This window comes from Thermoproteota archaeon, from assembly GCA_003352285.1.
In the GTDB taxonomy this organism is placed as follows: Archaea; Thermoproteota; Nitrososphaeria; order Nitrososphaerales; family Nitrosopumilaceae; genus PXYB01.
The window spans coordinates 514411-571154 of the sequence record QQVN01000003.1 but is presented as its reverse complement, the minus strand read 5'-3'; the positions used below and the strand labels follow the sequence as shown (position 1 = coordinate 571154).

The window sequence follows — 56744 nt, the reverse complement described above, 5'->3', positions numbered from 1 at the left end:
CAATTTTTATTTTATGTTTTTTGGCTATATTTTCACAAATCTTGACAAACTTTACAATATTTTCTCCAGCTATCTCTTCATAATTTTTGCAATTTATTACAAACAATCTTTATCCTGAAACCTCAATCGAATTCTTGTATTTAATATTTCACAATGCTTTTTTTCTATCGTATCTTCTCTTTAATCCAAATATGATTATCATTAGAATTATAGCTGCAATATTTGTGCCAACAATATAGGGATCTAAAATCTCAATTCCATAAATTAACCACAATAGTGCTCCTATTGCAATTAGTATCATTAGATATGGCGATACATCTTTGAGGCTTTTAGTTCTGTAACCTCGAATTATCTGCTCTACCCATCCAGATAAAATCAGTACTCCTGCGGCAATCACAATAATTGTTAGTGAAAAATCATCTAGGAACACATTTTGTCACTAATTCCAGAAAAATTGATCAAGGCCAGTCTGCTTTGGCTTGCCTAGGATTGTATCAAAGTCTAGTCCCATTGATGAAGTAATTTGGTCCAGAGTGCTCTCCAAAAACTCCATGTATTTTTTTGAATCCACTTCATCTTGTCTTGCCAATTCTACCGGTTTTACTCCTGGCTTGTTGAGTATTTTAACATAGGATATGATGTCTCCTTTCTTTATCTCCCTGATTGATTCTAGTAATTTTGCTGCACGAATGTGCTGAGGCACTGTCTTTACATATTCTGATGGTGCTTTGCTAATCATTACATTAAATGCCAGTTCGTTTAGTGGAATCTCTTTTGCTTCTACCTTTTTTCCATATTCCGCAATTTTGTTACTGATTTGTGATTTTGCTTTGTTAAACTCTTCGATACTTTTTACTTTGGATAGTATCTCTAGTAGCTCATAGAATAAAGTCCTGATAAATGGCGGCGTGTGGGATTTTTTTCCAGTTAATCCCTTGACGTCTACTTTTCCTGATTTTGTTACTCCAAGATAATTTTTCTTTCTACTGCTTAGAACGACATATCTGTATTCCTTGTCGACTTCGAGCTCTACCCCGTGTTCTTTTTTTGCTCTTTCAATAACTTTTTGAATTTGCTCTCGAGTTGGATTTTTTATAAACAATGAATCGGTATCACCATAGAGAACTTTGATTCCTGTCTCTTCACATCGCTTGATTGTTTGTAAAATGATGTATCTTCCAATTGCAGTAGTTGCCTCTGCTGCTGGCAGAAAATACAATGGAAATATCTCTGCACCCATTACACCATAGCTTGCATTTAAGATAACTTTGAGTGCTTGACTGACAACTGTGTACTGTTGTCTTTGATCTTCTGTTAGGTTTTCCTGTTTTGATAAACTCTTGTAGTAATTTACTCTAAGGTCTCTCAGGGAGCCAATGACTAGGGCAGTCATCCCGTTCTTTTTTGTACAAGCCCAGTGATTTGTATCTGGTATTGTATTTTTTTTGCACTCCTCGTGTGGGCATCTTACCGTTTCATAAGATATGTTACGAACTTTGATGATGCTTGGATACAGACTAGCAAAGTCCATCACAGTTACATCAAAGTGAATTCCTTCAATTGGTTCAACAACTAGGCCTCCCCGATATTTTTTATCCTTGATTACTGCATCATTTACCACTCCAGAAGACCTTCTCTCTAATTCTTCTCGTTTTGGAATTAATGCGCCTCTTTGCCTGTGCTCATAGTATAGGAGACTGCGAATCCATTGTGATACGCCCATTCTTGCAATATCATCAATTGGCATTCTACCTATTCGTGAAATTACGACTAGTAACTTCATTAGAATATCATTGTTAAAACTGGTCAGCTTGTAGGTGAGTCTTGCATCATTAAAGCAATAGTTTGCCAGCTGATACATGGTGAGCTTGTCTAAATCCACCCCATAATCGATCTTTTCTTCACCAAGTAACGCCTTTGAGACGCTATTTAGTGAAAAATCAGTATACTTGTTGCTAAATGCATAAATCTGAAATGAACGATTTGAGAGAGTCCTGTATAGGTCAATGTGCACTCCGTGCTTTAGAGTTGCAGAATCTCGCATCATGTATAGTGGATTATCAGAATTTTTGATTCCCAGTCTTTCTGCCCTGTTGTAAAGATATGGCATATCAAAGTCATCTCCGTTATACGTTACAACAAAAGGAAACTCTTGAATCAGTTTGAATGCTGCCTCTATCATCTCTTTTTCATCATCAAAAAATATTATTTTGACATCTTCATCTAGATCATTTTTTCCTTCTTCGGTGTTTGGATCTCTTAAAACAAAAATTTGTTTGAACTCATCTGTTCCATTGAATCCAATTGCTGTGACTTTTTTTTCTGCAATCTTTGGATCAGGAATGCGTCCAATCTCAACTTCTACTTCGATATCAAAGCTTAGTCTCTTCATTATTGGTATTGGTTGGTTTAGCAAGTTTGCCCATTCGGTAATGTACTCTTCAAATTGTTTTGTATCTACCATGCTGTCATTTTGTAACTTGTCCCAGAGCAGGCTCTTTAGTGCAAGCTTGACATCATCTGGAATCTCAACATCATGTGGTTGAATCTTGCCCTCAACTATCTCGTAAAACTTTCCAATGATTAATCTTCTATCATACAGGTAATTCTCATAGTACTTGATGTCTGACTCCCAAGTCTCAATCAGATTTCTAATGCTTTTGTCACTTTGAGTTCCTCCAATTGCCAAAGGGTCTGCTGTTATGATTTTTGATAATGTGACCTCTTCATCCCGTAGTAGATCTAATCTCTTTACTGGTTCAATTTTTAGTACATCATCTCTTTCTTGTAAAAAATCAAGCTCTTCTGGATTTAGTTTTGAGAAGCAGTATGGCTTGTGTCCTATCTCGTCAGACCATAGGATAATTTTTTGTGATGTAGGCTCGTAAAATTTTAGCACTGCTGATTTTTTTTGATTATCATATGATGCTGAAATCAACAATGAAGGCGGAAGGTTTCTAATCTCATTTTGGACTTCGGTGGTTTGACTTTGCAATCACTCACCTCATTTTGGGACCACTTTGACATCATAGCCTTCAAACAACTTTTGTGCCCAATATTGGATCTTTTCTTTGTTAATCTCAACTATCTCAACACCTGCCTCCTTGAGAAGGTCATAATCTGTTTCAGGATACGAATCAAGGCAAACAAATTTTTTAATTCCAATAGTGATTGCCATCTTTGTGCATTCTAAGCACGGAACAAATGTAGTGTATAGTATAGCGCCCTCAATTCCTGCTTCTATTCCTAAAATGGCACAATGCATTATTGCATTTGCTTCTGCATGATTGCACAGACATCTATCCAATGAAGCACCAGATTCTAATTTTCCCTGCATTCTTAGCTCACAACGCTTGCATCCTCCCTCAAAGCAATTTTTGATTCCTGGTGGCGTTCCGTTGTATCCTGTAGCTAGCTGGCGATTGTTTCTAACAATTACAGCACCGACATGTCTGGTCATGCAATTTGATCTTAATTTTGCAAGTTCTGCCTGGAGCATAAAATATTCATCCCAGTTTGGCCTTTCGAACTTTTCACTCACAGTAAAATTCTATTTTGCTACCATATATGGATATTTGACTAACACATATCAAAGAACTACACGAAACCTAAAAACGATAAGTAAATTCAGTAATTTTGATGAGTATGGCTACCTTAGAGTACATTGACAAAAAATACATTACAAAAAACTCTATTGAAAAAAGAGATTATCAGGTAAATCTAGCTGCTCAGGCAATAAATGAAAATTGCATTATTGTTTTGCCAACTGGTTTGGGAAAAACCGCAGTTGCACTGCAAATTATAGCTGAATTTTTAGCAAAAGGAACTGGCGGCGTTTTATTTTTGGCGCCAACCAGAGTTCTAGTGAACCAACATTATGAATTTCTAAAACAAAATCTCACAATTGATGATGTCTCTATAGTTACTGGTGAGGATCCAATTTCTAAGCGTCAAAAAAACTGGAATAATAGCGTGGTTTGCGCTACACCGGAGATTGCAAAAAACGATTTGGATAGGGATATTGTCTCTCCCTCACAATTTAGCCTCGTTATCTTTGATGAGGCACATCGCACAATAGGTGATTATGCATATTCTGGCATTGCAGAGAGAATCATTCACACTAGTGCTAGAATTGTAGGAATGACTGCCACTTTACCTAGTGAAAAAGAAAAAGCAACTCAGATAATGAAGACACTAAGAATTCAAAGTGTCGCGCAACGAAGTGAGGACAGTCCTGATGTTGCCCCTTATGTACAGCAGACTAACACCGAATGGATTAATGTTGATTTGCCGCCTCAAATGAAAGCAATCCAAACTCTCTTGAATCTGGCCCTTGATCAAAGATATCAAGAACTAAAGAAAAATGGAATAAACATCTCTGATCAAAAATCACTCTCTGCATTACTTCGAATTCGTCAATTTGTGTTGAATCAAAACAGAAGATCAGCAAAGCCACTCTTTACTGCAATCCGAATCACATATGCTCTAAATATTTTTGAAGCACATGGAGTGACTTCGTTTTTACGATTCTGTGAAAGAACACAAAAAAAGAAAGGAGTTGGTGTCAAGGAACTCTTTGAGGTTGATCCAAACTTTACACGCGCCATACATCTAGCAAAAGCAGCACAAAAAGATGGAATAGAGCACAGCAAAATGATAAAACTAAAAGAGATAATTCAAAACTCCCCAGGCAAAGTACTAGTCTTTACAAGTTACAGGGACTCTGTTGATGTGATTCACAAAAAATTAACTGAGATGGGAATTGAGTGTGGTTTTCTTATAGGAAAGGCAGGTGAAACTGGTCTAAAACAAAAAAAGCAGATTGAGACAGTGCAAAAATTCCGAGACGGTCTCTACAAAGTTTTGATTGCTACTCGTGTGGGAGAAGAAGGATTGGATATATCTGAAGTAAATCTTGTTGTATTTTATGATAATGTTCCTAGCTCAATTCGTTATGTTCAGAGAAGAGGAAGAACTGGCAGACGTGATACAGGAAAGCTAATTGTACTGATTGCAAAGGACACCATTGATGAGACCTACTACTGGATTGGCAAGAGAAAGATCAATGCTGCAAAGAACATGGGTGATAAGATGACCAAAGCACTAGAAAAGGAAAAAAGCGGACTCAAAAATAATTTAGATGATTTTCTCTAACCCATTCGCTTTATGATGTGATATCCAAATTCACTTTTTACTGGTTCTGATACCTGACCAATCTCGAGTTTGAATGCAGCCTCTTCAAATGGTTTTACCATCATTCCTTTGGTAAAGTATCCTAGATTTCCATCTCTTTTGGCACTGCCTGTATCTGTTGATAACTCCTTTGCAAGTTTTCCAAACTTTTCGCCTTTTTTTATTCTCTCAAGGATTGCCAGTGCTTCGCTTTGTTTACTAACCAAAATATGGGAGCATTTTATCTTGTTCATGTAATTGCATCCTTTCTAAATTCTATTTACAGTTTATGGAATTATAATCCTGCATCTTCACATGCTTTGGTTCTTTCTTTTGCCCATTCGTAGTTTTCTACAGACCAGAACAATCCACTAGAAGAGTGCTCTGCAATTTGTTCACAGTTCATTGCCTTCATTTCTATCATCTCTTTTTCAGCAATTGGAGTCAAAACTGATTCTTTGTAGACAACAATGTAAATTGATAATACTATACACAGTGCCAAAAACACTCCCCCGATAATAAAGCCTGTATGCATGTATCTTCTTCTTAAAACTGAAATAATTATACTTTTGAATCTTACTAATTATCTCAGGCCCCATGAAGTCTTTGTGAGGGGGACGATCTTTAGTATGGGGGCCTCGTTTTCTTTCCACGGATCATTTCGTACCCATGCAAATTTTTTAAAAAACAACTGATACATTTCTAAAAATTCTTTTCCACTCTCTAAAATTTTGACATTGCCCTGACAGCATACTGCCTTGTGTTTTCCTGGAGAATAAGTATCCGTCACTATTCCTGCTTTTGGATTTTTTGAAATATTTCTATACGTTACAGTCTCATAGTCTGTTGCCATAAAGAAAGCGTTATCATAAAAAATGTATGAAACAGGCTTTACATGAGGCATGTCATCCTTTACAGTAGCTAGCCTTGCTTCCTCCATTGATTCTAGATATTTTTTTTCACTAGGTGTGAATTTTATCATGTAAATATCTGACCACGAATGTCTGGAATTTTTTTGTAAATAATGTCTCTTATCTTCATTTGATCCTCGGGAGTTGGCATTCCTTTCTGTGATGCCAATAGTGCACCTGCCATGCCAAAGGCCATGCCCATAATCATTCCATACACAAACTCGTTTGGATTTTGTGATTTTAGTACATCCTGATTCTGTTTGATTTCCTCAATATGTTGTGGTATTGTAGATATTGCTCCGTTGATAGTTTGCTCAATCAGCATCTCTAATTGTTCGTCTTGACTCATGCATCTAAGAAATTCACACTTTTAATAAACTTGGAGCTAGATTTTTAATTAAGAATATTCCGATTTGAGAATATGTTTTCCTACTTTACAGTTACCACGGCAAATCAAATTTTGCCTGAAGTCATTAAAAAATACAAATTTGTTCTTTCATGCAAAGCCGAAGTAATGAAAGTAGAGCAGCAACTCCAGATGAGTGTCTCAACTACAAACTCCTTTGAGGAATATGTCACTCTAAAACAAAATCTAAATGAAAAGATTACAAAATTTTATCAAAGTATTGATGACCTGGAAAAAACAGGCGTTGTCATCAAAAGCATTGAGGAAGGGCTTTTGGATTTTCCCGCAAAAAGATTTGATGAAGAGATTTGGTTATGCTGGAAAGATGGTGAAACTGAGATAAAGTTTTGGCATGAAAAAGATGTTGGCTTTATGGGTAGAAAGCCACTTGAAGTAAGCGATGAATCTCTAGTATGACAATATCCACTTGGCTACGTGTCATTAGAATAAAATTTCTTTTTGCATCAGTTATTTCTGTATTTGTTGGATTATCTGTCCAGTGGTGGTTATATCAGGACATCAATGTTTTTCATGCCGGATTAACATTTGCAGGGGTGTTGGCACTTCATGCAAGTGTTGATCTGTTAAATGACTATTGGGATTTTAAGCGAGGCATTGATTCATCAACAAAACGAACAAAGATGAGTGGTGGAACTGGCGTACTCCCAGAGGGATTGTTAAAACCATCTCATGTGTATGGTGCAGGAATAATCTTTCTTGTATCTGGCTCTTTGATTGGCGCATATTTTGTGTTAACTAGCGGAATTACAATAGCAGTCTTACTAGGTTTTGCGATACTTTCCATCTATTTTTACTCTGGAAAAATTGTTGATTCGGGATTGGGGGAAATTTTTGTAGCAATAAAGGGGGCAATGATTGTTTTGGGAACATACTTTATTCAATCAAATGAGATATCCCTTTCAATTGTACTTGCAGGCATAGTAGTCGGGGCGTTGTCGTCTCTTGTTTTGTTTATCACATCATTTCCAGATCATGATGCAGACAAGTCTAAAGGCAGAAAAACACTGGTGATTCTATTAGGCAAAAAAAAGGCAGTGAACATATTTTGGATATTTCCAATCGTGGCTTATGCTGCAATTACACTTGGTGTTTTTTTGAATTTCTTTCCAATGATTTCACTGATTTCTTTGGGAACAATTCCGATTGCAATAAAATCTGGAATATCCCTCAAAGAAAATTTTGATAAAATTGATGAGCTTGTTCCTGCAATGAGTAAGGCCTTGGTATTTAGCAGAGTTACTGGGGCGTTATTTGCAGTGAGTTTTTTCTTGGGTTTGATGTATTAGCTTACAAATAAATTCATCAAATTGTTTCGAGTATTATGATCTCAGGTTTTGCTACTGCTAATGGGACTGATAACTTTTCAAAGAATCATCCACAAGTAAATCCCCAAAATTTCAAAAAATTCAATGATTTGACACTATCTAATGTCGGAATTGGAACCTACTTGGGTGAAGCAAATGATGCAACAGACAATCTAGTGAAAAATGCTGTAAAGTCATCTATCTTAGCTGGCGTAAATGTAATTGATACTGCAATTAACTATAGGGCCCAAAAGGCTGAGCGCTCAGTTGGTAGAGCAATCGCTGAATTATTAGAGTCTGGGCAAATTTCTCGTGATGAAATCTTTGTTAGTACAAAAAATGGGTATGTCACAAATGATGCTGATGTTAAACAAGACTTTTGGGAATATGTCAAGACAGAATTTACGCAAAAAGGTATAGTCTCATCAGGGGAAATATCATCAGGATATCATTGCATGACTGTTCCATATCTTGAGGATCAGCTAAATCGCAGCCTAAAGAATTTGAATCTTGAATGTATTGATTTGTTGTATCTTCATAATGCAGTTGAAGGCCAACAGGATTTATCAAAAGAGCAATTTCAAAAAAATCTCAAATCTGTTTTTGAGTTGTATGAGAAAAAACGCAAAGAAGGTTTGATTAAATTTTATGGTCTGGCAACTTGGGAGTGCTTTAGAGTCACTCATGATAACCCACAGTATCTATCACTTGAAGATACAGTTGCAATGGCAAAACAAGTTGGAGGAGAAAACCACGGATTTAGATTCATTCAATTGCCGTATAACATGTATTATGACCAAGCATTCATGCAAAAAAATCAGCAAGTAAATTCTGTAAACATGTCAATTCTGGATGCTTCAATCAAGTGTGGGATAGGAGTCTTTACAAGTGTTCCATTTATGCAGGGACGACTCTTAGCAGATGGCGTCATGCCAAGCTTTGATGATTTATCTGCACCATTGCGCGCATTGCAGTTTATTCGCTCAACTCCTGGTGTAATCGCTCCACTGGTTGGTCAAAAATCAGATGCTCATGTAAAAGAAAACTTGGAAATCTTGAAAATTCCACCAATACAAGAGACTGACTTTGGTAGTCTTGTCAAAAAGTTAACCTCTTGATTATTCCTTTATCTTTCCACCCAAATCTACTACGACATCTGATATGTTTGGAACAGTTCTTTCCATAAAGAGAATACTTCCTTCTGGAACTAATCCTTCAACTAGAAGATATTCTCCAGTAGATGGTTTGTCTTGCTCTGCATATACAATGGCAAGTATTGCTAGCTCGCCAACATCTATCCTTCCATCGTTATCAAAATTTACTAGCCAGTAAATGAATGCCGAAGTTCTTTCCGGTTTCTCTGCATCAACATATGGATTAACATCAATTAGGCCGTTTGCTTTTGCATCTGCCACTGCAGTCTGCATTGAATTGTAGCTGCCCTCATTTAGAGAGCCTGCATTGATATCATCATAGGTTATAGTATGACTGTCAATTTTGATGAGTTTGTAATTTATCTTAAAGTAATCTTGCTTGACATCAACTGAGCCGCCACTAGCAGCTGTCAATGGAGTTCCAGTGACTAGAATTTTATCATTTGTTACATCTGCTCTTGCCGAAATCTTTCCTACAATTTGTAGACCGTGTCTTGATTCATCAAGTGCTTCTTCCAAAACTTCCTTAGTTGCATCACTGGAAGAAAACCCTGATGCCATGATTGTTGCTGCCAAAGTTACTGCAATTGCCATAAAGCTAACTAGTGCAATATTATACCAAAATCCTACAGCTCTATGAGAAGTCATAGTATGAGAAAATTTCTCATCTGATTACTATTTTCACTAGTGTGTCTATTATGATCAGATTAATTTTTGAAATTGTAAACTGATTATGCCATGATATAAATACCAATTATCAAAGTTTTAGATTGTGCCAGTAGATCCTGTCTGCGGAATTGAATTGGATGAGGAGCTTGCCCTAATTCATGAGCATGATGGAAAGAAATACTATTTTTGCTGCAATGGCTGCAGAAAAATTTTCATAAAGAAACCAAAAAAGTGGAAAAAGAAAAACTAGACTGGAAAGGCACCGCACATTCTGCAGAATTTTGAATCGTGTATGGTAAATTTACAATAGGGGCACTTGGTACTCTGATCTGAATTCCTATCCATTTTGTAGTATTTTCTATAAATTTTATAGTAATGCAGTGATTCTTTGCTCCTAATTATCACATCATCTGTTTCTTGAATCGATTTTTTCTCCTCTTCAAACTTGTCATCTGTGATAATTGATTCAAAAAGATTAGTCAGCCCCGACGTTCCAGAGCCATCTTGCATGGCTGCCTTGTCTCTCCAAATTATCTGTCTTGGGATTTTATCCTCAAATGCCTTTCTTAAAATAAATTTTCCATATTTTTTGTCTTCATTTTTACCAATTTTTGATGATACAGGAAGTGACTTGGCAAATTCGATAATTTTTTTATCAAGAAACGGAGTCTCAATAGTTATTCCTAATGCCTTTCCGATATCGATACTTGGAAAATGCATAATATTCAAAATCCTCTCCAAATCTTTTGCAATGTCTTCTTCTGATTTGTTTTTTAGAAAATTATACCCTGCAAAAAGCTCATCTGCTCCATCTCCTGTGATTATCTGGTTTTGGTTTAACTTTTTGAGCTCCTGCAAAACAAGATAGATTACAACTGAATTTCTAATCTCAATGTCATTGAACATTTTTAAAATTTTAATCGTCTCTTCAATTGCTTCTAGCAGTTCATTTGTCTCTGCAGTTTTGATTTTAAGATCTACACCAAAAGTCTTTGCTGCTAGTTGACAATATGTAAGATCTGATGCGATAAAGTCCTTGGCAATAATTGTAATTCCTTTGACTTTTCTCTTCTCTAGTAGTGATGCAAGTATGGTGCTGTCTATTCCTCCTGAGAGTGCTAGAAAATTTGATTTACAGTTATTCACTGACTCTTTGAGTAGATTTTGAAGAGTTGAGATCTCTTTCATTGCACTATTATTTTATCACGAATTATAATAGGTTGGCCTAATCCTTACTGCCTTGAATTTTTCTCATTTGTTGTAACTTCTATTGATAACTTTAAATTCACAAAGTTGCCATTTGCAAATATGCTGTTACCTGCAGAGATTGAATCCAAAACATTAATCCCCGCACTTCGAGCAATTTTGGCAAAAAAACTTGCAGAGGATCACAACATTAGGGAAGATGAAATTTCAAAGATGTTGGGTGTTACACAAGCAGCAATCAGCAATTACATTCGTGGAACCCGTGGAGATCCAAAACTAATTGAAAAATTACTTTCTGAAGAGCAAGTCTCAAAGATGATTGGGGAGCTTAGTGAGAACCTTGCATCCGATATGGCATACACTCCATCTAGTCTTTCACAATTCATAGGATTATGTAATTACATCAAATCTAGTTTGTTGATTTGTGATATTCATCATAAATTAGAAACCAACATCGATGAAAAAGTCTGTAAAGAATGCGAAAACATGTTACTAAAGGGCCCTGGCTCTGTTTACTAGGATTTCTTTACAACAATAATTTCTATAGTTGATAGCATTCTACCAATTCCTGCTGGATTGGCACTATCTACAATAATTTTTTCTACCTTTGAATTTCCTTTCAATAGTTTCTCTGTTATGATATTTGCAATGGCAACTGCATTAGGTATTGAATTTCCCTTTGCTCTCAAAATGACTTTGCCGTGTTTGCCAAGTCTTTCTAGTACATCAATAGCATTTCTCATTACTGGGTCATCATGTACATTATACACATACTGATTAACTCCTTGCTGATCGCTACTGGTTTCCATACTGTTTAGTTTATCCATTAACATTTAGACAATCTGTGAGATTTGTTAATTCTTTTAAATTTTCGGGATGATTCATCCATTATTGAAAGTAATCAATGGGAATATTTTGAAAATCTCCATTGGGTAATACACGTCGTATAATAATTGGAATGACTTTTTTATCTAATTCTTCCATTGCTATATCTAAAGAGGTTCTTGCAGTCTCTGGAATTGCAATAAATGGTGGAGCTCCTAATGATAATTGTAAAGCTCTTGCTCCCATGATTCGTGCTTTCTCAAATCTTGTTAGTGTTGGTGGGCCAATTGAAATTTTATTTTTCTCAACTGGTATTTCTTGAGCTTCATGAGCTTGATCACGTTCAATAATTTCTCTGCTCTCAATCTCTTTGATTCTTTTTTCTAATGCTGATTGTTCAACTTCTGTTAATTCATTTGATTCGATTAATTTTCTATAAGTGTCTAAGGCCTTTGTCAGTCCTGTATCGATTTCGCCTTCTGAAATCTCTACAGACTCTTCTGTCTCCTCGACTTGAGGCTCTTCCATCTCGATTTCTTCTACTACAACCTCTTGATCATTATCTGACAAGTAATGCAGTTTCCTAAAAGCGGTTATATATTCCAAGCATTCAAAACTACGAAATGTCTTCAGGATCTGTCTCAAAAACCATACTGATCCTAGAAATCAAGGGAAAATCTAAACTGACATTTGAATTAAAACGACATCTGTCCCCTAGAACCGTTGGCTCTATTCTGAGGAGTCTTCCGTTATCTGGAAACGCACATCAACTTGGAACTAGCATTTTGTATCTGGAGACTCCGATTGATTCTGGAATCGAGCGAGCTAGAAAAGAATTCAAAAAAGGAGATGTTGCATTCTTCCCAACTGCAGGAAGTATTTGCTTTTTTACAAAGGATGCCGAGCCAGGAAAAACAATGACGCCTGTTGGAAAAATTCTATCTAACATTGAAATTTTAAATGATGTAAAACCTGGTGATATGTTTTCTATTTATGCTGAAACTGGCTGATAAACGACGTGACCGCTATGTCCGCCAACTTTTTTCACAGTTCCGTTCTTTAGTGATTGTCTAAGATATGCATTGGCTGCAGATACTTTGACACCTGTTTGTCTTGCAAGTTCTTGAACGGTGATTACTTTGGCACCCTTGAGAAATTTACTTGCTTGTTGGTCAGTCAGTGTAACAACAATCTCTGCTTTTGGTGATCCTCCTTCTACTTTGTCTCCTTTCTTTCCTTTCTTTCCTGGTTTCTTTGAATCAGAAGATTGAGCTTTATCTTTTTGTGCAGGAGATTTGTTCTTAGTTCCACCCATGGAAATTTTTTGTAATATTCCTCTTATAAACGAACTAGAGAAATTTTCATTGCAAGTATAAATATCATCTATGTCAAATAGAAATCATGGGAGTAGTCTCTAAAGGCGCAAAATGTAATGTTGAAGGATGCTCTAATGATGGCGCACGATCTCTTAACACCGGCAAAGTTGAGAATGCCGGATTACGAGTTAATTCAACTGGAAAAAAATCAGTTCTATGCAAAGACCACTACAAAGAATGGAAGAAAGAAACAAAGGATGACAGGGAACTGGAAAGAGCGCGCTATGATAAGTTCTAATCTACTTTAATTTTGGTTTCTTTAAATCACTAGTTAACGCATCATAGTATCTGTCTGGTTTTATGAAATAATCTTCTTTTAGTTTTTGATAGTAAGTGTTTAGTTTCTTATACAGTCTCTTTGGTTTTCTTGGTTTTTGGTTGCTAAGAACGTAAAGTGCTAAAATTGGAAATGCAATTGTAGAATCTGCATATACTGTAACAACATCATTGTGTGCATCTTGAACTTTTCCCCAACTCTTTCCTTCCTGAAGAGTTGCACCTGATAGTCCTCCTGTATCTGGTCTTGCATCAGTAATTTGAATGATATAGTCTTGACCTCCATCATCTCTTCTTAAAATTTGATCAAGTAATGGCCCTGTTTGTTGTGCAGTGTTCTTTGGCACTCCTCCTCCAAGCTCTACAATTCCTGATTTTTTTGAATTGTATAATATTGCGCCTTGCTCAATAATCTCCCTTACAAAGTCCAAGTTGTATGGTTTGTCACGTAATCTGTGAACTGCAAGATTCATGGCCAATGAAGAGTCCTTTAGTGTAGAGATGTAAACTGGTACATCATAATCATATGCTGCAGTGACAAAACTTTTTTCCGGAAATTTTGCCTTTTCTTTGCTAATTTTACCCATGAGATTACAAAATTCTGCTGTTGTAAACGGCTTGTCTGTTAGTTTATCTTTGAACATCTTTTGAACAACTTGGTCCTCAGCTTCTAGTGTTTCATAGAATTTGATGTACACATCACGAATTCTGACGATTTCTTTTTCGTATAGTACCATATCGTCAACTTCAAAATGACCTTGCTTTACTGGAAAACCCCAGGCAAAATGATCTTCATGATATACATTTGCACCAGTAGTGATAATCCAATCAACAAATCCTCTCTCAATTAGGGTTTTGAATATTCCTCCAAAGCCTACAGGTGTCATTGCGCCTGCAACTGTAAGACAAATTGTTGCATTTTCTTTAATCATTTTTGCATATAGTTTTGCAGCCTCACCAAGCTGTCTGCCATTGTATCCTGTGCTGGCAAAGACATCTACTAGATCCTCTATTGTCATTTTAGGATCGAGTTTGACATGAGGTATGTCTTTTCCTTTGAAATGGTGGTGATTCATTTCAAATATTGGAAATTCTTTTTGGTAATATTGGTTTCCATTTCTTTTGCTGTTTTTAATTCTGAATTTATTTTAAAATTTCGAATTCAATGACAACACTCTTAAAAGTACGCACAAGATCTTTTGCATGCCTCATATACTGGTGTCATTATTCAAGGATAGGAAATTTTGAATTTAGATGGCTGACAAAATTAACAAATATTTGATAATTGGTGGCGGAGTTGGAGCAGCTGTAATAATTGGCATAGTCTTTGGACTTTATTCCTTTGATGCCACCCAGCCAGCTGAAACTCCAGTAGAGGATTTACCACAAATCATTTCAAACTATGAATCTGATGATTTACTCAAAACAAATTCAGAGTATCGAATAAACGAGCAATGTGAAATCTTGTATGCAATGACTGCAAGTGTTTATCCTAATGATGAACCACTGCAACCACTAAGTCTTTTAGAATTAGTTGACAAATATCCTGAAAACTTTGCTAAATGGAGCAATGAGTTCCAAAATGAAAATACTACACAAGCATTCTTAGAAGCTGGACTTTCACCAGAATTCTTAAGCTCCTTTACTGATGTAGTAATGATAGAATATTCAATTAATCCGGAATTAAAGCCAACAGCACTCTTGGCATTTTTGCCTGACCCTTCAACTGGAGAGCGATTAATGGAGCTTTATGAGGACTATGAATGTGAAGCATACTATAATGAAAGACAAAACATTCTAGAACCATAAACACAATAACTAACCATACTACGATTAATCCAATGAAAATAGTTGATTCAACTATAACTAACCGTGTATCAAGTGGCCCAAAAAACTCTACGATAATTTTCTCAAATGGCTCACTAGTCCAGGATGAAATAACAATCAAATCAATTTCCCTATTGCAGTATATTGAAAAAAATGATGAAAAGCTAGGCCCATACTCTTTGCTGACATCTTTGGTGGAGACAGATATTGGCTCAGTTGAGCTATTGTATGATGAAGGGTACAGAGGAGATAATGCTTTGAGTGATGCTGAAAATTTTTTAAAACAAAATTTGGGATTATCTGGTTTGATTCTAAGATCTATCATAGCATTGAGGGATGAGACCAAAACAAATATCGAAAGTTAAGCAGTTTTTACAAGAAAATCTTACATTCAAAGCCAAAGGTTTAATTCAATAATTCTAACTTTTCACTTTGTTGAGGATTTTACAATTACACTGTGACAGCATCGAGTATGCCCCTACAAAAAAAGAAATCAAATCTGCAGAGGAGATAGACCCAAAACCAGAAAAGATTGATGAGGTGGTTGTAGCATTTGTTGCAGTTGAGGAAGGAGATGACTCATCTGTTGGTCAAAAGGCAATTTCGGAAATCAAAGAATCAATGAATAAGGTTGGATGCAAACGCTTGCTCTTGTATCCATATGCGCACTTGAGCTCAACTCTTGCTGCACCAAGCACTGCATTATCCATCCTCAAAGAAATGGAGTCCTCTGCATCTGATATTGAAGTGTCTCGTGCACCATTTGGTTGGACAAAATCTTACAAAGTTCAAGTCAAGGGACATCCGTTGGCTGAAAACTCCAAAATTATCACAAAAGGTTCTTCTGAGGAAAAAACTTCTGATGCACTAAAGTCTGAATCAAAGATCAAATCTTACTGGTATATCTTAACTCCAGATGGAACCATGACTGAAATGTCTGATTTTAATTTCTCAAAGTATCCTAATTTAGAAGTACTATCAAAATATGAAGCAGCAAAAAAGAGAAGTGTTGATGAGCCACCTCCACATGTTTTGCTGATGAAAAAACTTGCAATTGCAGACTATGAGCCTGCATCTGATTCTGGAAACATGAGATTTTTCCCAAATGGACGATTGATAAAATCATTAATTGAAAGATACGTAACTGATAGGGTTCGTGATTATGGTGGCTATGAGGTTGAAACACCAATCATGTATGATTCACATCATCCAAGCATGGAGAGTTACTTTAATCGATTTCCTGCAAGGCAGTACAATATCAATTCAGAAGGAAAGAAACTCTTTTTACGATTTGCAGCATGCTTTGGGCAATTTTTAATGGCAAATGATTTCCAGTTATCCTACAAAAACTTACCATATCGACTATACGAATTGACTCGGTATAGTTTTCGACGTGAGCAGTCTGGTGAGCTAGTTGGTCTTAGAAGATTGCGCGCATTTACAATGCCTGATTGCCATGCATTTTGCAAAGACATACCACAGGCAATTGAGGAGCTAAAGGTACGATTTGATCTTTCAAAGAGTGTCATCAAGGAGTTGGGAATCGATGAAAGCGATTACGAGATGGCAATTAGATTTACTGAGGACTTTTACAATGAAAACAAATCTCTAATCCAGCAAATGGTTCAAAAACACGGCAAGCCAGTTTTAGTAGAAATGTGGAAAGAAAAATTCTTTTATTTTGTTTTAAAATGGGAATTTAACTACATTGATAATTTAGGAAAGGCATCTGCGTTATCAACTGACCAAATTGATGTAGAGAATGGAGATCGTTATGGAATCAAATTCATTGATGAGCATAATGTTTCCCAGCATCCAATAATTTTACACAACTCCCCTAGCGGGGCAATTGAGCGTGTAATCTATGCAATATTAGAAAAAGCTGCAATGGACTCTAAGAAAGGCAAAAAGCCAGAGCTGCCACTATGGCTTGCCCCAACACAGGTGCGAATCATTCCACTCAAAGAAGAATTTCTAGATTTTAGTCAAAAACTCTGCCAAAAAATATCCGATAAAGAGATTCGTGTTGACATTGATGATAGAAATGAAAGCATTGGCAAAAGAATTCGCGAGGCTGAAAAAGAATGGATTCGATACATCATAGTGATTGGAGAAAAGGAGGTTGCATCATCTAATTTGAGTATCCGAGATAGGATGACTGGCCAAACCACTGATGTATCCTTTGATGACTTTGTAAATAAAATCAAAGAGGCCACCAAAGGAAAACCATTTTCAAAGCTAAACGTTCCATTATACTTGTCAAAACGACCACAAATCATGGTCTAAGCTAGTGCGTTCATATCAAACAAACTAAGGCAGAAAATCCATTTTTACTCTGTAAAATCATGAGTATGAATATTCTAGTTGCAGAAGACAGCGATTCCTTTGCATTATTGTATAAAAAATCACTAGAGGCAAGAGGCCACAAAGTGACTGTTACAAAAAACGGATTGGAATGTTTTTACAAATATTCTGATGATTTCAAACACAATGAAGGAAAAACTGGAAAATCTCCATACGATTTGGTTATACTAGATCATCAGATGCCAAGGATGAAAGGGCTAGAAGTTGCAAAACAAATTTTGGATCTTAATCCATCCCAAAGAATTCTTGTTGTTACTGAATATGTCAAGGCAATAATGAAAGGCGTTCGTGAACTAGGATCCAAGATAGAATTACTTGGAAAACCCTTTCCATCACTTGCCATGGTTCGCCAAGTGGAAGGACTAGCCACGTACAGATGGCGACAAAAGATGTCAACTGGTCTAAAAGACTGGGATGGCGAAACAGGACTGTCTGATTTTTACTAATGAATCGATTTATTATACAGTAATTTTTCTAATCAAGCTAAGATTTGAGATGAGCTACCTTGAATTATACATGAATAGAAATCCACTGATTACTAGTGCTGGAGGAGATGATCCTAAAGCAATTCTGTATGGAATTCCATTTGATTCAACTCATTCTTACAAGCCTGGCACCAGATTTGGACCAGATGCGATAAGAGATTCATTTAACAACATTGAAATTTTTCATCCAGAGTTACAAGTCGATTTAGAGGAAGTAGAGGTAGAAGACCTTGGCAACACAAAACATACTGTCGTTGCAACTGAGATGCTTGATATGGTTGGAAAGATTACAACCGAGTTACTAGAAAGAAAAAAACAACTCTTCATACTTGGGGGTGAGCATTTAATCACTTTAGGAACATACATGAGCTTTCCAAAAGAAACAGGCTATGTGGTCTTTGATGCACATTATGATTTACGTGATGAATATGCAGACATAAAGTTGAGTCATGCAGCATATCTTAGAAGAATCGTTGAGAAGAGAGGGGCAGACAACATCATCCACGTTGGGGCGCGCTCCTTTGTCAAAGAAGAATTACAATTTCTAAAAGAGAATAACATCAAAACAATCGCTGATAGAGACATTCGAGATGGCAAGGGTCCAAAATTACTCAAAGATGCAATATCAACATTTGATTCCATTTACACTAGCTTTGATTTGGATGTAGTCGATCCTGGATTTGCACCAGGTGTTGGTAACCCCGAAGCTGCAGGAATCACATCTAGGGAATTGTTTGATTTGATATACTCATTTGAAAACAAAAAAGTTTCTGGAGTTGATATCGTTGAGCTAAATCCAAACTATGATAATGGCTCTACTGCATCACTTGCTGCAAAGATTGTATCTACAATGCTTGCATTGAACATAGCACAAGCTAAATAGACTAATAAAAATAAAAAATTTCTTAAAAAATTATTGTTTTCAGAAACACAAAGGCATCTTAAACTAATTTTTTAATTATTCGACTTTCTTTACGTTGATAGCGTTTGGTCCTTTTGGTCCTTCTCCAACTTCAAACTCGACTTTATCTCCATCTTTTAGGAAACCTTCAACTCTTGATTTGTGTACAAACAAATCGTCGCCGGATTCTCTTTCGATAAAGCCAAAGCCCTTAGTACGGTTGAACCATTTTACAGTGCCTTGTTCCATATACTGCTATTTCCTTCTGAGGGACGTATATTAACATAACAATTGACTTTGATTGTGTAACAGCTATTATGCCTGTTGAGTCCTTGAATTTTTTATATTACTCATTTATGGGAGAATCAAATGCTAAATAATTTCAGAGAATCCCTCAAGCCTCATCTAGAAAGGATCGGAAAGGTTTTTGCTTCTACTGGTTTGTCACCAAACTTTTGGACCAGCGTCGGTTTGGGATTTGCGTTTCTTTCTGCATTTGTATATGGTTGGAATTTTGAGTATGCGTTTATTCTTGGAGGTGTATTGATACTAGTATCAGGATTCTTTGATGTTGTTGATGGCCAAGTTGCGCGAGTATCAAAGCAGACATCAAAGAAAGGGGGCTTTCTTGATTCAGTCTTTGATAAGATTGCCGAAGTAGCAATCTTTCTAGGAATTTTGATTGGAGGATACGCCGAACCCTATCTTGTTTTGTTAGCTATAACACTTTCACTACTTGTTAGCTATGCCCGCTCTAGAGCAGAATCATTGGGTGTCAAATTACAGGGAATTGGAATCGGTGAACGTGCAGAAAGATTACTAGTCATTGCAATTATTGGTATGATTGGATTCATGGAGTATGCTGTAATCATTGTGATAATTATTGCAGGAATAACTTTGATTCAAAGAATAATCTTTACTGCTAAAAACATCTCAGACTAGCGCAGTCTGCCACGTTGGCGTCTTGAAGCCTCTGATCTAATCTTTAGTATTCCAAAGTGAATTGCACATGAAATACAGTACCACTTTAGAACTTTGGGTGATGCAATGTATGCTCCTTGTGCACGCAACTCCTTTGCCAAAGCATGTTCTACCAAGTTTAATCTTGATGTAACCTTCTTTGCCTTGTCTTTTGGAACAGTAGAGCCGCAGTTTGTACATTGAACAACTCCAGAAGAGCCTTTTCCTCCCTTCTTTCGTCCTCTACTGGCTCGTTTTAGTGGCATAATCTTCTCAGGTCTCTCCTCCATATAATCTTGCTTTTAAAATTTGGGGTCGTACTATGTATGTCCAATCTGAACACCGAATTTGACATTACGGGTATCTGTGATTTTACTATCATGGCAAGGCGATATCTTGGCCGTCAGACAGAGGACTCTATAGATGATAAAGAGACTATGGATTCAATTGAAGAGGATCCATTTGGTGAAAATAAACGCAAGTTTAAGCTCCAAGACAATGAATCAATGTCTTCTGGAACTGATGATCTAAAGGAAGAGTCAGCTGAGACACAAGAGGAGCTCAAAGAGACAACAGAGTTTATGAAAGTAAGTAATGAGGATTTTAAAAAGAGAATCGAGCGAATTAATCACATTAAAAAATTACACGAAAACTTTGATCGTGAACTAAAGATTCTACAAGAAGATGAAGTAATTTCTGAGCTAGACTCTGATCCAAACTCTTCTAATCCAAACTCTGAGGTTCATAAAATTGGACGCGATGTTTCTGAATTAATCTCTAGTAACAACAAACAACGACTAAAGGTTATGGAGTTGCAGATAGAATCTGAAAAGAAACAGTCTGCAAAACTCAACAGTAGAATTCAAGAAAAGATGCAAAGCATCAATAATTTAGAAACTGTACTGCGCACAGAATTAAGCAGTGAAATCAGCAATATTATCGATGACTCTACTGCAAGAAAATTAAAGATAATGCAAATGCAACTTGATTCTGAGCGGAAACTATCTGAGGAATTAAATGCAAAAATTCAGGAAAACATGGCTACCATAATAAAATATGAAAGAGAATTAAGTGAACAGCGTGACAAATTAGAAATCGAAGTTCAAATTAAAACTAAAAAATTACTCCAAGCAGAAAGATTGTCTGCAATTGGAGAGCTGGCAGCACGTGTTGCCCATGATTTGAGAAACCCACTATCTGTCATCAAAGGATCTGTTGAATTAATCAAAGTAAAGAACAGCTCAAACGCAAGTGAATTCATTGTACGACAGATGAATCTAATTGAGCGAGCAATCTCTCGAATGTCACATCAAATTGAAGATGTTCTTGATTTTGTAAAACCAATTCCACTAAAGACAAGTAAAAACTCTATCAAAAAGACAATCCATTATGCTTTGGAGAAGACTAAGCTATCTAGTAACGTTAAACTAAACTTGCCTGAAAATGATATGGAGCTGACATTTGATGCAGACAAGATGGATGTTGTCTTTGATAATCTACTAACAAACGCAAAACAGGCAATTGATGATTCTGGTGAAATCACAATAAAGTTTTCAGAAGATGAGAAATATGCATACATTGGCATTACTGATTCGGGACCTGGAATTCCTGAAGACATTCTGCCAAAAGTTTTCGAGCCATTAGTTACAACAAAACAGACTGGAACAGGATTAGGGCTTGCAAGCTGTCTTAGTATAGTAAAACTACACGGCGGAAAGATTACTGTAAAAAATAATCCTACAACTTTTACAATAAAGCTACCAAAATAGCTGAAAAATTTTATCACTTTTTACAAGTTTTAATTCTAGCATGATCTATTATGTTTAGTGCGAGGACTCTGTCATACCTGCCTGACATCTAATCAGGAGTTGATAATACACAAGGGCAAAATTATGTGTAAATCCTGCTATGATGGAATTAATGCAAAAAACTAAATCCAGACATTATGGCATTTTCATTAAATGAAACTGGCGCTCTTTTCTCACTGTACAATAGACAGCATTGTTCTTGATGGCAATACCAACGAGCAAATTGGTGGTGCTGCTTGTTACGGTGGATTAACTGCGCGAAAATTCAAGTTTGATGTGGAATTGTTTACAAAATTTGGCAAGGACTTTCCTTATCGTTACCTATCTGAGAATCAAATAAAGTTTGAAAACGCATTATCTGAAAAACCAACTACCAGATTTCGACTAGAGATTACAGGCGCTGAGCGTCAAATGTTTCTTGAAAACAAATGTGATGACATAGAGTATACATCATCAGATGCTGATGGTTTTCTTGCCAGCCCCCTATGTGGTGAAATATCTAGTGATTTGTTTGAAAAGATAAAAAATGATGCAAATTTTTTATTTCTAGATCCTCAGGGATTTTTACGAAGAACTGATGCACAGAAAAAAGTCTTTCTTGAAAAGACATCTCTAAATCTTCAGGGAGTTGATGCAATAAAGCTAAATCCTGAGGAGTTAGCTGCAATAGAGCCTGGCGATTTTGAAATTACACTAAAGGCAATTCAAAAACAAGGTCCAAAATATGTTCTCTATACTAACAAAACTGAGATATCTCTATTGTATGAAGACAAACTATACTCGTTGTCTTTACCAAACAAAGAAGTGTATGATACAACAGGAATTGGCGATATCTTTTCAGCTACATTTGCATGCACTCTACTAAAGGAGAAGGATTTTCTTTGGGCATTTTGTTTTGCTGGAGGTTCTGCTCAGGCAGCTCTTGATACAAAAGAGATTGGACTGCTCAAAGTTCCTGAGCGTGGGGCTACTGAAACAAATGCTTCTTATTTTTATAACACAATAAAATTCAGACAGATTTAACTTCTAGTCGATTGATGAGTCATTAAACTAATGTCTAAATCTCTTAATAATAAATCAAAAAATGATATTACGAGAAAGACTGAGACCTTAAAAAAGATCCAAATCAAACAAAGGTTTTGAATTAATTGATACTAGATTGGCTAACTAAAGACGGAAAATTACTTCTAACTACAAGAATGGTAAGAACATTCTCGTATGGATTTTTGAGTATTATACTTGCTATTTATCTGAAACAAATTGGGTTTGATGATATTCTAATCGGAGTAATTCTCTCAGTTACTCTACTAAACAGTGTGTTTTTCACGTTATTTGCAAGCTTTTACGCAGACAGATTTGGACGAAGAAGAATTCTGATAATTTATGCTGTTTTAATGTCTGTGTCTGGAACTATCTTTTTGCTTACTGATAATTATGTGGCTTTGATTGTTGCTGCATTAATTGGAACGATTAACGTCACTGGTTCTGAAACGGGTGCGTTTCTTTCATTAGAGCAAGCTATTCTGCCACAAACGGTAAAAAAGATCAAAAAAAGGAACACACTTTTTGGATTTTATAACATGGGTGGAACATTTGCAATGTCTGCTGGAATATTACTATCAGGAATTCCGCAAATATTACAAAATACTGGATGGTCAAATATTGAATCATTCAAACCGCTTTTTGCTGTATATGTTATAGCTGGATTAATAGTTGCAATTTTGTATCTACTTTTGAGCAAAAATATCGAGGTTGGAAATAAACCCACAACAAAGACACAGCTCAATCCATTGAATCAATTATCTCCAAAATCAAGAGGAATAATTGGGAGATTGTCAGTATTGTTTTCCCTTGATTCCTTTGCAGGAGGATTTGTCATACAAAGTATAATCTCATTTTGGTTCTTTACTAGATTTGGGGTGGATTTGACTACTTTATCATTGATCTTTGCAATAGCTGGCACATTGACTGCATTTTCATATGTTTTGGCTACAAGAATCGCAGACAAAATAGGATTGATTAACACTATGGTTTTTTCACACATTCCTTCAAATGTTTTACTTGTTTTACTTGCGTTTGCACCAACATTTCCTATAGCGCTAGGATTGCATCTTGCTAGAATGACATTATCGCAGATGGATGTACCAACCAGACAATCATACATTGTTTCAGTGGTGAATGAAAATGAAAGAACTGCAGCAGCTGGAATTACAAACACCTCTCGAAATATTGCTCAGGCAGTAAGCCCATCCATTACGGGATTAATTATTCATTCATTGTGGTTGTCCGCGCCTTTTGTGATTGGCGGAGTACTGAAAATTGCTTATGATGTCGGGGTGTATCTAAATTTTAGGAAGATAAAGCCACCTGACGAAGCAATATCTGACTGAGAATTTCTGGATTTATCCTTTTATTGAGCCGATTTATGATTCAATTGTGCACGTTGGAATCTATGGTAAAGGATTAACTGTTTCTTCATCAAAACTAATCAAGAAAATTTTTGAAGACAAGGGAATCTCAACATCACTTGTTTCTAAAACAAAATCAAAACCATTTGATTTTATTATCGTTTTAGGAGGGGACAAGGGAGTTCGAAATTACTTTCACAGAACATTTGATTCAACAACACCAATTCTTGGAATTAGTGAGGCTGAAATCAGTGGGTTCTTGGCGCAAATTGATCTGAAGGAGATTTCCTCTTATGTTGAGCGCTTAAAGAATCAAAAGTATACCATAGAAGAAGTACAGCGCCTTGGAGTCAAAATCGATGGAAAGAATGTCTATCCTGTGTTAAATGATGTCTCTGTCTTTGCATCAAAGAGTGCAATGCTAATGGAGCATACGCTGCGTGTCAACGGTGAAGAAGTTTGGCATGATAGCAGTGATGGAATTATAGTGTCTACTCCAATTGGTTCATCAGCATATTCAATGTCTGCAGGAGGTCCTGTAATATTTCAGGATTCATCTGTATTTGGAATCATTTCAGTAAACTCTCTAAATGTTACAAGAAGGCCTTTGATAGTTTCAAATGACAGCTCTATTGAGATTGATGATATCTCATCTAGATTGCACTGTGAGGTGGTCTTGGATGGAATTGATAGGTATAATGTCAAAAAACTAGTAGAGTGCACAAAGTTTTTGCCACCTGCAAGAATTATTCGAATGAAAAAGGACTCTACTGCAATCTCTGCATTGGCAAAGAAGGTTCATCTTGCAGAAGAACTACTCAGTATGCCTCCTAGCTCAAAGTTATTGCTAAAGATTCTAGAATATGAGGGACCCTTGACTCAAAAAGAACTTGCAAACAAAACATTACTCCCTGATAGAACAGTCAGATTGGCAATTAGTCATTTATTGGATAAGGGATACGTAAAACGTAAGGTGTCAATTCGTGATGCAAGACAAAAAATTTACGAAATCTCAAAGATAGAATAAATCAAAAATAGATTTTGCTTCATATTCGGAATTTGTTATCATCATAATTAAGAGGAATCAGAGAGAACCCGTTGGAATAATCATTAGCAAATTATTTTGTTTCTTCCTGTAATTAATTCTATAATATTTTGCACTAGAAATTTTTACCGACTTCTGTCCCAGTGACAATCGCAGTTGCATCCTTTTTGGCATCTGATGCGCTTGCAATCAGAACAAACCTTACTACGCCAATATGGGGCAGTGTTCATGTTTCTAGTAGCGTTTCTAATTATAAAAATTCTATAGGGTTTTACCTGTTTTGAGAACCTATCTCGATTATTTTTGGGCAGCAGCACTTACAAAGGCTTCAAAGACATTTTCAGGAAATCCTGGCCTGCTGTTAAACTCTGGGTGATACTGTACTCCTATGAAGAACTTATGAGATGGAATTTCAAGAATTTCCATTCTTTTTCCACTATCACTCTCGCCTGTAAAGAATAATCCCTTTTCATTGAATTGCTTGATGTAATCCTTGTTTACCTCGTATCTGTGTCTGTGTCTTTTTGATATTACTTTGGATTTGTAAATTTTATTTGCAATGGAATCTTCCTTTACAAAGATTTCATTTGCACCCAATCTCAGTGAACCGCCCATATCTTCAACATCTTTTTGCTCAGGCAATAGATCAATGATTGGATTTTTTGCATTCTCTTTAATTTCAGTAGAGTTTGCATCTTCTAACTTCAAAACACTTCTAGCAAAAGCAACTGCTGCTAGCTGGAATCCAAAGCAGATTCCTAAATATGGGATGTTATTTTCACGTGCATATTCTGCTGTTTTGATAATTCCCTCAGAACCTCTTGTTCCAAATCCTCCAGGAACTAATATGCCATCATAGTTTGATAGTATCTTGTAATCGTCTATGGATTCTGAATCAATCCAATCAATCTTAACTGATTTTCCAATCTTTGCACTTGCATGATGTAACGCATGATTGACACTAACATAGCTATCAGCTAGTGTGACATACTTTCCAACCATTGCAATCTTTACTGATTGGTCCTCATGATTCAGCATTGATTCTACTATTCCATTCCACTTGTCCCAGTTAGCTGATGCATTGACCAGTCCAACTTTTCCAAACTTTGTAAATATTGAATCAACTATTCCCTGATCATATAGTATCTGTGGTACTTGGAAGATTGACTTTACATCATGACATGATAACACATCATCTTGTGTGACGTTTGTAAACAGTGCAATCTTCTTTTTGGTCTTTTCCTGTAGTGGTTCCGTACATCTTACTGCCAAAAAGTCTGGCTGAATACCAATTCTTCTTAATTCTTGTGCGCTATGTTGCGTTGGTTTTGTCTTTTGCTCCCCTACAACATCAAGTGATGGTGCTAGTGTTACATGAACAAAGATTACATTCTTTGGTCCCTGCTCAACCCTAATCTGCCTTAATGCTTCTAAGAATGGCAGGCTCTCAATGTCTCCAACCGTTCCACCACATTCAACAATTAAAACATCTAATTCCTCTGATTCTGCTACTTGGAAAATTCTATTTTTTATCTCGTCTGTTACATGGGGAATAATCTGAACACATGCACCAAGATACTCTCCTTTTCTTTCTGCCTCTATTACCTTAGAGTATACCTGCGCTGTAGTAATGTTGTGGCTTTTTAGAATATTTTGATTCAAGAATCGCTCATAATTTCCAATATCCATATCACATTCCCCGCCATCTTCTGTGACGAAAACCTCCCCATGTGCAACAGGATTCATTGTTCCTGCATCATAGTTTAGGTATGGGTCGATCTTGATACAAGATACCTTTTGATTTGATAACTGTAATAATTTTGCAATGGATGACGTCACGACTCCTTTGCCAAGGCCAGACATTACACCCCCTGTTACAAAAATGAACTTTGTCTGCACATATGTGAATGACATATCGGGTTTTTAATCGTTTATCTTGATTTTGTCTGTACTTTCAAACTTTTAGTAAATTTGAAAATTTTATCTTGTAGTTTTGATGAGGGCGTGCTCTCCATTATTCTGAGAAATGCACTGCCAACAATTACTCCATTTGCTCCAGCTGCGACGTATCTTTTAACATCTGATGGGGTGGATACTCCAAATCCAATTCCTATTGGAATTTTATTTTTTGTTATCTTTTTTACCGTTTTTACAGCTGTTATGGAATAATTTTGAATGCTTGTCTTGATTCCAGTAGTTCCATACACTGCTACAAGATACAAAAAGCCAGAGCTTGCCTTTAGTATTTTTTCAATTCTATTTTTACTAGTATTTGGTGAAACCAAAAAGATTGTATCGACTTTGGCTTTTTTTGCAGCCGCCAAATACTCTGAGGATTCTTCAACTGACATGTCTGGTAGAATCAAGCCATCAATTCCTGCCTTTTTTACTTCATTGATGAACTTTTGATATCCTTTGTGATACAGAATGTTTGCATATGTCATAAGGACTAGTGGAATGTCTGTCTCTTTTCTAATCGTCTTTACGATATCAAGAAACTTTTTCATCTTTGTTCCCTTTGATAGTGAAACAGTACTTGCATTCTGTATAACAGGACCATCAGCTAATGGGTCAGAGAATGGAAATCCTAGTTCGATAATGTCTGCACCGCCCTTGATCAGTCCTCGAATAGTTGAGATGGTGTCTTTGTCTGGCAGAAAACCCACCATGACATAAGCAATTAGTGCTTTTTCGTTCTTAGAGTCTAGCTCTTTGAACTTTAATTCAATTCTTGACATTTTTCTTCATGTACTCTTCTACTACTTCGACGTCTTTGTCTCCTCTACCTGATAATGTAACTACAATTGATTCAGATTTTGGACTGTTCCTTGCAACTTTGATTGCCTCTGCAATTGCATGTGATGATTCAAGTGCTGGAATTATTCCTTCAGTTCTAGTTAGGAGCAAGAATGCATCAATTGTTTCTGAATCCTTTGCACTGTGATACTTTACTCTGTTTTGATCCTTTAGATACGCATGCTCTGGTCCAACACCCGGATAATCTAATCCTGCAGAGATGCTGTGTGTCTCTTTGATCTGCCCTTCTGCATCCTGTAAAAGATACGTCATCATGCCATGAAGGATTCCTTTGCTTCCTGCAGACAGAGTAGCTGAGTGATAGTCTGATTTTAGGCCCTTTCCTGCTGCTTCAACGCCAATTATCTTTGCATTGGAATCCACTAGTGGGTAAAATGTTCCAATTGCGTTTGAACCCCCACCAACACATGCAATTACCGTATCAGGTGTTTTATTCTCTAGTTTTTTCATCTGTTGTTTAATCTCTTGACCTATTACTGATTGAAAGTCTCGTACCATTACAGGATATGGATGTGGTCCTACTGCAGAACCCAATAGATAGTATGTGTCATTGACATTTGTAATCCAATCTCGTATTGCTTCATTGATTGCATCCTTTAGTGTTTGAGAGCCTGACTTTACTGGATGAACTTTAGAGCCAAGCAAATTCATTCTAAAAACATTTAGCTTTTGTCGTATGGTGTCCTTGTATCCCATGTAAACTTCGGATTTCATTTTTAGACAAGCACATGCCATTGCAGTTGCAACACCATGTTGGCCTGCACCAGTTTCTGCAATGATTCTCTTTTTGTTCATCCTCTTTGCAAGGAGTGCCTGTCCCAGTGTGTTGTTTATTTTATGAGCGCCACCGTGCAGCAAGTCTTCTCTTTTTAGATAAATTTTAGCACCGCCGATCTTTTCTGTTAAATTCTTTGCATAGTATAGCGGTGTGGGTCTTCCGGCATACTCTTTTAGGTAATAATCAAGTTCTGCCTTGAATTTTTTATCATCCTTAATCTTTAGATAATTTTCCTCTAACTCTTCAATTGCTGGCACCAGTGTTTCAGGGATGTACTTTCCACCAAACTCCCCAAATCTGCCATTTTTTGGATACTTCAATATGCACTCACCAATTTTCTCACATTCTCTCTGATATTATCGCTTTTCATTATGCTAGAACCAATTAGGAATCCATTTGCACCACACTTTCTTAGATACTTGATATCATCTGGTGTCTCTATACCGCTCTCTGAAATTATCGGTCTGTCTTGCTTGTAGTCTTTGAGCAGATTCTCTGTTGTTTTAAGATCAATATCAAGCGTGTCTAGATTTCTATTGTTTATTCCAACCAAATCTGCATCTGTCTTTAGTGCACTTTCTAGCTCTGATTTTGTATGGACTTCAAGTAGAATCTTTAGCCCATTTTTGTGACCGTAATCGATAAACTCATCAATCTCCTTTAGGTGGCCCTGCTCAAATAATGACTGGATTAGCAGCATGTAATCCGCACCAATCTTTCTTGCAGTATCTATCTGGACCTTGTCAATCATGATGTCCTTCATGAGCATTGGCACCTTTACCTCGCGCCTAACCTGCATGAAAAAGTCTGGACTACCATTAAACAGGTATGGCTGCGTCAATACAGATAATGCACTAGAGCCTCCCTCAATCATTGCATTTGCAATTCTAACAGGATCTGATGTTGTTCTGATTTTACCTAGAGATGGTGATGCAAATTTTATCTCTGTGATTAGAGTGGGATGTTGATTAACTCTAATAGTTTGAAGCAAGTCTTGGGTTGACTGTTCAAGATTTGCATCAACTTCATACACTCCATCATCAATTGCAGCTTGTGAATTGTTTACAAGCTTTGTTAGTATACTATCTATGATTCAAGCACCTCTTTGATCTTTGTTTGGTCTCCAGTGTTTTTTATAAATTCTGTAAACAATTTGAATGCCTTACCGCCATTTATTGATGATAATGCAATCTCTACTCCTTCATCAAAGCTGTTTGTGATTCCATTTACAATTAATCCGCCTGCTGCATTTAGCGCTGTAGTTTCTATCATAGCCTGATTTGCAGTACCGTTTAGTACATCAACAAATGATTTGATTGCATCTTCTTTTGTGTTTATTTGAATATCTGTAATTGATGACATGTGTAATCCAACCATTTCTGGGTTTACAATATTTGTTAGGATTTTACCATTTTTTAAAAAAGAAACCTTGTTGTTTGCACTGGTTGAAAATTCATCCATTCCATTTTCTGATTTTACTGTCATGATATATTCTGCACCATTTTTTTGCAAAATCCTTGGTAATCTTTCTAGTAGATCATCAGAGGATACTCCAATTAACTGATTTTTTACTCCTGCAGGATTTGTTAGTGGTCCTAAAATGTTAAAGGCAGTTCTCTTTTGTAGTTTTTTTCTAGCACTTGCAACATGCTTCATTGCTGGATGAAACTTTTGTGCAAACATAAAGCAGATGTTAAAATTTTTCAAAACCTTTTTGATAGAATTTGGTTCCTGCATCAAGTCATATCCAAAGTACTCAAAGATGTCTGCACTGCCAAAGATTCCTGAATTTGACCTGTTTCCGTGCTTTGCAACTATTCCGCCTGATGCTGCAATAACAAAGGATGCAGTAGTAGAAATGTTAAAGGTCTGCAGTTTGTCTCCTCCAGTACCACACACATCAATTATTCTGCCCTCATTTTCAGGCGTAATTTTCAGGGAAAACTCCTTCATCTTCTCTAACATCCCAAGCAACTCCTCATCTGATTCTCCCTTTTCGGTTAATCCCAAAAGAAAGTCATAGTTTTCTTGCTCTGATGTCTTGCCAGAGAGAATCTCTGTCATGATATTAGCAATTTCATCATGTGACAAGCTAGTCTTTTCTTCTAATTTTTTTATCGAGTCTGAAATCATTTTTGTGCCTTCACCTGTTTGATAAAATTATTGAGAATTATCTTTCCATCCTCAGTCATTATTGATTCAGGATGAAACTGTACTCCCTGTATCAAATAGTCCTTGTGCTTTATTGCCATGATTTCACCATCATCTGTTGCAGTTGCAATCACTTCAAGTGAATCTGGAATGATTGTCTTGTCTCCAACCAATGAATGATACCTTGTAGCCCTAAATGGATTCTTTACTCCTTCAAACAATGAATCTTTTTTGTATTGCACCTTGCTTGTCTTTCCATGTCTGACACATCCTGCATTAGTTACTTGTCCGCCAAATGCTGAAATGATTCCTTGATGACCAAGACAGACTCCTAGAATTGGTTTTGTTGGACCAAGCTCTTTGATAACACTGGAGCAAATTCCAAAGTATTTCTCATCATCAGGAGTACCTGGTCCTGGAGAAATTATTATTGCATCATAGTTGTTTTGTTTTATCTGATCAATTGTAATCTTGTCATTGCGAATAACATCACAATCAACGCCTAGCTCCCCAAGATACTGGGCCAAATTGTACACAAAGGAGTCATAGTTATCGATAATCAGAAATTTCATTTTGTTGCCTCCTTTAGTGCCGTAAGCATTGCATTTGCCTTGTGTTCTGTCTCCTTGAATTCGTTTTCAGGAATAGAATCAGATACAATTCCAGCCCCTGACTGTACAAATCCATTCTTTCCATCAAAGAAGATGCTTCTAATTGCTATTGCAAAATCACAGCATCCATTGCATGAAAAGTATCCGACTGCTCCTGCATATGGGCCTCTTGACTGTGGTTCTAATTCCTCGATGATTTCCATTGCCCTAACCTTTGGTGCCCCTGAAACCGTTCCAGCAGGAAATACTGCCTTGAATGCATCAAACATGTCAAATTTTTGATTCAGTGTTCCTACCACGTGTGATACAATATGCTGAACGTGACTAAATCTTTTGATCTTCATTAGTTCCTTGACTATTACAGAGCCAAATTTACACACTCTGCCGATATCATTTCTTCCTAAATCTACTAGCATTGTGTGTTCTGCTAACTCCTTTTCATCATTGAGTAGTTCTACTTCGAGACTCTTGTTTTTTTCTTCATCATCTGTAATCTTTCTTGTTCCTGCAATTGGAAAGGTCTCTACAATATCATCTGTAACACGAATTAACATCTCAGGGCTTGCACCAATTATTATTTTTTCATTCATCTTCATATGATACATGTATGGTGATGGGTTTATCTTTCGCAACACATCATACACCTTTAGAAAGTTTCCCTTTGCAGTAAAATCAAATCTTCGTGATAGTACAACTTGGAATATATCTCCATCATGGACGTATCTTTTTGCCTTGTCCACCATTGACTCAAATGTGTCCTTTGAGATGTTTGGTGTAAACTCTGATATCTCAAAGGAATCCTGCACTTGTGATTTAATTAATTCTGGATATCTGTTGGTATCATAATAAAAGTAGTATGGCTTGTTTTTCTTGTTATCAAAAAATATTCCATCATGGTATATTCCAAATTCCATTAGGACCTCATCTGATTTGTTTTTGATTGGAATGTTTTCTACCAGTCTGATTGCATCATAGTTTACAAATCCTACTGCCCCACCAAAGTATCTGTATGATTTGTCATCAGTTTTCTTGATTAATTTTTTAATCTCTTTGAAAGGATCATCTGTTTGAATAGTCTTTGTTAACTTGTTATCCTGATAGACTTCAATCTTGTTTTTGTACCCCTTGATTACAAACTCTGGCTCAAATCCGATAATTGATGTCTCTGCTAGCTCCTCAGGACCTGTAAGTGATTCAAAGAGAAACGTATGTGAATAATTTTTTGAAATCTTTTTGTAAAGTTCGAATTGGTTTTCAGATAACTCTAGGGGTATTACTGTTGGTTTTGCTTTTCCAAAGGTGTTCACCCATGAATAAAATCAGATTTGAAGCCTATTTAAAATTTTGAAACACAATAGTGTGTTCAGGTATAACACACACAAAGTTAAGGCAAAATTTTTCGTATATTCATTAAAGTCGAGGAGTTTCCCAATGCCCAAATGCCCCTCCATTCTTTGGGACCCTCGGCCCTCTTTTTACGGTATGGTACGGTACCTTTATATCTGATCGCTTCGTAGTATAACCATGAGCCAAATCCTAGAGAGACCAAGAAACAATCGCATTCTGATTCAGGATTTACTGCCATTTCAAAAACCCCTGGTAAAATCATCTGCAACTAGTCTTAGTTGTTACATCTGTGGCAAAGGACTAGAAGATGGATTGTCCCTTACTGCAAAGCATACCCCAATGGGTTCATTATTCTTCTGTGGTTCTCACTATCATCTAAAATAATTCTAGCTAGCTGGAGATGTGATTGCTCCTTGTGCTGCAGAGCCTACAAGTGATGCATATTTTGCTAAAGCACCATGTGTATAGTTTGGATTGGGTCGCTTCCATGCCTTTCTTCTTGATTCTAATTCTTCCTGTGATACATGAAGATCAATGATGTTAGTTTCAGTGTCTATTGTTATTTCATCATCGTCTTTTACCAATGCTATTGGTCCGCCAACAAATGCCTCTGGTGCAACATGGCCAACCATGAATCCTCTTGTTCCACCTGAAAATCTTCCATCAGTAACCATTGCAACTTTTTTTCCTAGTCCTTGACCTACTAGTGCTGCAGTAGTAGCTAGCATCTCTCGCATTCCGGGACCTCCCTTTGGTCCTTCATATCGAATCACAACAACATGACCTTCATCAATCTCACCCTTTGATACTGCATCAAATGCATACTCTTCTCTATCAAAGACTCGGGCCTTTCCAGTAAACTTTGTCATCTCGACACCAGCTGTCTTTATCACTGCTCCTTCTGGTGCAAGTGAGCCTTTTAGAATTACAGCTGTTCCAACTGAATGCAATGGTGCATCAACTGATTTTACAATCTTTTGTTCTGTCTCTGGGAATTTCATTGCAGATAGATTTTCTGCCATTGTCTTTGCAGTAGCTGTCATGCAGTTACCATGAATCAATCCTTTATCGTGTAATTTCTTTAACACAAATGGAATTCCACCAATTTTATCTAGTGAATTCATTACGTAATTTCCACCTGGTTTCATGTCTGCCAAGTGCGGTGTCTTTTTTCTTATTCTCTCAAAGTCATCATATGTTAATTTGATTCCTGCCTCATTTGCTAATGCCAAGAGATGTAAAATGGCATTAGTAGAGCCACCTACTGCATTTAGCATAGTAATTGAATTCTCAAATGCCTCAAATGTTAGAATTTCCTTTGGTCGAATGTTATTTTCTAATAGTTTTGCGCATGCAAGACCTGTATCATACACCATCTTTTTGCGTCTATCATCTTCTGCAGGAGGACTAGCACTTCCTGGCAAAGCCAATCCAATTGCTTCTGAGATTGATGCCATGGTATTTGCAGTAAACATTCCACCGCAAGAGCCTGCAGTTGGGCATGCAGTGTTTTCAATATTCTTTAGTGCTTCAAGGGATAACTGTCCTGTGTCATAAGCTCCTACTGCTTCGTATACATCAACTATTGTAAGCTCCTTTCCATCTAGCATTCCTGGCATTATTGTTCCACCATACACAAACACAGATGGAATGTTTAGTCTAGCCATTGCCATCATTGTTCCTGGTAAACTTTTATCACAACCTGCAATTCCAACTAGCGCATCATACTGATGTGCTCTAACCATTAGCTCAATTGAATCTGCAATCACTTCTCTTGATATCAAAGATGATTTCATTCCCTCATGTCCCATTGCAATGCCATCGCTAACTGCAATGGTTGAGAACATTCTTGGTGTTGCACCGCCAGCTGCAACTCCATCCTTTGCGCTAAATGCTAGCTGTGGAAGATGAATGTTACATGGTGTAGCTTCATTTCCTGTATGGCAAACTCCAACAAATGGTTTGCCAAGATCTTCATCTGATAACCCCATTGCCTTGTACATTGCTCTGTGAGGTGCTCGTGAAGTTCCTTCTACTACATTTCTACTAGAAATTTCCATTATTACTTATCACGACTATTCTGTTTTGGCATAATTTAGAGTTTCTTTAGAGATTCACACAACGAATTATGTGATTTTCTTCATGCATCTTTTACAAGTTAATCCTTTTTGGGGACGGTCTGTCTTCATATCGATATTTACTTGATAGCCCATCTTGCAATTTGGACATACGACAAATGTTGTGATGCTACTCTTTTTCTTGAACATTGTGGCCACTGTATAACCTTGTTCTGATTCCATCAGAAATATTCCCTGATTTACTTAGCAACCCAATTTTATGTAATAATTTGACTCTCCTATATGCAGATGCTATAGGAATTTGGCATTCTTCGCTAATGTTTTTTACCGTTTTAGGATGTGTTAGACTTGATAAAATTCTCATAGTTATTTTTTCATTTTGAATATCTGATGATGTGATTTTCTTCAATCTAGTCACGTTTTCCTGATGATAAACTGCATGAGTGCCTCTTTTGAATACTCTATACCATGTTCCTCAGCAGTATGCCTTGCAAATTCATCTATCAATTCTGATGAATTGTCTCCTTGACAGGAAAAATTACAGTCAAATCCATAGTCATTACACACGAATTTAATTGCCATCAAAAAACAATGATTTCTGAGTTATAATGAATTACTTAACATTGTTAATGGAGCCTACCCTTAATTATAACTCCTAGGTTTTTTCTGTATGTCAGTATCCAAAAAATATCGGGATAAAGTCTACATCATTAAGGATATTATATTCACTTTAACAGAACACGGCGAGATAAATCAGACTTCGCTTTTTAGTTATTGTGGGCTAAATCTCACAAAGCATAAACACATACTTGATGAATTAGAGGATAAACAATTACTGGAAAAATATCAAAAACCACAAGGAAAACGAAATATTACATATTTCAAAGTAACACACAAAGGATTGGAATTTTGTAGAAACATCTTGGATCCTTTTGAGGAATTATTCCCTAGAGTTTCAAATGATAGTAACTCTGAGAAAAAACTTGGATTACTTTTCTTCTTCTAAATTATATTGTGATGCAATTTCGTCATTGATCTCTTCTCTCTTTTTCAAATAATTGGTGTATCTATTATTCCAGTTTTTTAATTGTCGATATTCACGTAGACCAAAATACATCCATATTCCAGAGATAACAAATATTCCTGCAAATAATACTGTTAAAGCGGTTCCAAAATCATCATGTTCTTCAAGTATGACAAAGAACTTTGGATGAAATAGAAGGTAAATTGACAATCCCGCTGCAAATGGCGCCAAGAATAGTCCTGATAATGATACTCCGAGTAGAACTTTTCTAATATTTTGAATATTGTCAATAAAAGAATCCATCGAGTTGATTATTCCGACTCGTACAGAATCTTCATCGTTTTTCATCGTATGTGTCTCCATTTGGAATTACTGTACATTAATGATTCCCCTCATTGCAGGATTGTATGAATCATAATATTCAAAATTTCCCTTTTTGTTTGCTAGGAAAGTAATGGATGTTGTTTGGAAATAGCCCATATCTCCAGTATGAACATTAAACTCGTCAATATTTAGATTGATTTTGTTGCCTACATTTCTTTCATTCTTTATTTCATTTATCAGATGAATAGTTACTAAATTCCCTTCTCCAACATGATACGTTGGATTAAGATGTCCTCCGCTGGTTGTTTTACTTCCTTTGGTTGATTGAGTTGCAAACGCAAAGCTTCCATCTGGATTCTTAATCGTTTTAATGAATATGTTTGATGGTGCACCAAAAACTGGATACCCAACGTTTACTGGAACCATTGTTAGCAGGAAATAGTATCCTACTAGGCCTATTACCACACCTATGATTGCTACCCACTTGATCATACTGGTCTTTTCTCTGATTGTGGTTTTTCCTTTCTGCTTATTCACGAACATGATTATCCTGTGAATATATAGCCAATGCTTAACATAGTTAATCGAGTTTTATTAAAAATCAAAACATTTTGTTATTGTGCGAGAAAAAAAGAAAATCATAGATGATGATGAAGACTATGAGGCAATTTTAAAAGAGCACCCAAGATACCGCCTTGAGAAATGTAGACCTGGGAGGCGAAACTTTTCTTAAAAAACCATGTCCTTACATTGTAAAGGCATATGCACTAGCCTTCGTGCTACAACAACAAAGCTATGTGATAAATACAAACAAGGACAAAAGCGATGCTCTTGCTGTAATGCTTATTTTGTCACTGATGATCTCAGATGTCCATGTTGTAATTCTATTCTACGAATGAAATCTCGACATTACAAGCCAAGTCATAGATATTAGATGAGAACAAGTGCAATATGCAAATGAAACTAAACCCTATCACGAATTGTTCTCATCTGAATTTACTATGTTGTATAATATTTAGAATTGAATGAACTTTGTTAAGCATTCCATAAATAATCTAAATCAGATTTTGTATCGATGCCAACAGCATAATGTTTACTGGTATGTCGAATCATCCACACCTAGTCCGGAATTCAATGCCATGTGGCATACCAGTAAACAAACTTGCTTTGTATGGTTTATCTTGAAAATTATGCTAGTATTTGTTGGGAATCTAGTTCTCGTAATTGCTCTTCAATCTCTTCAGGGGTTTCACTGCCATATGATATCAGAATTCTATCTTCATCATTAAAGACATAATCATAGATGCCAGATACTTGTTCGTGATTTACATAGTATTTCAGGGTGTAATCCTCATTTGTACAAAACTGTCTTCCATCAGGGAATATGAAGCACTCATCTGATACTTCGATACTTAGTGTATCAAAGAGATATCCTAGGGTTACTCCCTCTGCATGTCTGTGAATTGTTGTACCATCTTGGGCCTCAAAGTGAATCCAGCTACTCTTTATCTGATATGCTGGAAGACTGAAATCAAATTTATCGCCAAAAATTTTCACTAGTATAGAAGAGTGCACATGTTCTCCTCCAAGCATTCCTGCGCCTGGTGGTGCACCTGGTGCATTTGAAAAGTTTGTTGCAAAGTTGTATGCTGAAAATGCAACGATTGCAACAACTACAGCTAAAACACCACCTGCCATGAGGTATGTCTTTCTCTTTTGCTTGCTTCGCTGAGCTGCAAAACTTTCACGTTTCTCTTCGCGCTCTTTTCTGGCTTTTTTACCCATGATTAACTCCTGATGAAAAAATTACCCTACTTAACTCAATCGATGAAACAATAAATAAAATACAAAAATCCCATAGATTCATGGGATGCATCTTTTGTGATATCATCAAAGGTGATCGTTTAGGTCATTTAATTTACGAAGATGATGAACATGTTGCATTTTTAGACAAATATCCAATTGATGTTGGACATAGCCTTGTTGTACCAAAGAGACATCATGAGAGAATTACAGATATGGAGCCAGAAAATGTCGGAAAACTTTTCTCTCTTGTTCCAAAGATTGCACGCTCTATTTTACACTCAACTAAAGCTGATGCGTTTAGTCTTGCTCAAAACAATGGCAAAGCAGCAAAACAGATAGTTCCACATGTGCATATTCACATCATTCCAAGATTCAATGATAAGGGAACAATATGGACAAAGCGTGAGATATCAAAGGACTCGGACTTGGCTGAACTTGCTGAAAAGATACGAAACGGGATTTGAGCAAATTAGTTCGTCCAAGCCAAACAAACTCGTTTTAAAATGATGAAAAAATCATTTGGTATTCATGACAATGAATATTTTGATTGCAGAAGACAATGAATTTACTGCAAAACAGTACAAGACTGTTTTAGAGAAACGTGGTCACAAGGTCACACTGACAAAAGACGGTGTGGAATGTGTGGATGAATTCATGAATGAGGCAAAATATTCTGAACTATTTAGAAAAGACAACTCACCTCCATTTGATATTGTTCTGATGGATCATGACATGCCTAGAAAAAATGGTGCCACTGCTGCTCAGGAGATTCTAAAGTACAAACCAAACCAAAGATTAGTATTTCTTTCAGCATATGGCCATGGTATTCTAGGTAAGGTCAATGAGCTAAGAGATGATACTGTTCAAATTATTCAAAAGCCATTCTCACTTGAATTCCTAGTAAAGAAAATTGAAGGCAAACTAATTGGACAACGAATTGTTGGTGAACAACAAGGAACTCCATTATCCATAACACAGGATGCTGCAGCAATTAGATAATACTATTTTGCGTGTCCTGGATTATATCGTAAAATGGCCCCAACTTTGCCAAGACTAGCTAACATTGCACCATGCTCTGCACTACCTGAAATGACTTCAATCTTTGCACCGGTCTTTGCAGCAATTAATGATAGATAGTCTACTATATCTTGCTCATTTGCTGTCAAGTCTGCTGCCTTACATCCAGGACATGGTGCACTTAGTAGCTCTGTTCTCTTTGGAATGACCTGTGGTCTTTCTACAATTTGTTCTTGAAGATGCTTGCATCTATTACACACAACATCTAGCTTGATTAGATTTGTATCATCTGTAATGAGCAAAGTATCTACTACGTTATTTTTTAGTAAATCAATTACCTCACTTAGGCCATAGGTACCTAGTCCAGAGTGAGAGTTTATCTTTTGAAATAGTTTCTCAACAATTTGTTTTTCTTCAACCATTCTAAAATCTGATAATACATCAGATGCTTTTGCAAATGCTTCTCTGATTCCTTCTGAACCAGAATATGACGTATCAAGTGTTGCAATGATATTTTCTTGTAATCTATACTCAAGATAGCCTCCATTGACAAAGTCTTCTTTTGTTGGACCTGGTCCTGAAACAATTAATCCCTTTACTGGGTAAATATCAACAAAGTATTCCCGTGTGGTTTCAGCTACACGATTAAAGTAATAGGTCAACTCCATCTCTCGTAATTTTTGAAATCTTTTTGCAGACTGTCCTCCCTGTCTGTGCTTTCCTGCAACGCCAGAACCAGTTTCTGATAACACCTCTATCTTATCACCATGCAACAGCCCCCATCCTGCATCCTTGGAGTCAATTGCAAGAAAGCCAATGAGATTGTCATCTTTTAGCATGTCCTTTAGGATATCAACATGAAAATGATCATCACATCGATACAGAAACGTCTTGAGCTCTTTTGGTGGGTCAATTTCATACACCTTTACAACTTCACTACCAATTGGACCGCCACCTTCTGGTGGAAGTGCACCACAAAACATTACCAAGCCCCTATCAGGAGTTTTATTGTACAATCTGAGTCTTTGAATTACTTTTCCAAGTGAATCAACTACGTGACCTCTTGTGAGATCTGACTTTATGTTGACTGCAGTTCCCTGCTCCTCTTTTAGTACGCTGATAATTTCATGTAATTGCTTTCCAGCAGGAATGTATACGCTGATTAACTCAGTGCCGTGACCTGATTTGTTTGATAGCTCCTCAAGGGTTTTTCTAATCTTGTATAGCTTTACAGAGTCCTGTTTATCGACCTGAATCTTTCCCATGTTGAAATTTTTTCAGATGCGAATATTAAGTTTGGTTGATATCATAAAATCATCATTGGCATGCAGAGGAATATGCGAACGATATAGATCGGAGAAGAGCCGATATCAGGGCGGAGCTAAACGCTGTACTTACTGCAATGTGTACATGTTTTGTGAAGAAATTCACTGTCCATGCTGTGGAACTCAGCTAAGAACAAAGCGCAAAACTAAGATTTCAAATCATCAATGACTCGTTTGAATACATCAAGAGGCTGATTTCCTCTTATTTTGATTATCTTTTCGTCATTGAATATGAAAAATGATGGAGTTGCATCAACACCAATCTGTCTTGCAAAGTCTTGATGATCTAAAACTCTTTTGTTATACTTACCAGAATCAAGACACTGGTTAAACTCTTCTAGATTAAGGCCTACAGTTTCTGCAAATGCATTAAGGGAATTACGAGTAATCCATCCTGTCTTTTCTCCAGCCCAGTTTGTGTATAATTCATCGTGATACTCCCAGTACTTTCCTTGGTCTTCGGCACAATATGATGCTTCAGCAGCTAGAACAGAGTCTGGACCGTTTAGTGGAAAGTCTTTGAAGACTAGTCGTATGTTTCCTGAATCGATGTAATCTTTTTCTAGTATCTTTAGTGTAGACTGGTGAAACCTAAAACAAAACGTGCATTGATAATCTCCAAATTCTAGTATTGTAATATCGGAATTTTTCTCACCCATTATTGGGGAGCCATCTTTGATTAGTTTTTGAGCAGAAAGTAAAATGCCATCCTCTTTTTGATCTGTTTCAAAGGTTACTGCCAAAACAATTCCTGTAATGACTCCAATTACAATTGGAATTGCAAGATACTTTATCATAACCTATCGCGTAATGTTCTGGGTAAATAGCTTTGTTTCAATGATGTTCATGAAGTGCTATAGTGCTTAGTGCAGAGTTTTTAGCAGAGACTTCGGCAACAAATGCATCACTTGCAGTTGCAATTATTATGACATCATTTTCTTGCGGTTTGAGTTTTTTTACCAATTCTTGTTTTAGCTCAGATTCTTCAGTAAAGAATTCTTTTGCTTCATTTGGAAAGACAAATTTTTCATTTGAATAAATTAGGGTGATGACACCCGATGCGCCATAAAGGATAGCATAGTCTCTTTGCTCCATTCCTGTTTTTATTGCACCTGCATAGTTTCTAAGCAGAATCACATGATTGTGGTTTGATTTTAGAATCTTGTTTTTTGTTATGGTACATTCTGCTGGAATCTCTGCTAGTATCTTTGAGACAAATGTGTCTCCCTTTGGTGTAAGATATGTGCCTGACTTTGTAGAATCTACCAGTCCAGCTTCTTTTAGGTGAAGAATTAGTGTCTTGACAGCGCCTTCTCCCAAATGGAGAAACTTACAAAAACTTGATCTGCTTACGTATTGATCTTTTTTTAAAAGTTGTAAGGCCTTAAAGACATGTGGGATACTAAATGTTAGAACTTTACTTGAACCCTTTCTTGAAACGACATTCTGTAGTGTTTTGATCTGTTGGTGCAGATCTTTCAATTGGTTTTTCCATTATTTATATTGGATAAATTATCCAAGAATTTAAATACAAAACAAAATTGTTTTGTTGTATGTCTCAATCAAGAGAGATAACAGTAACTAAATCTAGTGTTCCAATTGGAGCAGTTATTGCACTCGCTGCAATCTTTGCTTTTGGTCTATTCCTTGTAGGTTATGATCAGGGACATTTGTTTAGCATGATTCAAGGCGCAGAAGCTTTTGATCAACTTTACATCCACGAGCTGACTCATGACATGAGGCACGCTGCAGGATTTCCCTGCCATTAGTGATTCGTCATGAAAACGGCACTTTTTATTATTCTAGTATTGGTATCAGGTGCCTTTGCGGGATTAATTCATGGTGGAGTGAATTTAGTAATCGTAGAACCCTACCTTGATGATGCAATTAACATAGAAAACCAGAACCTCTTTGCTTCTGGTGAGGAAAAAGATTCGCCTGAATTCTGGGTAGAGTACAATTCTTATCGATACTGGCAAAAAGGCGGGCAAGTATTAGCAGGTGCGATTCTTGGAACATCAGTTGGTGCATTATTTGGTATAGTATTTGCATATTCTAGGAAGGTTCTTCCAGGAAATAACAATATCAAAAAAGGCTTGATTCTTGCAGGAATCATGTGGTTGACAATCTATTTGCTGCCATTCCTAAAGTATCCTGCAAATCCTCCAACCGTTGGTGATCCTGAAACTGTAGTGTTACGCTCTGTTTTGTTTTTGGCATTTATTGCAATCTCTGGATTTGCAGCAGTTGGATTTTATCAATTATCAAAAAGATTCCAAGGAAAAAAGAAACTTGTTTCAGTTGTAGGATATGGCGTATTAATTGGCGCATTGTTTGTTGTAATGCCTGCCAATCCCGATGAGATAGGTGCTCCAATGGATTTGGTAAATGGATTTAGAATGATGTCTGTTCTTGCAGTGTCCTCATTTTGGATATCAATTCCAATAATTTTGGGTGTACTGTGGAATAAATTCCAGCCTGACAAAGAGATGTACGTCTCTTCTAACTGATTATCAGTTATCATTCTAAAAATTTAGAATAACTAGGCTTTCGTTTAAATAACTCAAGAATTACCGAATTACACTTGGCAAAAAGACTGACATTACCGCAATTAAAAAAATATGATGTCACACAAAAAGTTCTAGAATCATTAGCAGACGCAGAGTCAAGAGCAATTTTATTTTCCATGATCAAAAAAGGAAAGACTGCTGCTGATTTGTCGTACGAGCTAAAAATTCCATTAAGCTCAGTCTACAAAAAATTAAACGATTTAGAAGAGCTAACACTTGTTGAAGTTGTAGAATGGATGATTTCAGATAAAGGAAGAAAATACAAAGTATATCGTTCAAGAATTAGTAAAGCCGATATCAGTATTAAAAAACCTGAACCAAACTTGGTGTTAATACCAAACCCGTGAGAAACATGACCAAACCAAACATAATTCAATTAAGCGAATTTGACATTACGCAAAAAATTATTGAATCTCTAAGCAATGTTTGCACGAGAGCAGTTTTGTTTTCAGTAAAGAATCAAGCAAAAGATGCTACGCAGATAGCCGATGAGCTAAAGATTTCTCTTTCTACAGTTTACAAAACAGTGTCTCACTTAGAAGACCTTGCGTTAATTGATGTTGAAAAGTTTGTAATCTCCAATGAAGGAAAAAAAATTAAACAGTACAGAAGCAGAATAGGCAAAGTTGAAATCACAATAAATGAAACAGAGCCGACGCTGAGTCTTTATCCAAATACATCTAGCTGACAAAACTAAAACTTTCATTTTAATTTCTTGTTCTAAAAAATTGGAATTGAATAAAGATAATAATACTGGATTAATTGATGCATCTTGTTGAAAATAAAATCCATTCTTGCAATGTTTTCAATCCTGGTATTAGTGGGGGGAATTATTCCAAGCTCTTTTGCAGCTACCCATTCAACACTAGGGGATGCATGGTCTTCAATCAAAACTTCATTAGAGAATGCAGAAAAGGCAGCAAACATTGATGATTCAATAAAGCATCTAAATGACGCAAAAAAGACATATGTTGACCATTTCCAGTCAGCAGCACAAGAACTAGATGCAGAGAGCCATGACTTGATCTCTACTGCATTTACAGACATTGAGAATTTACTCAAAGAGGGAAATATCGACCAAGCAAAACTTGAGCGACAAGTAGTTGATAAGACAATTTACAAAATTGCATTTGTAAAGATTGAACAAGCACTTGAGAATAATGATTCCGACGGTCTCTTCAAATGGTATGATGTAATGGAGAAAAAATTCAAGATTTCTGAAAAATCAGACTTTCAATCTAATTTGGCATTTGAAAAAATAAAGGCAAACTCTGCTGAATTACAAAATCACTCTGAAACCATCACTGGTGAGTTACTTGGCATCTTCAAATTAAAGACAATTGAGGAAATCGAGGAAGCAATTGGTGCATTAGAGAATGATAACGTAGCGGATGCCAAAAAATTTGCTTATGAAGGATTATACTATTATCGAACTTTACATCCATCAATCGAGGCTACCCTAGGTCCAGAATCTGCAAATGAACTATTGCATGAGATGGAAGAAGTAATTGAGGTAGTTGAATCTGATATGAGTATCGATGAAATGAAAGATGAATTAAATCATATCTTAGATGAAGTTGAATTAATTATTAGAGAGTATGAAGGTGGAGACACATCTGAAGTTGGATTGGCATTATCTGGAATTTATGATAGACTAAATCTTGTTGAAGAAGAATATGCAGCAGCTGTTACTGATGGAAAAATAGTAGACCAAGAAGAATATGATGAGACCGTTGTATTTTTGGCAAAAGCAACAGAATTGTATGAAGAAAACAAGGATGCATTTACAGAATTATCTGAAACAGACTCTGTAAATCTTGCAAATCATCTTAAAACCCTAAATGAAATTATCACAAAGTTTGAATCTCCTTCTAAAGTTAGCATTACAGTTGGTAAGGCACTAAACAATATCTCTACACTACAAGAGCTATCCGGTGGTGCAGTAGAGACCGATGTGTTTGGATATATTGATAACATTCAGAGCCTACTAACTCAAGCAAAAGCTGAATACAGAAATGGTAATTCACAAAAGGCATATGATTTAGTCAGTTCTGCATACTTGGATAACTATGAGTTTGTAGAGGATCCACTAGGTGAAGTTGATCACGAATTGATGGAAAAAATCGAAGTCAACATGAGAGAAGAGTTACGCTCATTAATTCAATCAAATGCTTCACCTGATGTTATTGATGCAAAAGTTGACTTGCTCTTGGCTGATTTGGAGGTAGCAAGATCTGTAGTGCCAGAGTTTGGCACTATTGCAATGTTGATACTAGTAATCTCTATAGTTTCAGTAGTTGCATTGATGAAGAGAAACACTCTAGCAATCAAGATTTAGTGGTTCTCATTCTATAATCATAGAATAACTATCTCATTTAAATTTAGGTTACAGAGAATTTGCCGTATGGCTTTTGGCAGATTTGTTTTGTTGTTTCTTGCCGTATCGCTAGCCTTTACAGGAGTCAACCAAACAAGTTATGCACAATCTGCTGATTCCAAAGCATATTCCGTGATTGAAATTACCAAAGTAATTCTCACATACACTGATGAGCAGATTTCACAAGGAAACACTGCAGATGCAGAGGAATACTCCAAGATTGCATCCGCCCAATTTGCAAATAACCTGCTTCCATTAAGGGAAAATAATCCTGATACTACTGATGAGATTCACCTACTTCTCCTTGATTTACCATCTACGATTACATCAAACCCACAGGAGGCATCTACAATCATTGGCCAAATTTTGAATTTACTTGACACATATTCTATTTCTGATTATGCGGCAGAATTTATGATATCAGATATGATGATTATAGCTGATGAAGAATATCAAAAATTTATCGACAAGAACAAAGAATCATCATACAAATTAGCAAAGACGCTTTTTTCAGAATCTGAGCAGAGATTTTTACAAGAAACTAGTTTTGATACTAGACTGCATGAGGAGCTAGTATCCTTTTACAAAGAATTACTAGAGATGGTTGAAAACAAAGCTAATTTTGTTACAGTGGGGGCAATGACTTCTGCAATACAGAGGGATTTGGTTGGAACAGAAAACGTCTTCTTTGATGAAAAGTCTCTTTATGATAAAATTTACACTTTGTATGATCAACTACTAGTGAAATTAGATGAAGGAGATTATGCCGCAGCAGAAGAGCTAGCAATTGAAGCATATCTTGAAAACTTTGAGTATCTAGAACCAAACATTGAGCGAGTGGACTCTGAGTTACTGTATACTTTGGAGTGGGATATGAGAGAAGAACTACGTGATATGATCAAAAACAAGCAAGATGCTAACCGAATCAAAATTTTCTTGACTGAATCAATCATCCCTGATCTAAACACTGCAGAAGGAAAAGTCATGGAACATTTGCAGAATAATCCAAATCCAAATGCTGCATTTGCAGAATCTCGTGTACTCAAGGCAATGGGTGATGCATCTGATGATGCAAAGTCTAGCGTGAAAAACGAGATTGATTTCATTAGAGACAGTCTTCAGGAAATGATGATTCACTATCAAAATGAAGATTATCAATCAGCATATGCCACTGCAAGAACTGCATACCTTGATAGCTACGAGTATGTTGAGATTCCATTGCGTCCAATTGATCCTGATTTTACATTGGAGGTGGAATATCTCTTTGCAGAGCTTAGAAACCAAATAAAAGAGCAAGCTCCATATGAAGAAGTACAAAAGACTGCAATTGAAATCAAAAGAAACCTTGATGAGTCAGAGAGACTAGTCACAGGAACAGGTACACTTGCACCAATGATTGCATTCTCTGCATCATTTGCACTAATATTCAGAGAAGGTTTAGAGTCTGTGTTAATTCTTGGTGCAATTATTACTTATTTGGAGGCATCACGAAATATCAAATTTAAAAAATACATCTATTATGGAATCATAGCTGCAATTGGTGCAACAGGTGCAACATGGGTTGTTGCAAATTATATCATCTCAATCTCGGGTGCAAGTAGAGAACTAATTGAGGCAATAGCTGCGTTGTCTGCAACGGCTGTTCTGTTTTATGTCAGCTTCTGGATTCTAAATAAGATTGAACACAAAAAATGGATGGAGTTTGTAAAAGCAAAGGTCTGGCAGGCAACAACTACAGGAAGTGTGATGGTCTTTGTTATGCTGTCATTCTTTACTGTATATCGTGAGGGATTTGAGTCTGTATTGTTCTATCAGGCAATGTTTGGATTTGCAAAATACATGGAAGCATATGTTTTACTGGGATTTGTCTTGGGAATGGCATCATTACTAGGATTGTACTTTTTCATGAGAAAGATTGGAAAGCGACTTCCACTGCGAGTACTGTTTGGTTTAACCATGGGCATTGGCGCATACCTCTCAATTGCATTCTTGGGCAATGCCATTCGAGAATTGCAGATACTAGACATAGTGCCCTACACCGGAATGATTGGCATTATTCCAAGGCTTGATATCACTTTGGCACACATGACTGGAATTTACCCCACACTTGAGACTCTAATTGGCCAAATAGTCCTACTTGGTATCTATGTGGCCGCAGTATCATACATACTAGTTATTAATCCAAGAAAAGAAAAGAAGATCGCTCAAATGCGAAAATCTTGGAAGAAGGAAAATGTCAAACAAACGAGTTAGAATCGGAATAGATGTTGGTGGAACCTTTACAAAAGCAGTAGCAATTGATGTACAGACTGGTGCAATTTTAGCAAAATCTACTGTTCCTACAACTCATCAGGCAAAAAAAGGCGTATCTGAGGGAATAGTCATTGCTTTACAAAATATTCTAAAAGAATCTCAGATTGATATTGCAGACATTGAGCTAATCTCTCATAGTACAACACAAGCAATCAATGCACTACTAGAAGCAGATGTGGCAAAGGTTGGAATTGTTGCAATGGGTGTTGGGCCAGAAAAACGTGATGTTGTTAAGAGAACAAAACTGCAAGATACAAAAATTAATTCAAAAAATGATCTTAAAGTTGAACATGAGTTTTTGGATACATCAAAGATAGTTGGTCCTGAGGATGTACAGCATACCTTGGAGAAACTACGAGAAAAAGGAGCAAAGGCAATAGTTGCAACAGAGGCATTTGGTGTAGATGACCCATCAAATGAATTATTCATTATGGAGAATGCAAGCAAACTTGAGATGCCGTCTACTTCATCACATGAAGTGTCTGGAATTTATGGATTAGAAATTAGAACTTTGACTGCAGCAGTAAATGCAAGTGTGTTACCAAAAACTTTTCAGGTTGCAAACTACGTTGAAGAGGCAATACGAAATACTGGTGTAACATCACCATTAATGATCATGAAAGGAGATGGTGGAATAACAAGTATGGATACATTCAAGACAAAACCCATTCTAACAATTTTGTCTGGACCGGCAGCCAGTGTTGCAGGGGCATTACTGCATCTAAAAGTAACAAATGGAATTTTTGTAGAAGTAGGTGGCACAAGTACCAACATCTGTATTATTAAAAATGGCAAGCCTGAGATAAAGTATGTTACAATTAATGAGCATCCAACATGCATTCGTTCCATGGATGTGAGAATTTTAGGTGTTGCAGGCGGAAGTATGATTAATCTGAAAAATAATTCGGTAAACCAAGTGGGACCACGAAGTGCACATATTGCGGGCCTGAAATATTCCTGTTTTGCAGATCCTGAAGAGCTAAAAACAGGAAAAATTGATACCATAAAACCAAAAGAAAATGATGAGGAGTATGTCGTAATCAAATGTAAAGAAAATACATATGCGATTACCAATACGTGTGCTGCAAATGCACTAGGAATGATTGAAAAAGATGATTACTCCTATGGAAATCAGGAATCAGCAAAAATTGCGCTGGAACTGCTTGGTAAAAAATTAGGCGTTTCGTATTCTACCGTAGCAATGTCTGTCATTCAGACCTCATCATTTCAGATTACAAAGACCATCAGCAAGATTCTCAAAGAGTTCAAGCTTAACCCAAATAACACAAAGATAATCGGAGGTGGCGGTGGTGCATCAGTTTTGGTTCCCTTTGTGGCAAAACAGCTTGGAATCCAATACTACAAAGCAGAGCATGCAGAAGTAATCTCATCAATTGGTGTAGCCTCATCAATGATTCAAGAAGAACTGGAAAAATCGATGGTACATCCCACTCCTGAATTGATATCAGAGGCCGAGAAGCAGATTCATGATGTCATGGTGAAAAAGGGAGCAGTACCTGAATCGATAGTTATAGACACCGAGTTTATCCCTGAAAAGGCAGTATTGCGACTCACTGCCATAGGAAATGTGGAGCTTGATAGTGAGTTTACAAACAAAACGGTATTTACACTTGAACAGGCCACGACAAGGGCAGCTGAAATCATCGATATTTCTGAAGAACTAGTTGACCTTAGCTTTGAGTCTGATCATTATTTTGTGTTCACAGGACACATTGCGGTCAAGAAATTATTTAGCAAAAAGGATAGACATCACATTATAGTTTTAGATAGATATGGTAAACAAAAACTCTCAATTAAAAACGGTCGACTCTTTCAGGGCGGAAAAATTTCAATCCTTGAAGAATTAGATGAATTCTTAGAATCAAAATCAAGTGAGATTGCACCACGAGTATTTTTGCTAAATAATTTGAAACTAACTGACTATTCTAGCCTTACATCTACTAGCCACATTCTAAATGGTGTCAGAGATACACTAGAAGATTCTGAAAAAGCTGCAGTTATAGTTGATTTAGATTAAAGCTAAGTAACTGGCTTTCCTGCTTTCCACAAAAAGTTACAAAGACTGAGAATGTTGCTTACCATCTCATATGAATTTGTACATAATGCAAAGTCAGTTTCAGTGCTTGAGCTCATTGAACCCTTTGCAGTAGCATCTGACATTATCATTTGATTTCCTTTTGATACGATGATTCTTCCTTTTGATGGTAACTTGCCAATTTTGGTCTCAGTTGCAGCAAAGCGTTTTACAAATGGTAACATCTTGTCATCCTCAATATCTACTAGCAATCTTACTGAGCCGCCTTTCTTTTCACAAACTTTGATCTTTTCAGGAATATTTGTATGATACATTTTTGAGATATCCTTGATTGTAGTTACTACATACACAACATCAGATGACTCTTCAATTAATTTTTCAATATTTGCATAAATGTTTGTTAAACCTTGAGCAATTCTAAATGTTGGAACATTTGTTCCGTATCCTGCAGTAACAACTCCTTGTACTCGTTGAATTACTTTTTCTCCAACTTTTTTAATCTTGTTTAGCTCATCTTGTTTTTTTCTTAGAACAATTTTTAGTGCTTCTTCAGGATCAATTGGAATACATAATTTAGGATTTGAAAATGTGGTTGATACCAATCCTTCACTTACTAGCTTGTCAATTGTTCTGTATGTCTTTGCTCTGTCGATATCAAGCTCTTTTGCTAATGCACTAGCAGTAATTGGACCTGTTCGTAACAGATTCAGATAGATATGACCTTCTAGTTCTTCTAGGTCTAGCACTGATGCTAACTCCTTTCCTAATTCATCAATATGGCTAAGATGCGGAGTCTTTTCATCGCCTTCTCCAATACCTAGACTAGAGTATGCTTTCTGAGCCAATGTAATTTTTCTTGGAAATTCCCAGTAATACTCAATTTGGTGTCTAAATTGAACGGACAATTGAACAGGATTTAGGCATAAATCTACGCCTAGATGCCTATTGTTCCAATGGAATCAGTATTGATTAGCGCAAATGCCAGGACCGCTATTACTACCATAATTACTACATGTTTGATTCCTGAAACATAGGTTCCTGAACCAATCTTTCCTGCTGCCAGGCCACCAAATATTGCCTCAACTAGGGCCATATTGAATAGCAGTGAATTTAACTGATCAATCTCAATGTCTGCTAATGCAGTGAAAAACCCTGCACCGTTACTTCCAGTCATCTTCATTGTGTTTTTTAGCATCTCTTGCACTGTCTCAATTTCAGCAAAGAACTGAGATGATAGAATTACTGCTATTCCGATAAACACTGCATAAGAGATGTAAATTGTATAGGTGTATGGCTGAAGATTTGATTTTCTTTCTTTTTCTAAATTTTGTAATTCAGTGACATGCTTTTGAATCATCTCAAGGTTTGTTGTGATATCACCACCAATCTTTAGTGCCATTTGTAATAGTACTACTACTCTGCGTGAAATTTTGGTACCCATCCTGTTTGCAAAGTTTTCAAATGCATCATCAATTGGAATTCCCCAGCTAATATTTGCTCGAAGGTTTTTTAGCTCAGGTGTTAATGCACCCATGTTTCGATCTCCTGCTTGTTCAATTGCTTTGATTAAATTAGAACCACTCTGTACTGCACTAACTAGTGATAACAAAAACAATGGTAAATTTCTATCAATACTATCTTTTCTTTGGGATTCCCTAACTTGAAGTAGAGTGATTGGAACAATTCCAGTTAAAATCCCAAATACAATTCCAATATCTTTGATTCCTGTAGTAATTGATAATTCTGAAAGATAAAAGCTAAGAAATAGTATGACTCCACTTGCAACAGCTGATGCAATTCCAATCTTGAATTTCTCTGAATGAAAGAATGAAAGCTTTGGAACTTCAACATCATTTAGATTCTTTTGAAACTCTTGCATGCATCTTACCTCTTTGGCACCATTGAATCCATCATAAACAAAAGTAATACACCAAAGAATGGAACCAATACATACGTTAGAAGATTCATTAACTGAATAAGATCAAAGCCAGCTAAATCTGGACTCATAATTGCCATGATGGATAACATGATTACTGCCATCAGTGGGAAAACAATTAGCAAAATGGTATACATCTCGGCCATTACCCCTAGTGATTCAGTTGATTTTCGAAGTGCCATCTTTTTTTCTTCTAGCTGAACCTTTGCAGTTGCAATGAAATACTCTTTGAGGTTTCCACCTGTTTGTACTGTGATGATGGCACCTTCTAGTAGTTCTGCATAGGGGCCTTTGGGTGCTCTTTTGATTAAATCAGCTATGGCACTAACTAAATCCATGCCTAAAATCTCAATATTTCTTGTGATGAATCGACAGTCCTTTACTATTTCCTCATCTGAATCCTCATTTGCAATTGCCTTGAAGATTCCCTCCAGTGCAAGACCACTAGTAGCTAGTGTTGCCATGTATCCAATAAAATGAGGTAATTCCTCTGTTAGCTTGCTTGCTCTGTTTTTAACATTAATTGAGGGAAGCATCTGCAAAACAAAAAACGTTGCAGTACCAATGCCACATCCAGCTAATATGGGAAGTAAGAATGCAAATGCAACTGGTTGGATGTTAACAAAAAATGCAGCTGCAATACTAACTGCAACACCTACTATTCCTGCAATAAGACTGAAAAAAACCATACTACACACATAGACATCAAATGGAATTGGCATCATTGCCTGTTTTAGATTCTTTTCAAGGGATGCTAATCTTGGGTATAATGGTTGGACGTGATTTTTGAGTAATCGATAGCTAAGAACTTGTAATGATGATGTTGCCTCATCATGTTTCTTTGATTTGTTCTGACTGGAAAGAAATGTCATCATACCACCATTCTCTTTCTTTCATAGAATCGCTCAGGATCTGAATAGAATTCCAGTACATTCTTTGTTACTTCTTTGTGTTTTCGGATATCATTTTTTACCATCCACTCTAGGGCAATCTTTCTCTTCTTTAGCTCAAAGTCAATCTCTTCATCACTTTCACCTGTTCTATCCTTGATCTTTTCTAGGACAACACTATTTCCTGCATACTGGTGAATGTCTTGGTTAGGATTCCACTTGAATATCTCATGTGTTTTGATTTCGTTTGTTTCCTCATCTAGTCCTGCAATTTCAGAAATCTGAATAATTCTTCTAACTGATTTGTCCTTGACGCGAATTTTTAGCTGTAATGTGATAAGGTCTAATGTGTTTGCAATTAATGGTTTAGGAATATCCATTGGAGATGATGCCAATCTTGTCAGTGTTGCCTCAACTGAATCTGCATGTATTGATGAGAAGCCACCGTGACCTGTAGCCATTGCCTGAAATAGCGTGTATGCCTCTCGTCCTCTTGTTTCCCCTACGATGATAATATCTGGTCTTTGTCTGAGTGCTGCTCTGAGCAAATCATACTGGTTAATCTCACCGATTTGTCCATCTGTAAAGTTCTGTCTTGATACAGCAGGAATCCAGTTTTCATGAGGCAAGTTTAGCTCCTGGGTATCCTCTATACTGACTATTTTCTGTCCAGGACGGATAAATGATGCTAGTGCGTTTAGTGCTGTCGTCTTTCCACTGGCAGTTCCACCAGCTACTAGCATTGTAGAATTTTTTTCTGCAATATACCAAAGATATGCTGCAATATCTGAATTCATTGTACCAAATTTTATCAAGTCTATAATGGTAATTGGGTCTGCTCTGAATCTTCTGATAGTAAATGTACTACCGCGTTTTGTAATTTCATGTCCAAGTGTAAGATTAATTCTAGAACCATCTGGTAATGATGCATCAATAATTGGATTTGCCATGGATACATGTTTTCCACATACGTAGGATACCTTTCTTGCAAAGTTGTTTAGCTCAGCATCCGTAGTAAACACAACATTTGTTGGAATGGACTCGTACTCTCTGTGCCATACGTATAATGGAATGCCTGTTCCATCACAACTGACTTCTTCAACCATGTGGTCTCGCATTAATGGCTCAATCTTTCCAAGATAGATAAAATCCCTAATTGCATAGTATGAAATCTTTGATAGATTTTTGGTCGGAATTTCTAGTTTGTATTTTTTAATTAATTGTATAATCTTCTTTTTGAGTCGTTTTTCTGCATCCTTTTTTGTCTTTATTTCATGCAGTGATACTGTTAATTCACTCATCAATAATTTTCTAATAATATCAAAATTTTTCTTATCACGAATGCTTAATCTTGGCTGAATCACCATGTATCGTACACCGCTCTTTGATGTGGGATCTTTTACAACACCACCGTGTATTTCTACACCATCAAAATCCAGCTTTGATACAGAGAAAAACTTTGGAATGCTTGGGTCTACATCTTCTTCTACTGTTTTTGGCAGGGATGCAAGATTCAGCTTTGTAGAATCTGCATTAGATACATAATCAAACTCTGTTTTTCCATTTAGAATAGATCTTAACTTTACCTTGGGGAGGATATCCTTGATAATTTTAAACTCCAATGATTCTAGTGCAAAAATAATTTTCTTAAACAATTGTTCGGACAAATGAACAACATTCGTCTTACATCCGATAAAATTCGATAATACCTATGCCCAATTCGGATTTACTAGTTAGAGGTAGGGATAGAGGGGAAAATTATGATGTTTAATAAAAATCGGCTAAAAAATGAAGAAAATACCCAAAAAGAGGCCAATTCTGAGCTAAAACCAGATAAAATACCCCTAAAGCAGGCCATGATTAACTCATTTTTGCATAGGCAAAAGGCAACAGAGCCTCTTGATTCAAAGACTGAAGAAAAAACATCCGAAGTTTCAACTGCAGAGCCACCAATCGATAAAATCTCTCAGCTAATCAAGACCATTCAAAGACACAAAAACCGAGTCATTGCACCAAAGATTGATTTTTTCAATGGCTTGGTGACATATCCAATTTTATCAGAGATTAATGAATCAGAAGATAATGTAGAATTTTTAGAAAATTTATCATCACAGAATGCACAGATTCTAGAAAAGATTGTTTATGAGAAAATTATAGTATGTCCGAAACATTCTGATTCATTTAATATCAATGTAAGACTATACTGTAAAAAATGCTCTTCAATGGATATTGAGAAATTACATCTACTAGAGCATACGAGATGCGGTTACATTTCAGAGCGTGGAAAATTTGAGCATGATGAAAAAAATGAGATAGTATCCTGTCCTTCATGTAAGAAACCAATCAAGGACCACTCAAAAGAGATTAGAATTCCTGCAATGTGGTATGAGTGTAATAACTGTAATGAGAAATTTGATGATGTAATGGTAAAGCTATACTGTAGAAAGCATGATCATGATTTTGATACTAGTAATGCTGCAACTATATCGGTAAATGGATACAAATTACGTGATGATAACTATGATGCAAATTCAGATACCATTCAATTACAACAGAAACTATTACATGTACTATCAAAGTTTGGGTTTAATGCAGATGAGAATTATTCCATAAAGGGTACAAGTGGAAGATATCATCATGTAGATATCTATGGTAAAAATGATTCTGGCAAATCTATTATGATTTTTATTAAAAAAGCTGAAAAAGAGATTGACAACTCTGAAATCAATTCAAAAATTATCGAAGTGCTTGATACGTCACCATCAATTGCCATACTAATTGGCTTTGCAACAATATCAGACAAGGCAAAATCAATTGCATTAAGCTATAATGTGTCCGTGATTGCATCTGAGAATCCTGAACAAATCATTTCTGATACTGAAAATGTTATCAAGGCAAGATTATCGGTTTTGAGTGAGAATGAGGAAAAGTAGGGGGATAAGTCAGGTTGTGGGGAGCTTGTTTATGTTGGCAGTGGTAGTTCCAATAGGTGGAGTAATTCTCAGTCAGGGCCTTGGGGAAACAAATGAGCTGAATCAAAGATTAATCACAACTGGTCCAGAGACTTCAGGTTCCCTACGTGAGGATTTGATATTTGAGCACATTAGGTTTGAGCCAAAAAGCGATACTGTTACGATATCTATACGCAATATAGGCACGATTCAGACCTCAGTAGACAAGATTACCGTAGTAAAAATGGATACTCAGGAGGTAATATTTTCTCAAAATAATCTGGCCTCTTTAATGATGATTAAGGATTCAGGAGATATTTCATTCAAGGCAGATTTGCCAAATGCCACACCAGAGGAATGGCAGGATTCTTACTATTCAAACAGCGAGTATAAAATCTCAATAATTACTGGACGTGGAAATTTCTTTGATACAATAGCGAGGCCGTTTAACACTTGATGAAGACATCATCACACAGAGGAGTATCAGAAGTAATCACTACTTTGTTAATTTTAGCAATGACGCTAGTTGGCGCACTGTTTCTTTCTATAATAATGAGTGATTCTGATCTGACTAATGTTGGAAAGACAGTTTCTGATATTCCACCAAATTCAATAAAGCTTACAGGATATGATACAAGGGATTCTGTAAATCTTTCTAATATCCTTCAATTGGATAATAATTTCAATCAAGAATTGTGTACTGATTCATGTGCATTATATGAGAATAACATCCCACTAAGTGTTAGCAATGAAGGTACTCACTTTATTGTTTTGAAAATAAAAAACACATACACAAAGCCTGTCTTTATCCATAATGTTCAGATAAATAATGTGTTACACAGCTGGGATCCTAACACATCAGGAAAATTACTAGAGACATCTGTTGATGATTTTACTGGCAAGTATCCATTGGGTGGACAGTTTAGTATTATTCCGGCATCAGATACTGTACAGTTACTACAACAATCATCAAATGAATTATTACCAGACCAAGAAGTTAGATTGGTGATTAAACTAAGTGGTGATATTGCACCAGACATTTTGGTATGGCGTCCATTGCAAATTCATATCAACTTTGGTGCAAACCAGCCAGCTGAATTTATCATACTGAGTGGTGACACGCGGTGATACAATGGTACAAGACTCCTAGACGTGGAATCTCAACTGTAGTTGGCGCATTGTTCTTTCTTGTATTGATGACTAGCTCATTATCCGTAGTTTTTTTGGCATTAGATACACAAAATGAATTGATAAA

General features: G+C 36.4%; 69 protein-coding genes and 1 pseudogene (2 of these 70 only partly in view). 34 read left to right on the top strand and 36 right to left on the bottom strand.

Annotated features, from left to right (window positions below; all coding sequences use genetic code 11):
* The 4 genes in view from tpiA to DWQ18_05025 are tightly spaced (at most 42 nt apart) and all read right to left on the bottom strand, a layout consistent with a single transcriptional unit that may run on beyond the window.
* Positions 1-106 carry the 5' portion of a triose-phosphate isomerase gene (tpiA, locus tag DWQ18_05040; protein RDJ34254.1) on the bottom strand. 551 nt of this gene lie to the left of the window's left edge, so only the first 106 of its 657 coding nucleotides appear in the window; it begins with the start codon at positions 104-106; its stop codon lies off the left edge, out of view.
* Positions 107-148: 42 nt separating this feature from the next.
* Entirely contained in the window at positions 149-430 is a 282-nt protein-coding gene (locus DWQ18_05035) for a hypothetical protein (GenBank protein ID RDJ34253.1), read from the bottom strand.
* A gap of 9 nt (positions 431-439) precedes the next feature.
* The gene (locus DWQ18_05030) at positions 440-2995 is read right to left on the bottom strand and encodes a DNA-directed DNA polymerase I (GenBank protein RDJ34252.1); all 2556 of its coding nucleotides are present in this window, start codon (positions 2993-2995) and stop codon (positions 440-442) included.
* A 9-nt stretch (positions 2996-3004) separates the two neighbouring features.
* A complete protein-coding gene (locus DWQ18_05025; protein RDJ34251.1) occupies positions 3005-3541 on the bottom strand; it encodes a deoxycytidylate deaminase in 537 nt (178 codons plus the stop codon).
* Positions 3542-3639: 98 nt separating this feature from the next.
* On the opposite strand from DWQ18_05025, the gene DWQ18_05020 reads away from it, so the two are divergent.
* A complete protein-coding gene (locus DWQ18_05020) occupies positions 3640-5154 on the top strand; it encodes an ERCC4 helicase (GenBank protein RDJ34250.1) in 1515 nt (504 codons plus the stop codon).
* On the opposite strand, the gene DWQ18_05015 is transcribed toward DWQ18_05020, so the two are convergent.
* Genes DWQ18_05015 through DWQ18_05000 form a run of 4 tightly spaced genes read right to left on the bottom strand, consistent with a single transcriptional unit; the run spans position 5151 to position 6432 of the window.
* Positions 5151-5426: a peptidylprolyl isomerase gene (locus DWQ18_05015; GenBank protein RDJ34249.1), complete on the bottom strand. Its 276-nt coding sequence runs from the start codon at positions 5424-5426 to the stop codon at positions 5151-5153. The genes DWQ18_05020 and DWQ18_05015 overlap by 4 nt on opposite strands.
* A 41-nt stretch (positions 5427-5467) precedes the next feature.
* Positions 5468-5707: a hypothetical protein gene (locus tag DWQ18_05010; protein ID RDJ34248.1), complete on the bottom strand. Its 240-nt coding sequence runs from the start codon at positions 5705-5707 to the stop codon at positions 5468-5470.
* A 48-nt stretch (positions 5708-5755) separates the two neighbouring features.
* Positions 5756-6154: a pyridoxamine 5'-phosphate oxidase family protein gene (locus tag DWQ18_05005; protein RDJ34247.1), complete on the bottom strand. Its 399-nt coding sequence runs from the start codon at positions 6152-6154 to the stop codon at positions 5756-5758.
* Positions 6151-6432: a hypothetical protein gene (locus tag DWQ18_05000; GenBank protein ID RDJ34246.1), complete on the bottom strand. Its 282-nt coding sequence runs from the start codon at positions 6430-6432 to the stop codon at positions 6151-6153. Before DWQ18_05000 ends, DWQ18_05005 begins: the two co-directional genes overlap by 4 nt.
* A 72-nt stretch (positions 6433-6504) precedes the next feature.
* Here DWQ18_05000 and DWQ18_04995 point away from each other — a divergent pair, with 72 nt between their 5' ends.
* From DWQ18_04995 to DWQ18_04985, 3 genes are read left to right on the top strand one after another with little or no spacing between them, the layout of a single operon-like run.
* Complete coding sequence (locus tag DWQ18_04995; protein RDJ34245.1) at positions 6505-6906, top strand: DUF2203 family protein; 402 nt, start codon at positions 6505-6507, stop codon at positions 6904-6906.
* The gene (locus DWQ18_04990) at positions 6903-7796 is read left to right on the top strand and encodes a prenyltransferase (protein RDJ34244.1); all 894 of its coding nucleotides are present in this window, start codon (positions 6903-6905) and stop codon (positions 7794-7796) included. Before DWQ18_04995 ends, DWQ18_04990 begins: the two co-directional genes overlap by 4 nt.
* Before the next feature lie 35 nt (positions 7797-7831).
* Complete coding sequence (locus DWQ18_04985) at positions 7832-8932, top strand: aldo/keto reductase (GenBank protein ID RDJ34243.1); 1101 nt, start codon at positions 7832-7834, stop codon at positions 8930-8932.
* On the opposite strand, the gene DWQ18_04980 is transcribed toward DWQ18_04985, so the two are convergent.
* Positions 8933-9616 carry a hypothetical protein gene (locus DWQ18_04980; GenBank protein RDJ34242.1) on the bottom strand — a complete coding sequence of 228 codons (684 nt, stop codon included), beginning with the start codon at positions 9614-9616 and terminating at the stop codon, positions 8933-8935. It abuts the gene before it with no gap.
* Positions 9617-9740: 124 nt separating this feature from the next.
* Between DWQ18_04980 and DWQ18_04975 the strand changes: the two genes are divergently transcribed.
* A complete protein-coding gene (locus DWQ18_04975) occupies positions 9741-9887 on the top strand; it encodes a YHS domain-containing protein (protein RDJ34241.1) in 147 nt (48 codons plus the stop codon).
* Here DWQ18_04975 and DWQ18_04970 read toward each other — a convergent pair.
* Positions 9884-10825: an asparagine synthase gene (locus tag DWQ18_04970; protein ID RDJ34240.1), complete on the bottom strand. Its 942-nt coding sequence runs from the start codon at positions 10823-10825 to the stop codon at positions 9884-9886. The genes DWQ18_04975 and DWQ18_04970 overlap by 4 nt on opposite strands.
* Before the next feature lie 120 nt (positions 10826-10945).
* On the opposite strand from DWQ18_04970, the gene DWQ18_04965 reads away from it, so the two are divergent.
* Positions 10946-11362: a transcriptional regulator gene (locus DWQ18_04965; protein RDJ34373.1), complete on the top strand. Its 417-nt coding sequence runs from the start codon at positions 10946-10948 to the stop codon at positions 11360-11362.
* On the opposite strand, the gene DWQ18_04960 is transcribed toward DWQ18_04965, so the two are convergent.
* Positions 11359-11676, bottom strand: coding sequence for a DNA-binding protein (locus DWQ18_04960; GenBank protein RDJ34239.1), 318 nt, complete (start codon positions 11674-11676; stop codon positions 11359-11361). The two genes, DWQ18_04965 and DWQ18_04960, sit on opposite strands and share 4 nt — an antisense overlap.
* A gap of 55 nt (positions 11677-11731) precedes the next feature.
* Positions 11732-12196, bottom strand: coding sequence for a DNA-directed RNA polymerase subunit K (locus DWQ18_04955; protein RDJ34372.1), 465 nt, complete (start codon positions 12194-12196; stop codon positions 11732-11734).
* 95 nt (positions 12197-12291) lie between these two features.
* Between DWQ18_04955 and DWQ18_04950 the strand changes: the two genes are divergently transcribed.
* Complete coding sequence (locus DWQ18_04950; protein ID RDJ34238.1) at positions 12292-12678, top strand: hypothetical protein; 387 nt, start codon at positions 12292-12294, stop codon at positions 12676-12678.
* On the opposite strand, the gene DWQ18_04945 is transcribed toward DWQ18_04950, so the two are convergent.
* Positions 12660-12983, bottom strand: coding sequence for a MarR family transcriptional regulator (locus tag DWQ18_04945; protein RDJ34237.1), 324 nt, complete (start codon positions 12981-12983; stop codon positions 12660-12662). The two genes, DWQ18_04950 and DWQ18_04945, sit on opposite strands and share 19 nt — an antisense overlap.
* Positions 12984-13069: 86 nt before the next feature.
* Between DWQ18_04945 and DWQ18_04940 the strand changes: the two genes are divergently transcribed.
* Positions 13070-13282 carry a hypothetical protein gene (locus DWQ18_04940; protein RDJ34236.1) on the top strand — a complete coding sequence of 71 codons (213 nt, stop codon included), beginning with the start codon at positions 13070-13072 and terminating at the stop codon, positions 13280-13282.
* A gap of 1 nt (position 13283) precedes the next feature.
* Here the strand turns inward: DWQ18_04940 and DWQ18_04935 are convergent, their stop codons facing one another.
* Positions 13284-14396, bottom strand: coding sequence for a deoxyhypusine synthase (locus DWQ18_04935; GenBank protein RDJ34235.1), 1113 nt, complete (start codon positions 14394-14396; stop codon positions 13284-13286).
* Between the two features lie 178 nt (positions 14397-14574).
* Here DWQ18_04935 and DWQ18_04930 point away from each other — a divergent pair, with 178 nt between their 5' ends.
* The 5 genes from DWQ18_04930 to speB all read left to right on the top strand — a co-directional run bounded on the left by DWQ18_04930 (position 14575) and on the right by speB (position 18879).
* The gene (locus DWQ18_04930) at positions 14575-15129 is read left to right on the top strand and encodes a hypothetical protein (GenBank protein ID RDJ34234.1); all 555 of its coding nucleotides are present in this window, start codon (positions 14575-14577) and stop codon (positions 15127-15129) included.
* Positions 15130-15161: 32 nt separating this feature from the next.
* The gene (locus tag DWQ18_04925; GenBank protein RDJ34233.1) at positions 15162-15512 is read left to right on the top strand and encodes a hypothetical protein; all 351 of its coding nucleotides are present in this window, start codon (positions 15162-15164) and stop codon (positions 15510-15512) included.
* Between the two features lie 70 nt (positions 15513-15582).
* Positions 15583-17433 carry a threonine--tRNA ligase gene (locus DWQ18_04920; protein RDJ34232.1) on the top strand — a complete coding sequence of 617 codons (1851 nt, stop codon included), beginning with the start codon at positions 15583-15585 and terminating at the stop codon, positions 17431-17433.
* Positions 17434-17492: 59 nt separating this feature from the next.
* Positions 17493-17957: a response regulator gene (locus DWQ18_04915; GenBank protein ID RDJ34231.1), complete on the top strand. Its 465-nt coding sequence runs from the start codon at positions 17493-17495 to the stop codon at positions 17955-17957.
* A 49-nt stretch (positions 17958-18006) separates the two neighbouring features.
* Positions 18007-18879, top strand: coding sequence for an agmatinase (gene speB, locus DWQ18_04910; protein RDJ34371.1), 873 nt, complete (start codon positions 18007-18009; stop codon positions 18877-18879).
* Positions 18880-18954: 75 nt separating this feature from the next.
* Here the strand turns inward: speB and DWQ18_04905 are convergent, their stop codons facing one another.
* Positions 18955-19146 carry a cold-shock protein gene (locus tag DWQ18_04905; protein ID RDJ34230.1) on the bottom strand — a complete coding sequence of 64 codons (192 nt, stop codon included), beginning with the start codon at positions 19144-19146 and terminating at the stop codon, positions 18955-18957.
* Positions 19147-19266: 120 nt separating this feature from the next.
* Between DWQ18_04905 and DWQ18_04900 the strand changes: the two genes are divergently transcribed.
* Positions 19267-19839: a CDP-alcohol phosphatidyltransferase family protein gene (locus tag DWQ18_04900; GenBank protein RDJ34229.1), complete on the top strand. Its 573-nt coding sequence runs from the start codon at positions 19267-19269 to the stop codon at positions 19837-19839.
* On the opposite strand, the gene DWQ18_04895 is transcribed toward DWQ18_04900, so the two are convergent.
* Positions 19836-20123: a 30S ribosomal protein S26e gene (locus tag DWQ18_04895; GenBank protein ID RDJ34370.1), complete on the bottom strand. Its 288-nt coding sequence runs from the start codon at positions 20121-20123 to the stop codon at positions 19836-19838. The genes DWQ18_04900 and DWQ18_04895 overlap by 4 nt on opposite strands.
* A gap of 60 nt (positions 20124-20183) precedes the next feature.
* Here DWQ18_04895 and DWQ18_04890 point away from each other — a divergent pair, with 60 nt between their 5' ends.
* From DWQ18_04890 to DWQ18_04875, 4 genes are all read left to right on the top strand, one after another.
* A complete protein-coding gene (locus DWQ18_04890) occupies positions 20184-21626 on the top strand; it encodes a GHKL domain-containing protein (GenBank protein ID RDJ34228.1) in 1443 nt (480 codons plus the stop codon).
* Between the two features lie 192 nt (positions 21627-21818).
* Entirely contained in the window at positions 21819-22688 is an 870-nt protein-coding gene (locus DWQ18_04885) for a ribokinase (protein ID RDJ34227.1), read from the top strand.
* A 176-nt stretch (positions 22689-22864) separates the two neighbouring features.
* Positions 22865-24055: an MFS transporter gene (locus DWQ18_04880; protein ID RDJ34369.1), complete on the top strand. Its 1191-nt coding sequence runs from the start codon at positions 22865-22867 to the stop codon at positions 24053-24055.
* Between the two features lie 46 nt (positions 24056-24101).
* Positions 24102-25100 (top strand): winged helix-turn-helix transcriptional regulator, encoded by a 999-nt coding sequence (locus DWQ18_04875; protein RDJ34226.1) that lies wholly within the window; start codon positions 24102-24104, stop codon positions 25098-25100.
* A gap of 315 nt (positions 25101-25415) precedes the next feature.
* On the opposite strand, the gene pyrG is transcribed toward DWQ18_04875, so the two are convergent.
* From pyrG to DWQ18_04840, 7 genes are read right to left on the bottom strand one after another with little or no spacing between them, the layout of a single operon-like run.
* On the bottom strand, positions 25416-27017 hold the full coding sequence (gene pyrG / locus DWQ18_04870) for a CTP synthase (glutamine hydrolyzing) (protein RDJ34368.1): 1602 nt from the start codon (positions 27015-27017) through the stop codon (positions 25416-25418).
* 32 nt (positions 27018-27049) lie between these two features.
* Positions 27050-27856, bottom strand: a complete 807-nt coding sequence (locus tag DWQ18_04865) for a tryptophan synthase subunit alpha (protein RDJ34225.1) — start codon at positions 27854-27856, stop codon at positions 27050-27052.
* A complete protein-coding gene (gene trpB / locus DWQ18_04860; protein RDJ34224.1) occupies positions 27843-29033 on the bottom strand; it encodes a tryptophan synthase subunit beta in 1191 nt (396 codons plus the stop codon). The genes DWQ18_04865 and trpB overlap by 14 nt, the downstream gene beginning before the upstream one ends.
* Positions 29030-29806 carry an indole-3-glycerol-phosphate synthase gene (locus tag DWQ18_04855; protein ID RDJ34223.1) on the bottom strand — a complete coding sequence of 259 codons (777 nt, stop codon included), beginning with the start codon at positions 29804-29806 and terminating at the stop codon, positions 29030-29032. Before DWQ18_04855 ends, trpB begins: the two co-directional genes overlap by 4 nt.
* A complete protein-coding gene (trpD, locus tag DWQ18_04850; protein RDJ34222.1) occupies positions 29800-30846 on the bottom strand; it encodes an anthranilate phosphoribosyltransferase in 1047 nt (348 codons plus the stop codon). The genes DWQ18_04855 and trpD overlap by 7 nt, the downstream gene beginning before the upstream one ends.
* Positions 30843-31436, bottom strand: coding sequence for an aminodeoxychorismate/anthranilate synthase component II (locus DWQ18_04845; GenBank protein RDJ34221.1), 594 nt, complete (start codon positions 31434-31436; stop codon positions 30843-30845). Before DWQ18_04845 ends, trpD begins: the two co-directional genes overlap by 4 nt.
* Positions 31433-32782 carry an anthranilate synthase component I family protein gene (locus DWQ18_04840; GenBank protein ID RDJ34220.1) on the bottom strand — a complete coding sequence of 450 codons (1350 nt, stop codon included), beginning with the start codon at positions 32780-32782 and terminating at the stop codon, positions 31433-31435. The genes DWQ18_04845 and DWQ18_04840 overlap by 4 nt, the downstream gene beginning before the upstream one ends.
* 217 nt (positions 32783-32999) lie before the next feature.
* Between DWQ18_04840 and DWQ18_04835 the strand changes: the two genes are divergently transcribed.
* The gene (locus tag DWQ18_04835; GenBank protein ID RDJ34219.1) at positions 33000-33206 is read left to right on the top strand and encodes a hypothetical protein; all 207 of its coding nucleotides are present in this window, start codon (positions 33000-33002) and stop codon (positions 33204-33206) included.
* A gap of 2 nt (positions 33207-33208) precedes the next feature.
* Here DWQ18_04835 and ilvD read toward each other — a convergent pair whose 3' ends face one another.
* From ilvD to DWQ18_04820, 3 genes are all read right to left on the bottom strand, one after another.
* Entirely contained in the window at positions 33209-34882 is a 1674-nt protein-coding gene (gene ilvD, locus DWQ18_04830) for a dihydroxy-acid dehydratase (GenBank protein ID RDJ34218.1), read from the bottom strand.
* Positions 34883-35069: 187 nt separating this feature from the next.
* Positions 35070-35318, bottom strand: a complete 249-nt coding sequence (locus DWQ18_04825; GenBank protein ID RDJ34217.1) for an ArsR family transcriptional regulator — start codon at positions 35316-35318, stop codon at positions 35070-35072.
* Positions 35315-35482: a DUF1059 domain-containing protein gene (locus DWQ18_04820; protein RDJ34216.1), complete on the bottom strand. Its 168-nt coding sequence runs from the start codon at positions 35480-35482 to the stop codon at positions 35315-35317. The genes DWQ18_04825 and DWQ18_04820 overlap by 4 nt, the downstream gene beginning before the upstream one ends.
* 88 nt (positions 35483-35570) lie before the next feature.
* Here DWQ18_04820 and DWQ18_04815 point away from each other — a divergent pair, with 88 nt between their 5' ends.
* Positions 35571-35906 carry a MarR family transcriptional regulator gene (locus DWQ18_04815; GenBank protein RDJ34215.1) on the top strand — a complete coding sequence of 112 codons (336 nt, stop codon included), beginning with the start codon at positions 35571-35573 and terminating at the stop codon, positions 35904-35906.
* On the opposite strand, the gene DWQ18_04810 is transcribed toward DWQ18_04815, so the two are convergent.
* Together DWQ18_04810 and DWQ18_04805 are read right to left on the bottom strand one after the other, a co-directional pair.
* Entirely contained in the window at positions 35889-36227 is a 339-nt protein-coding gene (locus tag DWQ18_04810) for a hypothetical protein (protein RDJ34367.1), read from the bottom strand. The two genes, DWQ18_04815 and DWQ18_04810, sit on opposite strands and share 18 nt — an antisense overlap.
* A 66-nt stretch (positions 36228-36293) precedes the next feature.
* Entirely contained in the window at positions 36294-36785 is a 492-nt protein-coding gene (locus tag DWQ18_04805; protein ID RDJ34214.1) for a chemotaxis protein, read from the bottom strand.
* 158 nt (positions 36786-36943) lie between these two features.
* Between DWQ18_04805 and DWQ18_04800 the strand changes: the two genes are divergently transcribed.
* Positions 36944-37147: a hypothetical protein gene (locus DWQ18_04800; protein RDJ34213.1), complete on the top strand. Its 204-nt coding sequence runs from the start codon at positions 36944-36946 to the stop codon at positions 37145-37147.
* A 289-nt stretch (positions 37148-37436) separates the two neighbouring features.
* Here DWQ18_04800 and DWQ18_04795 read toward each other — a convergent pair whose 3' ends face one another.
* Entirely contained in the window at positions 37437-38033 is a 597-nt protein-coding gene (locus DWQ18_04795; GenBank protein RDJ34212.1) for a protein-disulfide isomerase, read from the bottom strand.
* Between the two features lie 80 nt (positions 38034-38113).
* Between DWQ18_04795 and DWQ18_04790 the strand changes: the two genes are divergently transcribed.
* Together DWQ18_04790 and DWQ18_04785 are read left to right on the top strand one after the other, a co-directional pair.
* Positions 38114-38518, top strand: a complete 405-nt coding sequence (locus DWQ18_04790) for an HIT family protein (protein ID RDJ34211.1) — start codon at positions 38114-38116, stop codon at positions 38516-38518.
* Positions 38519-38582: 64 nt separating this feature from the next.
* The gene (locus DWQ18_04785) at positions 38583-39053 is read left to right on the top strand and encodes a response regulator (GenBank protein ID RDJ34210.1); all 471 of its coding nucleotides are present in this window, start codon (positions 38583-38585) and stop codon (positions 39051-39053) included.
* 2 nt (positions 39054-39055) lie between these two features.
* Here DWQ18_04785 and prf1 read toward each other — a convergent pair whose 3' ends face one another.
* The 3 genes from prf1 to DWQ18_04770 all read right to left on the bottom strand — a co-directional run bounded on the left by prf1 (position 39056) and on the right by DWQ18_04770 (position 41869).
* On the bottom strand, positions 39056-40336 hold the full coding sequence (prf1, locus tag DWQ18_04780; GenBank protein ID RDJ34209.1) for a peptide chain release factor 1: 1281 nt from the start codon (positions 40334-40336) through the stop codon (positions 39056-39058).
* A gap of 206 nt (positions 40337-40542) precedes the next feature.
* On the bottom strand, positions 40543-41193 hold the full coding sequence (locus tag DWQ18_04775; GenBank protein RDJ34208.1) for a DsbA family protein: 651 nt from the start codon (positions 41191-41193) through the stop codon (positions 40543-40545).
* A 37-nt stretch (positions 41194-41230) separates the two neighbouring features.
* A complete protein-coding gene (locus tag DWQ18_04770) occupies positions 41231-41869 on the bottom strand; it encodes a DUF4443 domain-containing protein (protein RDJ34366.1) in 639 nt (212 codons plus the stop codon).
* A gap of 80 nt (positions 41870-41949) precedes the next feature.
* Here DWQ18_04770 and DWQ18_04765 point away from each other — a divergent pair, with 80 nt between their 5' ends.
* The 7 genes from DWQ18_04765 (at position 41950) to DWQ18_04735 (ending at position 49694) form a co-directional block, all read left to right on the top strand.
* Positions 41950-42165 (top strand): CbtB-domain containing protein, encoded by a 216-nt coding sequence (locus DWQ18_04765; protein RDJ34207.1) that lies wholly within the window; start codon positions 41950-41952, stop codon positions 42163-42165.
* 9 nt (positions 42166-42174) lie between these two features.
* Positions 42175-42906: a hypothetical protein gene (locus tag DWQ18_04760; protein ID RDJ34206.1), complete on the top strand. Its 732-nt coding sequence runs from the start codon at positions 42175-42177 to the stop codon at positions 42904-42906.
* A 74-nt stretch (positions 42907-42980) separates the two neighbouring features.
* Positions 42981-43313, top strand: a complete 333-nt coding sequence (locus tag DWQ18_04755; protein ID RDJ34205.1) for an ArsR family transcriptional regulator — start codon at positions 42981-42983, stop codon at positions 43311-43313.
* A gap of 5 nt (positions 43314-43318) precedes the next feature.
* On the top strand, positions 43319-43654 hold the full coding sequence (locus DWQ18_04750; protein RDJ34365.1) for an ArsR family transcriptional regulator: 336 nt from the start codon (positions 43319-43321) through the stop codon (positions 43652-43654).
* A 111-nt stretch (positions 43655-43765) separates the two neighbouring features.
* The gene (locus tag DWQ18_04745) at positions 43766-45304 is read left to right on the top strand and encodes a PEFG-CTERM sorting domain-containing protein (protein RDJ34364.1); all 1539 of its coding nucleotides are present in this window, start codon (positions 43766-43768) and stop codon (positions 45302-45304) included.
* A 66-nt stretch (positions 45305-45370) separates the two neighbouring features.
* Entirely contained in the window at positions 45371-47596 is a 2226-nt protein-coding gene (locus tag DWQ18_04740) for an iron permease (protein ID RDJ34204.1), read from the top strand.
* Positions 47577-49694 carry a methylhydantoinase gene (locus DWQ18_04735; protein RDJ34203.1) on the top strand — a complete coding sequence of 706 codons (2118 nt, stop codon included), beginning with the start codon at positions 47577-47579 and terminating at the stop codon, positions 49692-49694. The genes DWQ18_04740 and DWQ18_04735 overlap by 20 nt, the downstream gene beginning before the upstream one ends.
* Positions 49695-49696: 2 nt before the next feature.
* On the opposite strand, the gene DWQ18_04730 is transcribed toward DWQ18_04735, so the two are convergent.
* The 4 genes from DWQ18_04730 to DWQ18_04715 all read right to left on the bottom strand — a co-directional run bounded on the left by DWQ18_04730 (position 49697) and on the right by DWQ18_04715 (position 54160).
* Positions 49697-50527, bottom strand: a complete 831-nt coding sequence (locus tag DWQ18_04730; GenBank protein RDJ34363.1) for a TrmB family transcriptional regulator — start codon at positions 50525-50527, stop codon at positions 49697-49699.
* Positions 50528-50646: 119 nt separating this feature from the next.
* On the bottom strand, positions 50647-51591 hold the full coding sequence (locus DWQ18_04725) for a type II secretion system F family protein (protein ID RDJ34202.1): 945 nt from the start codon (positions 51589-51591) through the stop codon (positions 50647-50649).
* A gap of 5 nt (positions 51592-51596) precedes the next feature.
* Positions 51597-52520: a pilus assembly protein TadC gene (locus DWQ18_04720; GenBank protein ID RDJ34201.1), complete on the bottom strand. Its 924-nt coding sequence runs from the start codon at positions 52518-52520 to the stop codon at positions 51597-51599.
* Positions 52520-54160 (bottom strand): type IV secretory pathway protein, encoded by a 1641-nt coding sequence (locus DWQ18_04715; protein RDJ34362.1) that lies wholly within the window; start codon positions 54158-54160, stop codon positions 52520-52522. The genes DWQ18_04720 and DWQ18_04715 overlap by 1 nt, the downstream gene beginning before the upstream one ends.
* 141 nt (positions 54161-54301) lie before the next feature.
* Between DWQ18_04715 and DWQ18_04710 the strand changes: the two genes are divergently transcribed.
* The 4 genes and pseudogenes from DWQ18_04710 to DWQ18_04695 form a co-directional block, all read left to right on the top strand.
* Positions 54302-55471 carry a hypothetical protein gene (locus DWQ18_04710; protein ID RDJ34200.1) on the top strand — a complete coding sequence of 390 codons (1170 nt, stop codon included), beginning with the start codon at positions 54302-54304 and terminating at the stop codon, positions 55469-55471.
* Positions 55472-55502: 31 nt separating this feature from the next.
* The gene (locus DWQ18_04705; protein ID RDJ34199.1) at positions 55503-55946 is read left to right on the top strand and encodes a hypothetical protein; all 444 of its coding nucleotides are present in this window, start codon (positions 55503-55505) and stop codon (positions 55944-55946) included.
* Positions 55943-56617 carry a hypothetical protein gene (locus tag DWQ18_04700; protein ID RDJ34198.1) on the top strand — a complete coding sequence of 225 codons (675 nt, stop codon included), beginning with the start codon at positions 55943-55945 and terminating at the stop codon, positions 56615-56617. The genes DWQ18_04705 and DWQ18_04700 overlap by 4 nt, the downstream gene beginning before the upstream one ends.
* A pseudogene (locus tag DWQ18_04695) lies at positions 56614-56744 on the top strand (hypothetical protein) (it continues 58 nt past the right edge of the window). The gene DWQ18_04700 and the pseudogene DWQ18_04695 overlap by 4 nt, the downstream one beginning before the upstream one ends.

Coding starts and splice junctions, on each gene's coding strand:
- DWQ18_04905 (RDJ34230.1), bottom strand. CDS start 19,146: ATGGAACAAGGCACTGTAAAATGGTTCAACCGTACTAAGGGCTTTGGC.
- DWQ18_04735 (RDJ34203.1), top strand. CDS start 47,577: ATGTCAAACAAACGAGTTAGAATCGGAATAGATGTTGGTGGAACCTTT.
- DWQ18_04945 (RDJ34237.1), bottom strand. CDS start 12,983: ATGGGTGGAACTAAGAACAAATCTCCTGCACAAAAAGATAAAGCTCAA.
- DWQ18_04710 (RDJ34200.1), top strand. CDS start 54,302: ATGTTTAATAAAAATCGGCTAAAAAATGAAGAAAATACCCAAAAAGAG.
- DWQ18_05010 (RDJ34248.1), bottom strand. CDS start 5,707: ATGCATACAGGCTTTATTATCGGGGGAGTGTTTTTGGCACTGTGTATA.
- DWQ18_04820 (RDJ34216.1), bottom strand. CDS start 35,482: ATGGCAATTAAATTCGTGTGTAATGACTATGGATTTGACTGTAATTTT.
- DWQ18_04995 (RDJ34245.1), top strand. CDS start 6,505: ATGTTTTCCTACTTTACAGTTACCACGGCAAATCAAATTTTGCCTGAA.
- DWQ18_05005 (RDJ34247.1), bottom strand. CDS start 6,154: ATGATAAAATTCACACCTAGTGAAAAAAAATATCTAGAATCAATGGAG.
- DWQ18_04980 (RDJ34242.1), bottom strand. CDS start 9,616: ATGACTTCTCATAGAGCTGTAGGATTTTGGTATAATATTGCACTAGTT.
- DWQ18_04915 (RDJ34231.1), top strand. CDS start 17,493: ATGAGTATGAATATTCTAGTTGCAGAAGACAGCGATTCCTTTGCATTA.
- DWQ18_04865 (RDJ34225.1), bottom strand. CDS start 27,856: ATGTCAAGAATTGAATTAAAGTTCAAAGAGCTAGACTCTAAGAACGAA.
- DWQ18_04790 (RDJ34211.1), top strand. CDS start 38,114: ATGGGATGCATCTTTTGTGATATCATCAAAGGTGATCGTTTAGGTCAT.
- DWQ18_05020 (RDJ34250.1), top strand. CDS start 3,640: ATGAGTATGGCTACCTTAGAGTACATTGACAAAAAATACATTACAAAA.
- DWQ18_04725 (RDJ34202.1), bottom strand. CDS start 51,591: ATGCAAGAGTTTCAAAAGAATCTAAATGATGTTGAAGTTCCAAAGCTT.
- DWQ18_04740 (RDJ34204.1), top strand. CDS start 45,371: ATGGCTTTTGGCAGATTTGTTTTGTTGTTTCTTGCCGTATCGCTAGCC.
- DWQ18_04990 (RDJ34244.1), top strand. CDS start 6,903: ATGACAATATCCACTTGGCTACGTGTCATTAGAATAAAATTTCTTTTT.
- DWQ18_04950 (RDJ34238.1), top strand. CDS start 12,292: ATGTCTTCAGGATCTGTCTCAAAAACCATACTGATCCTAGAAATCAAG.
- DWQ18_04965 (RDJ34373.1), top strand. CDS start 10,946: ATGCTGTTACCTGCAGAGATTGAATCCAAAACATTAATCCCCGCACTT.
- DWQ18_04880 (RDJ34369.1), top strand. CDS start 22,865: ATGGTAAGAACATTCTCGTATGGATTTTTGAGTATTATACTTGCTATT.
- DWQ18_04955 (RDJ34372.1), bottom strand. CDS start 12,196: ATGGAAGAGCCTCAAGTCGAGGAGACAGAAGAGTCTGTAGAGATTTCA.
- DWQ18_04765 (RDJ34207.1), top strand. CDS start 41,950: ATGTCTCAATCAAGAGAGATAACAGTAACTAAATCTAGTGTTCCAATT.
- ilvD (RDJ34218.1), bottom strand. CDS start 34,882: ATGGAAATTTCTAGTAGAAATGTAGTAGAAGGAACTTCACGAGCACCT.
- DWQ18_04785 (RDJ34210.1), top strand. CDS start 38,583: ATGACAATGAATATTTTGATTGCAGAAGACAATGAATTTACTGCAAAA.
- DWQ18_05015 (RDJ34249.1), bottom strand. CDS start 5,426: ATGAACAAGATAAAATGCTCCCATATTTTGGTTAGTAAACAAAGCGAA.
- trpD (RDJ34222.1), bottom strand. CDS start 30,846: ATGATTTCAGACTCGATAAAAAAATTAGAAGAAAAGACTAGCTTGTCA.
- DWQ18_04940 (RDJ34236.1), top strand. CDS start 13,070: ATGGGAGTAGTCTCTAAAGGCGCAAAATGTAATGTTGAAGGATGCTCT.
- DWQ18_04960 (RDJ34239.1), bottom strand. CDS start 11,676: ATGTTAATGGATAAACTAAACAGTATGGAAACCAGTAGCGATCAGCAA.
- DWQ18_04810 (RDJ34367.1), bottom strand. CDS start 36,227: ATGGATTCTTTTATTGACAATATTCAAAATATTAGAAAAGTTCTACTC.
- prf1 (RDJ34209.1), bottom strand. CDS start 40,336: ATGGGAAAGATTCAGGTCGATAAACAGGACTCTGTAAAGCTATACAAG.
- DWQ18_04845 (RDJ34221.1), bottom strand. CDS start 31,436: ATGAAATTTCTGATTATCGATAACTATGACTCCTTTGTGTACAATTTG.
- DWQ18_05000 (RDJ34246.1), bottom strand. CDS start 6,432: ATGAGTCAAGACGAACAATTAGAGATGCTGATTGAGCAAACTATCAAC.
- DWQ18_04985 (RDJ34243.1), top strand. CDS start 7,832: ATGATCTCAGGTTTTGCTACTGCTAATGGGACTGATAACTTTTCAAAG.
- DWQ18_04895 (RDJ34370.1), bottom strand. CDS start 20,123: ATGCCACTAAAACGAGCCAGTAGAGGACGAAAGAAGGGAGGAAAAGGC.
- DWQ18_04760 (RDJ34206.1), top strand. CDS start 42,175: ATGAAAACGGCACTTTTTATTATTCTAGTATTGGTATCAGGTGCCTTT.
- DWQ18_04815 (RDJ34215.1), top strand. CDS start 35,571: ATGTCAGTATCCAAAAAATATCGGGATAAAGTCTACATCATTAAGGAT.
- DWQ18_04885 (RDJ34227.1), top strand. CDS start 21,819: ATGAAACTGGCGCTCTTTTCTCACTGTACAATAGACAGCATTGTTCTT.
- DWQ18_04900 (RDJ34229.1), top strand. CDS start 19,267: ATGCTAAATAATTTCAGAGAATCCCTCAAGCCTCATCTAGAAAGGATC.
- DWQ18_04750 (RDJ34365.1), top strand. CDS start 43,319: ATGACCAAACCAAACATAATTCAATTAAGCGAATTTGACATTACGCAA.
- DWQ18_04795 (RDJ34212.1), bottom strand. CDS start 38,033: ATGGGTAAAAAAGCCAGAAAAGAGCGCGAAGAGAAACGTGAAAGTTTT.
- DWQ18_04970 (RDJ34240.1), bottom strand. CDS start 10,825: ATGAAAGAGATCTCAACTCTTCAAAATCTACTCAAAGAGTCAGTGAAT.
- DWQ18_04930 (RDJ34234.1), top strand. CDS start 14,575: ATGGCTGACAAAATTAACAAATATTTGATAATTGGTGGCGGAGTTGGA.
- DWQ18_04775 (RDJ34208.1), bottom strand. CDS start 41,193: ATGATAAAGTATCTTGCAATTCCAATTGTAATTGGAGTCATTACAGGA.
- DWQ18_04720 (RDJ34201.1), bottom strand. CDS start 52,520: ATGACATTTCTTTCCAGTCAGAACAAATCAAAGAAACATGATGAGGCA.
- DWQ18_04890 (RDJ34228.1), top strand. CDS start 20,184: ATGTCCAATCTGAACACCGAATTTGACATTACGGGTATCTGTGATTTT.
- DWQ18_04835 (RDJ34219.1), top strand. CDS start 33,000: ATGAGCCAAATCCTAGAGAGACCAAGAAACAATCGCATTCTGATTCAG.
- DWQ18_04745 (RDJ34364.1), top strand. CDS start 43,766: ATGTTTTCAATCCTGGTATTAGTGGGGGGAATTATTCCAAGCTCTTTT.
- DWQ18_04705 (RDJ34199.1), top strand. CDS start 55,503: ATGTTGGCAGTGGTAGTTCCAATAGGTGGAGTAATTCTCAGTCAGGGC.
- DWQ18_04925 (RDJ34233.1), top strand. CDS start 15,162: ATGAAAATAGTTGATTCAACTATAACTAACCGTGTATCAAGTGGCCCA.
- DWQ18_04935 (RDJ34235.1), bottom strand. CDS start 14,396: ATGAATCACCACCATTTCAAAGGAAAAGACATACCTCATGTCAAACTC.
- speB (RDJ34371.1), top strand. CDS start 18,007: ATGAGCTACCTTGAATTATACATGAATAGAAATCCACTGATTACTAGT.